The sequence below is a fragment of the Massilia psychrophila genome (assembly GCF_002760665.1).
In the GTDB taxonomy this organism is placed as follows: Bacteria; Pseudomonadota; Gammaproteobacteria; order Burkholderiales; family Burkholderiaceae_D; genus JAFCUW01.
This window is the reverse complement of sequence record NZ_PDOB01000030.1, coordinates 1-55987: the sequence shown is the minus strand read 5'-3', so window position 1 is coordinate 55987 and position 55987 is coordinate 1. Positions and strand designations below refer to the sequence as shown.

General features: G+C 62.0%; 51 protein-coding genes and 1 pseudogene. 19 read left to right on the top strand and 33 right to left on the bottom strand.

Going from position 1 to position 55987, the window contains the following annotated elements; genetic code table 11:
• Both CR103_RS16635 and CR103_RS16630 read right to left on the bottom strand, forming a co-directional pair.
• Positions 1 to 675 (bottom strand): annotated as a pseudogene (locus tag CR103_RS16635) (hypothetical protein); the annotation flags it as partial.
• Positions 676 to 1086: 411 nt separating this feature from the next.
• Complete coding sequence (locus tag CR103_RS16630) at positions 1087 to 2436, bottom strand: sigma-54 dependent transcriptional regulator (RefSeq protein ID WP_099917062.1); 1350 nt, start codon at positions 2434 to 2436, stop codon at positions 1087 to 1089.
• A 983-nt stretch (positions 2437 to 3419) separates the two neighbouring features.
• On the opposite strand from CR103_RS16630, the gene CR103_RS16620 reads away from it, so the two are divergent.
• Genes CR103_RS16620 through CR103_RS16610 form a run of 3 tightly spaced genes read left to right on the top strand, consistent with a single transcriptional unit; the run spans position 3420 to position 7404 of the window.
• A complete protein-coding gene (locus tag CR103_RS16620) occupies positions 3420 to 4526 on the top strand; it encodes a M24 family metallopeptidase (protein ID WP_099917061.1) in 1107 nt (368 codons plus the stop codon).
• Positions 4520 to 5608 (top strand): galactokinase, encoded by a 1089-nt coding sequence (gene galK / locus CR103_RS16615; RefSeq protein ID WP_099917060.1) that lies wholly within the window; start codon positions 4520 to 4522, stop codon positions 5606 to 5608. The genes CR103_RS16620 and galK overlap by 7 nt, the downstream gene beginning before the upstream one ends.
• Complete coding sequence (locus tag CR103_RS16610; protein ID WP_099917059.1) at positions 5605 to 7404, top strand: glycoside hydrolase family 2 TIM barrel-domain containing protein; 1800 nt, start codon at positions 5605 to 5607, stop codon at positions 7402 to 7404. The genes galK and CR103_RS16610 overlap by 4 nt, the downstream gene beginning before the upstream one ends.
• Positions 7405 to 7590: 186 nt before the next feature.
• Here CR103_RS16610 and CR103_RS22190 read toward each other — a convergent pair whose 3' ends face one another.
• The 10 genes from CR103_RS22190 to CR103_RS16560 form a co-directional block, all read right to left on the bottom strand.
• Positions 7591 to 8205, bottom strand: coding sequence for a hypothetical protein (locus CR103_RS22190; RefSeq protein WP_143752654.1), 615 nt, complete (start codon positions 8203 to 8205; stop codon positions 7591 to 7593).
• A gap of 234 nt (positions 8206 to 8439) precedes the next feature.
• Positions 8440 to 8736 carry a hypothetical protein gene (locus tag CR103_RS23035; RefSeq protein WP_188827401.1) on the bottom strand — a complete coding sequence of 99 codons (297 nt, stop codon included), beginning with the start codon at positions 8734 to 8736 and terminating at the stop codon, positions 8440 to 8442.
• 165 nt (positions 8737 to 8901) lie between these two features.
• Positions 8902 to 9300, bottom strand: coding sequence for a VanZ family protein (locus CR103_RS16595; RefSeq protein ID WP_099917056.1), 399 nt, complete (start codon positions 9298 to 9300; stop codon positions 8902 to 8904).
• 99 nt (positions 9301 to 9399) lie between these two features.
• Complete coding sequence (locus CR103_RS22185; protein WP_143752653.1) at positions 9400 to 9723, bottom strand: hypothetical protein; 324 nt, start codon at positions 9721 to 9723, stop codon at positions 9400 to 9402.
• A gap of 530 nt (positions 9724 to 10253) precedes the next feature.
• Positions 10254 to 10685, bottom strand: coding sequence for an organic hydroperoxide resistance protein (locus CR103_RS16585; RefSeq protein WP_099917054.1), 432 nt, complete (start codon positions 10683 to 10685; stop codon positions 10254 to 10256).
• 119 nt (positions 10686 to 10804) lie between these two features.
• Entirely contained in the window at positions 10805 to 11278 is a 474-nt protein-coding gene (locus tag CR103_RS16580; RefSeq protein WP_370659455.1) for a MarR family winged helix-turn-helix transcriptional regulator, read from the bottom strand.
• Entirely contained in the window at positions 11275 to 12039 is a 765-nt protein-coding gene (locus tag CR103_RS16575; RefSeq protein WP_099917053.1) for an SDR family NAD(P)-dependent oxidoreductase, read from the bottom strand. The genes CR103_RS16580 and CR103_RS16575 overlap by 4 nt, the downstream gene beginning before the upstream one ends.
• Positions 12040 to 12117: 78 nt before the next feature.
• On the bottom strand, positions 12118 to 12630 hold the full coding sequence (locus CR103_RS16570) for a TPM domain-containing protein (protein WP_099917052.1): 513 nt from the start codon (positions 12628 to 12630) through the stop codon (positions 12118 to 12120).
• Positions 12630 to 13436 carry a TPM domain-containing protein gene (locus CR103_RS16565; protein WP_370659454.1) on the bottom strand — a complete coding sequence of 269 codons (807 nt, stop codon included), beginning with the start codon at positions 13434 to 13436 and terminating at the stop codon, positions 12630 to 12632. Before CR103_RS16565 ends, CR103_RS16570 begins: the two co-directional genes overlap by 1 nt.
• Before the next feature lies 1 nt (position 13437).
• Complete coding sequence (locus tag CR103_RS16560; RefSeq protein WP_229443282.1) at positions 13438 to 13995, bottom strand: LemA family protein; 558 nt, start codon at positions 13993 to 13995, stop codon at positions 13438 to 13440.
• Between the two features lie 190 nt (positions 13996 to 14185).
• Between CR103_RS16560 and pyrF the strand changes: the two genes are divergently transcribed.
• Positions 14186 to 15004, top strand: coding sequence for an orotidine-5'-phosphate decarboxylase (gene pyrF / locus CR103_RS16555; RefSeq protein WP_099917049.1), 819 nt, complete (start codon positions 14186 to 14188; stop codon positions 15002 to 15004).
• Positions 15005 to 15028: 24 nt separating this feature from the next.
• Here pyrF and sbcB read toward each other — a convergent pair whose 3' ends face one another.
• Both sbcB and CR103_RS16545 read right to left on the bottom strand, forming a co-directional pair.
• The gene (sbcB, locus tag CR103_RS16550) at positions 15029 to 16477 is read right to left on the bottom strand and encodes an exodeoxyribonuclease I (protein ID WP_099917048.1); all 1449 of its coding nucleotides are present in this window, start codon (positions 16475 to 16477) and stop codon (positions 15029 to 15031) included.
• A gap of 132 nt (positions 16478 to 16609) precedes the next feature.
• Positions 16610 to 17557, bottom strand: a complete 948-nt coding sequence (locus CR103_RS16545; RefSeq protein ID WP_099917047.1) for a GGDEF domain-containing protein — start codon at positions 17555 to 17557, stop codon at positions 16610 to 16612.
• 146 nt (positions 17558 to 17703) lie between these two features.
• On the opposite strand from CR103_RS16545, the gene CR103_RS16540 reads away from it, so the two are divergent.
• Positions 17704 to 18504, top strand: a complete 801-nt coding sequence (locus tag CR103_RS16540) for a helical backbone metal receptor (protein WP_099917046.1) — start codon at positions 17704 to 17706, stop codon at positions 18502 to 18504.
• A 74-nt stretch (positions 18505 to 18578) separates the two neighbouring features.
• On the opposite strand, the gene CR103_RS16535 is transcribed toward CR103_RS16540, so the two are convergent.
• The 4 genes from CR103_RS16535 to CR103_RS16520 all read right to left on the bottom strand — a co-directional run bounded on the left by CR103_RS16535 (position 18579) and on the right by CR103_RS16520 (position 20600).
• Entirely contained in the window at positions 18579 to 18962 is a 384-nt protein-coding gene (locus CR103_RS16535) for an HPF/RaiA family ribosome-associated protein (protein ID WP_099917045.1), read from the bottom strand.
• A 113-nt stretch (positions 18963 to 19075) separates the two neighbouring features.
• Positions 19076 to 19735: a DUF1345 domain-containing protein gene (locus tag CR103_RS16530; RefSeq protein WP_229443272.1), complete on the bottom strand. Its 660-nt coding sequence runs from the start codon at positions 19733 to 19735 to the stop codon at positions 19076 to 19078.
• 41 nt (positions 19736 to 19776) lie between these two features.
• Positions 19777 to 20313: a GNAT family N-acetyltransferase gene (locus CR103_RS16525; protein ID WP_099917044.1), complete on the bottom strand. Its 537-nt coding sequence runs from the start codon at positions 20311 to 20313 to the stop codon at positions 19777 to 19779.
• Positions 20314 to 20381: 68 nt separating this feature from the next.
• Positions 20382 to 20600, bottom strand: a complete 219-nt coding sequence (locus CR103_RS16520) for a hypothetical protein (protein WP_099917043.1) — start codon at positions 20598 to 20600, stop codon at positions 20382 to 20384.
• Between the two features lie 78 nt (positions 20601 to 20678).
• On the opposite strand from CR103_RS16520, the gene CR103_RS24195 reads away from it, so the two are divergent.
• Together CR103_RS24195 and CR103_RS22180 are read left to right on the top strand one after the other, a co-directional pair.
• Positions 20679 to 20807, top strand: coding sequence for an Ig-like domain-containing protein (locus tag CR103_RS24195; protein ID WP_370659456.1), 129 nt, complete (start codon positions 20679 to 20681; stop codon positions 20805 to 20807).
• Positions 20794 to 21222, top strand: coding sequence for a hypothetical protein (locus CR103_RS22180; protein WP_143752652.1), 429 nt, complete (start codon positions 20794 to 20796; stop codon positions 21220 to 21222). The genes CR103_RS24195 and CR103_RS22180 overlap by 14 nt, the downstream gene beginning before the upstream one ends.
• On the opposite strand, the gene CR103_RS16515 is transcribed toward CR103_RS22180, so the two are convergent.
• Both CR103_RS16515 and CR103_RS16510 read right to left on the bottom strand, forming a co-directional pair.
• Positions 21126 to 21905: a class I SAM-dependent methyltransferase gene (locus tag CR103_RS16515; RefSeq protein WP_099917042.1), complete on the bottom strand. Its 780-nt coding sequence runs from the start codon at positions 21903 to 21905 to the stop codon at positions 21126 to 21128. The genes CR103_RS22180 and CR103_RS16515 overlap by 97 nt on opposite strands.
• Positions 21906 to 21999: 94 nt before the next feature.
• Positions 22000 to 23031 (bottom strand): CDP-6-deoxy-delta-3,4-glucoseen reductase, encoded by a 1032-nt coding sequence (locus CR103_RS16510; protein ID WP_099917041.1) that lies wholly within the window; start codon positions 23029 to 23031, stop codon positions 22000 to 22002.
• Positions 23032 to 23043: 12 nt separating this feature from the next.
• Between CR103_RS16510 and CR103_RS16505 the strand changes: the two genes are divergently transcribed.
• The 4 genes from CR103_RS16505 to CR103_RS16490 all read left to right on the top strand — a co-directional run bounded on the left by CR103_RS16505 (position 23044) and on the right by CR103_RS16490 (position 25076).
• The gene (locus CR103_RS16505; RefSeq protein ID WP_099917040.1) at positions 23044 to 23937 is read left to right on the top strand and encodes an SDR family oxidoreductase; all 894 of its coding nucleotides are present in this window, start codon (positions 23044 to 23046) and stop codon (positions 23935 to 23937) included.
• A gap of 35 nt (positions 23938 to 23972) precedes the next feature.
• Positions 23973 to 24221 carry a complex I 30 kDa subunit family protein gene (locus CR103_RS16500; protein ID WP_099917039.1) on the top strand — a complete coding sequence of 83 codons (249 nt, stop codon included), beginning with the start codon at positions 23973 to 23975 and terminating at the stop codon, positions 24219 to 24221.
• Positions 24222 to 24386: 165 nt separating this feature from the next.
• A complete protein-coding gene (locus CR103_RS16495) occupies positions 24387 to 24647 on the top strand; it encodes a hypothetical protein (RefSeq protein ID WP_099917038.1) in 261 nt (86 codons plus the stop codon).
• Between the two features lie 162 nt (positions 24648 to 24809).
• A complete protein-coding gene (locus CR103_RS16490) occupies positions 24810 to 25076 on the top strand; it encodes a hypothetical protein (protein ID WP_099917037.1) in 267 nt (88 codons plus the stop codon).
• Positions 25077 to 25102: 26 nt separating this feature from the next.
• Here CR103_RS16490 and CR103_RS16485 read toward each other — a convergent pair whose 3' ends face one another.
• The 4 genes from CR103_RS16485 to CR103_RS16470 form a co-directional block, all read right to left on the bottom strand.
• Positions 25103 to 27910, bottom strand: coding sequence for a TonB-dependent receptor domain-containing protein (locus CR103_RS16485; protein WP_180279434.1), 2808 nt, complete (start codon positions 27908 to 27910; stop codon positions 25103 to 25105).
• Positions 27911 to 28566: 656 nt separating this feature from the next.
• Positions 28567 to 29439: a glycine-rich domain-containing protein gene (locus CR103_RS22175; RefSeq protein ID WP_143752651.1), complete on the bottom strand. Its 873-nt coding sequence runs from the start codon at positions 29437 to 29439 to the stop codon at positions 28567 to 28569.
• Positions 29440 to 29735: 296 nt separating this feature from the next.
• Entirely contained in the window at positions 29736 to 31601 is a 1866-nt protein-coding gene (locus CR103_RS16475) for a CHASE domain-containing protein (RefSeq protein WP_229443264.1), read from the bottom strand.
• Between the two features lie 212 nt (positions 31602 to 31813).
• A complete protein-coding gene (locus CR103_RS16470) occupies positions 31814 to 33583 on the bottom strand; it encodes a glutamine--tRNA ligase/YqeY domain fusion protein (RefSeq protein WP_099917035.1) in 1770 nt (589 codons plus the stop codon).
• A 126-nt stretch (positions 33584 to 33709) separates the two neighbouring features.
• Between CR103_RS16470 and CR103_RS16465 the strand changes: the two genes are divergently transcribed.
• The 4 genes from CR103_RS16465 (at position 33710) to CR103_RS16450 (ending at position 36261) form a co-directional block, all read left to right on the top strand.
• Entirely contained in the window at positions 33710 to 34000 is a 291-nt protein-coding gene (locus tag CR103_RS16465) for a DnaJ domain-containing protein (RefSeq protein ID WP_099917034.1), read from the top strand.
• 73 nt (positions 34001 to 34073) lie between these two features.
• Positions 34074 to 34568, top strand: coding sequence for a hypothetical protein (locus tag CR103_RS16460; protein WP_099917033.1), 495 nt, complete (start codon positions 34074 to 34076; stop codon positions 34566 to 34568).
• A gap of 2 nt (positions 34569 to 34570) precedes the next feature.
• Complete coding sequence (locus CR103_RS16455) at positions 34571 to 35350, top strand: hypothetical protein (RefSeq protein WP_099917032.1); 780 nt, start codon at positions 34571 to 34573, stop codon at positions 35348 to 35350.
• 38 nt (positions 35351 to 35388) lie between these two features.
• Positions 35389 to 36261 (top strand): hypothetical protein, encoded by an 873-nt coding sequence (locus CR103_RS16450; protein ID WP_099917031.1) that lies wholly within the window; start codon positions 35389 to 35391, stop codon positions 36259 to 36261.
• A gap of 35 nt (positions 36262 to 36296) precedes the next feature.
• Here the strand turns inward: CR103_RS16450 and CR103_RS16445 are convergent, their stop codons facing one another.
• Positions 36297 to 37196, bottom strand: coding sequence for a LysR family transcriptional regulator (locus tag CR103_RS16445; protein ID WP_099917030.1), 900 nt, complete (start codon positions 37194 to 37196; stop codon positions 36297 to 36299).
• Positions 37197 to 37299: 103 nt separating this feature from the next.
• Here CR103_RS16445 and CR103_RS16440 point away from each other — a divergent pair, with 103 nt between their 5' ends.
• Both CR103_RS16440 and CR103_RS16435 read left to right on the top strand, forming a co-directional pair.
• Positions 37300 to 38541, top strand: coding sequence for an MFS transporter (locus CR103_RS16440; protein WP_099917029.1), 1242 nt, complete (start codon positions 37300 to 37302; stop codon positions 38539 to 38541).
• A gap of 80 nt (positions 38542 to 38621) precedes the next feature.
• A complete protein-coding gene (locus CR103_RS16435) occupies positions 38622 to 38948 on the top strand; it encodes a hypothetical protein (protein ID WP_099917028.1) in 327 nt (108 codons plus the stop codon).
• A gap of 27 nt (positions 38949 to 38975) precedes the next feature.
• On the opposite strand, the gene CR103_RS16430 is transcribed toward CR103_RS16435, so the two are convergent.
• From CR103_RS16430 to CR103_RS16415, 4 genes are all read right to left on the bottom strand, one after another.
• Positions 38976 to 40229: a CaiB/BaiF CoA transferase family protein gene (locus CR103_RS16430; RefSeq protein WP_099917027.1), complete on the bottom strand. Its 1254-nt coding sequence runs from the start codon at positions 40227 to 40229 to the stop codon at positions 38976 to 38978.
• A gap of 286 nt (positions 40230 to 40515) precedes the next feature.
• The gene (locus CR103_RS16425; RefSeq protein ID WP_307719715.1) at positions 40516 to 41649 is read right to left on the bottom strand and encodes a sensor histidine kinase; all 1134 of its coding nucleotides are present in this window, start codon (positions 41647 to 41649) and stop codon (positions 40516 to 40518) included.
• Positions 41650 to 41863: 214 nt separating this feature from the next.
• Complete coding sequence (locus CR103_RS16420; RefSeq protein ID WP_099917026.1) at positions 41864 to 43630, bottom strand: cation:proton antiporter domain-containing protein; 1767 nt, start codon at positions 43628 to 43630, stop codon at positions 41864 to 41866.
• A 145-nt stretch (positions 43631 to 43775) separates the two neighbouring features.
• On the bottom strand, positions 43776 to 46052 hold the full coding sequence (locus CR103_RS16415) for a family 1 glycosylhydrolase (RefSeq protein WP_099917025.1): 2277 nt from the start codon (positions 46050 to 46052) through the stop codon (positions 43776 to 43778).
• Positions 46053 to 46270: 218 nt separating this feature from the next.
• On the opposite strand from CR103_RS16415, the gene ycaO reads away from it, so the two are divergent.
• Together ycaO and CR103_RS22815 are read left to right on the top strand one after the other, a co-directional pair.
• Entirely contained in the window at positions 46271 to 47977 is a 1707-nt protein-coding gene (ycaO, locus tag CR103_RS16410) for a 30S ribosomal protein S12 methylthiotransferase accessory factor YcaO (protein WP_099917024.1), read from the top strand.
• Between the two features lie 286 nt (positions 47978 to 48263).
• On the top strand, positions 48264 to 48632 hold the full coding sequence (locus CR103_RS22815; protein WP_180279433.1) for a hypothetical protein: 369 nt from the start codon (positions 48264 to 48266) through the stop codon (positions 48630 to 48632).
• A gap of 13 nt (positions 48633 to 48645) precedes the next feature.
• On the opposite strand, the gene CR103_RS16400 is transcribed toward CR103_RS22815, so the two are convergent.
• From CR103_RS16400 to CR103_RS16385, 4 genes are all read right to left on the bottom strand, one after another.
• A complete protein-coding gene (locus CR103_RS16400) occupies positions 48646 to 49077 on the bottom strand; it encodes a DUF3597 domain-containing protein (protein WP_099917023.1) in 432 nt (143 codons plus the stop codon).
• Positions 49078 to 49137: 60 nt separating this feature from the next.
• On the bottom strand, positions 49138 to 49671 hold the full coding sequence (locus tag CR103_RS16395) for a hypothetical protein (protein WP_099917022.1): 534 nt from the start codon (positions 49669 to 49671) through the stop codon (positions 49138 to 49140).
• A 212-nt stretch (positions 49672 to 49883) separates the two neighbouring features.
• On the bottom strand, positions 49884 to 52184 hold the full coding sequence (locus tag CR103_RS16390; protein ID WP_180279432.1) for a cytochrome-c peroxidase: 2301 nt from the start codon (positions 52182 to 52184) through the stop codon (positions 49884 to 49886).
• Between the two features lie 780 nt (positions 52185 to 52964).
• The gene (locus tag CR103_RS16385) at positions 52965 to 55373 is read right to left on the bottom strand and encodes a cytochrome-c peroxidase (RefSeq protein WP_099917020.1); all 2409 of its coding nucleotides are present in this window, start codon (positions 55371 to 55373) and stop codon (positions 52965 to 52967) included.
• Positions 55374 to 55987 lie beyond the last annotated feature (614 nt).

The following is a 55987-nucleotide window of genomic DNA, read 5'->3' as shown; positions in this document are numbered from 1 at the left end:
GCCACCCGCGCCGCCTGCGCCGCCGGCGCCGGAAGTGGCGCCACTTGCCGCGCCGCCACTGCCGCCGCTGCCGGCCATGCTGTCGCCGACCGCTGCATTGCCGTTGCTGGCCGCGCCGTTATTGGTGGCCGCGCCGCCGGTCGAGCCGGACGCGGCGTTGGCGCCAGTGGCTGTGCCGCCGTCACCACCGAACCCTGAAGCGTGGCCGCCAAAGCCATTGCCGCCGTTGCCGCCGCCGCCGTTGCCGCCGGTGCTGTTGCCACTGTGGCTGGCCATGTTGCCGAGGCCGAAGATCGTGTTGCCCGACACGGTGCCGGTCAGTGCCGTGGTATTGGTTGCGCTACTGGTGTTGAACGAATTGCTGAAGGTCGCCGTCGCCGTCGCTCCGTTGTTGGCAGCCGCAGTGCCGTGGCCGGCCGCGCTGGCGGCGCCGCTGCTGTTGTTCTGGCCGGTGCTGTTGTCGTTGTGGTGGGTCGAACTGTCGGCTCGGCTGTCTTGTATGGCGGTCGAATATTCGTTCGCCTGTGGTCCGGCGCCGCTTTGCTCGTTGGTTGCCACAGCGAGCTGCGCGAAAGTGCCGTGGACGGTTGGAGTGCCGGAGGTATTGGTAGGATTGGCGCTGGCAGTTGCGCTGAAGGCGAAGGCGATTGCCACCGCCAGGATAGTACGTTTCATAGAAGCCCCTTTAATAAAAACATGAGTACAAAAAAATTCCAGTGGGTCATTGCGCCCGGCTCACCGGCCAGGTATCGCTTACTCATGCACAGACAATGCCAGCGCGGCGGGGTGGCAGCCATGTCGTTGAATACAAGGGTGAAAACGGCACGTGTGCAGTGCGCAAGGGTTTCAATCGCGGCGCGCTAACCGCAAAACGGCTGCGCTTGTATCGTTGTTGCGACGGCTAAGATGCAAAGCCATCGGTTCGACACCACGAAAAGCCAGCCGCCGCCGGTTGGCTCACAGCGCAGCCAAGGGCGACTTTGCTTGCGCCGCGTTCTGCCTGGTTATGTCGCATTCCTGTGACAGTTGTGTACGCGACGAAATCCTGCCCGGCTTGGCGCGGTCACGCTGGCGATACAGTTGGGTTCAAGTCTGGATGCCGTGCTTGGCCAGCAGGCGGTACAGCGTCATGCGCGAGACGCCGAGGTCGCGCGCAGCATGGGTGATGTTGCGCCCGGCCCGTTCGAGGCTGGCGCCGATCGCGGCGCGCTCGGCGTCGATGCGTGAGGCGTCGAGTCCGGCGCCGCGCTCTTGCGTGCTGCACGGCGCCAGGCCGAGATCGTGCGGCGCGATCAGGCGCCCCTCGCCGAGCACCATTGCGCGCCGGGTGCGGTTGATCAGTTCGCGCACATTGCCTGGCCAGTCGTGTTGGCGGATGGCGCGCAGGGCTTCGGTGCCGAAGCCTTTCAGGTGCGGCGCTTTTTCGGTTGCAAAGGTGTGGAAGAAATGCTGGGCCAGCATGTCGAGGTCGTCCTTGCGCTCGCGTAGCGGCGGCACGTCGATCGGCAACACGTTGAGGCGGTAATACAAGTCTTCGCGAAACATGCCGTCGGCCACCGCCTGCTGCAGGTTGACGTGGGAGGCGGCGATGACACGGACGTCGACGGCGATCGAGCGCGTCGAGCCGATCCGGTAAATGGTTTTTTCTTGCAGGAAGCGCAGCAAGTTCGACTGCAAGTCCTTCGGCAGGTCGGCAATTTCGTCGAGGAATACGGTGCCGCCGGCGGCCGATTCGATCAAGCCCACCTTGTCGCGCGCGGCGCCGGTGAAGGCGCCGCGCGCGTGGCCGAACAGTTCGGACTGGATCAGCGCCGGTGGAATGGCACCGCAGTTGATCGGCACGAACGGCCCTGCGGCGCGTGCCGAATGGGTGTGGATGGCCTGGGCGGTGAGCTCCTTGCCGCTGCCGCTTTCGCCCCAGATCAGCACCGGGGCATCGGATTGCGCTACCTTGCCGATCTGGGCGCGCAGGCGGGCGATGGCGGCGCTGTCGCCGGTCAGCGCCGCCAGGCCGGACGTGGCCGCGCTGGCCGCCGGCTGCGAGCGCAACAATGCCAGGCCGTGGGCGTGGCCCAGCGTATGAAGCAGGCGCTGCCGGTCCACCGGGCGCGTGTGGAAGTCGGCCAGCCAGGTCGCCACCAGGGCGCGGCATGGCTTCGACTCGAGCGCGTCAGGCGCCAGCACACCGATCCATTGCACGTTCCAGTGTTCGCGGAAAAAACGTTCGGTCGCTTCGCAGCCTTCGGTGCCAGGCAGGTCGAGCACCAGCCCGACGGGGTAGTTGCGCGCGCGCAAAGCCCGGCTCGCTTCACGCAGGCTGGCGACGCTGTGGATGTCCCATTCGGCGAGCATGCCGCCGCAATCGTCGGGCGCGCCAAGCGCGCCGGCGACAGCGGCGGCGCTTGGTGAGATGCACAATAATTTTTTCAGTGACATGAGCGGCCTTGGGCGCTGCGGATCATGTTTGATCAAGCGAGAGGAAAAATGGTTCCACCCGGACTATTGATTTACCTACATTGACAAGACTAAACAGGTATGCATGATGGCGTTTTCTGCATGCTGCATAGTGCAACCCCCCTGCGCCGTGCCGCAACAAGTTCAGGCTGGCATTGAAAGCGCTGGTGTTCGCCATCGTGGTAACAGGCGCGGGTGCGTCTACGGCGTCGCGCCGAATCGTCCGGCCTGGTCGTCGGTGATGGCATCGGCGGTCGGTTCGCGCGTGTGTATGACGAACGGGCCATGCGACTCCACCGGCTGGCCGATCGGATAGGCATGGGCGTGGCCCGAACGGCAGGCCGTGATTGTCGGGCCGACAGGTTTGCCGGCCGTGGTGGTTTAGAAATAGGCAAGGGTCGAGCCGATCGAGGTGCGGATCGGGCACCGGACGCTGGGTCAAGGTCGCCGATGTCGTCGCGTTGCGCCAGGTGCAGCCGCCTGATGGTCTTGTCGCTCATGCCGTGATGCTCCATGCAATGGGGATCAGGGTGACAGTATATTAAGAGCTTTAAGTGGCGGCGCGCAGACAGATCGGCCGCTTGCGCATCGTCCTTGAAGCACCCGTAAGAAAGCCGTTTTTTTTTGTAGGTGTGTACCTACGTTGTGTCGATAAAAATGGTGAATACCGGTTACCCGCGACGTTGCCTATGGGCGGCGACAGGCGGGGCGCGGTCCGAGCGTGGGGTAAGAGCTTACAGGCTTTTGTTTGTAGGAAAGGTGTTTTGTCAGCTCGCGAGCGAGACGCCAAAACGGCGTGCTACGATTATTGTCACGCCGCACGGGGACCCGACTTTCGGCTGTGCGCTGTGCCCGCTACGACATGACAACACCATGCAGATTCTTGAACTCACGAAGCCGGACGGCCGCCTTTGTTGCCGGCACAGCTTGCCTTTACACGGTCTGCGGCCGAGCCCGGAGCACGTATGAGCGACTCGACCCTTGATCGCGCGCCGCAGGCTGCGGCCAAGCTGGCGTTGATGCGCCGCTGGTTGCACGACACCGGCGCTGGCGCGTTGCGCCTGCGCGGGATCGACTGGTTTGCCTGGTGCACCGCGGGCGGCTCAAGCGCCGTGCTGCAGGCCTGCGAAACCGGCGTCGCGGAGGTGCTGGTAACGAAGGCCGAGGCATGCATTCTGACGGACGAGACAGTGGCCGACCGGCTGCGCGAAGAAGAGGTGCCTCCCGGTTTTTCGTTCCACGTGACGCCATGGGAAGACTTGGCGTGGCGCGAACGCTTTGTGCTCGAATCGGCCTTTGGTGCGCCAGTGCTGTCGGACCGCCCGCGCGGCGCCGAGCTGGCGCTGCCGGCCAGCGTCCACCATCAGCGGCTGGTGCTGTCAGAGCCCGAACAACAGCGCTACCGCCAATTGGGCGGACAGGCGGCTGAGGCAATCAGCGAGGCGCTGCGCGCCGCGCGGCCGGACTGGACCGAGTATGAACTGGCGGCGGCGGGCGCGCGCGCGCTGTGGCGGCGCGGCATTCATCCCGCGCTGGTACTGGCGGTGGGCAGTGCCAGGCTGGCGCTGTACCGCGAGCCGACGCCGTCGGCGGCAAGGCTTGGCGAGCGCGCCATGCTGGTGCTGCGCGGCCGCCGTCATGGCCTGCATGCCTGCCTGACCCGCTTCGTCAGCTTTGGCAGCGCTGGCCCGGCTTCGGCCTTGCAGGCCGACCTGTTGACAGTCGAGGCGACCGCGCTGGCCGCCTGTGTGCCGGGAAATTCGCTGGCCGCGGTGTACCACGCGCTGCTGCAGGCCTACCGCCACGTTGGGCGGCCCGAAGCAATGCGCGAGCACACTCAGGGCGGCGTGACCGCTTATCTGACGCACGAACTGATGGCCACCGCCAGCACCGCGCTTGCGCTCGAGCCCGGCATGGCGCTGGCGTTCAATCCGGGGTTTGCCGGCATCCAGATCGAAGACACTTTTTTGCTGGGCGAACGCGGGCTGGAAAACCTGACGTGCGATCCGTCCTGGCCGGCCACCACCGTGCAGGGACGAAACCGCCCGCTGTGGCTGGAGGCGGCATGCTGACCCTGGCGACGTTTTTCGGTGGACCGCCCGAGGCACATGCGTCGGCGCCGGGCCGCATCAACCTGCTCGGCGAGCACACCGATTACAACGATGGTTTCATGCTGCCGGTGGCGACGCCCCAGTTGACCGAAGTGGCGATCAGCCCGAGCATCGACGACTGCTTCCACGTGTATTCGGCCACGCTCGACGAGGGCGTCGACTATGCGTTCGATGCCCACCCGCCGCAGGGCTTCGCCAGTTACGTCGACGGCTGCGTCCGGCTGTTGGCGGCCGACGGCGTGGCGGTGCCGCCGCTGCGCGTGTACATCAGCACCGAATTGCCGGTCGGCGCCGGCATGTCGAGCAGCGCCGCGCTCGAGGTCGCCACGTTGCGGGCACTGCGCAGCCTGCTCTCTATCGAACTCGACGACGTTCGCCTTGCGCGCCTGGCGCAGCGTGCCGAGATCGATTACGCCAAGGTGAACTGCGGCATCATGGACCAGATGGCGTCCAGCCTGGCCGACCAGCGCCACATGTTGTTCATCGACGCCCGCAGCCTGGCGCACCGGCTGCTGCCGATGCCGCGTGGCAGCGAGCTGATCGTGATCGATTCGGGCGTGCCGCGCACCTTGGCGGCGAGCGCCTACAATGTGCGCCGCGCCGAATGCGAAGAGGCATCGCGCCTGCTCGGGGTGGCGGCGCTGCGTGACGTCACCGACCCGGCCTCGGTCGAAACGCTGCCGTCACCTTACCGCGAGCGGGCGCGCCACGTGGTGCGCGAGAACCTGCGCGTGCTCGAGGCATCGGCCGGGGTGTCGGCGGCGCGCTTCGGCGCGCTGATGAGCGCCTCGCATGCCAGCCTGCGCGACGACTTTGCGGTGTCGATCCCCGAGCTCGACACGCTGGCCGCCTTCCTCGCCGATACGCCCGGCGTCTACGGCGCGCGCCTGACCGGGGCCGGCTTCGGCGGCGCCTGCGTGGCGCTGTGCCGCGAAGGGTGCGCCGAGGCCGCCGCCGCCGCCGCGGCGGCGCGCTACAACGCCACCGGACGGCAGGGCCGGGTCCTGATCCCGCGCGCGCCGCAGCAAGGCGGCGCGCCATGAGCCAGTTCGGCTACCCGCGCCCGCAGCTGGTGCGCCAGCACTGGACAAGCCTTAACGGCGCGTGGCGATTCATGTACGACGACGAACGCCGCTGCGAATTGCCCGGCTGCGCGGACGGATGGACCCACGAAATCAACGTGCCGTTCGCGCCGGAAACAAAGAACAGCGGCGTCGGCGACACCGGTTTTCACACCTTCTGCTGGTACCAGCGCGACTTTACCGTGTTGTCCGGCGCCGGCCGCACCATATTGCATTTCGGCGCGGTCGACTACCGGGCGCGGGTGTGGGTCAACGCACACCTGGTGGCCGAGCATGAGGGCGGGCACACCCCATTCTCGGCCGACATCACGGACGTGCTGCGCGACGATGGTGCGCAGGTGGTGACGCTGTTCGTCGAAGACGACCCACACGACCTGGCCAAGCCGCGCGGCAAGCAGGACTGGCTGCTCGAGCCGCACTCGCTGTGGTATCCGCGCACCACCGGTATCTGGCAACCGGTCTGGTTCGAGCAGGTGGCGTCCACCTACATCCACACGCTGCGCTGGACACCGGTGTTTGAAACCTACGAGATCGGCTGCGAAATACTGGCCACCGGCGAAATCCACGAAAACCTGTTTGTCGAGGTCAAGATCTGGCACGGCAAGGAGTTACTGGCCGACGATCATTACAAGTTGCTCGGGCACGAGGCGACCCGCAAGATCGCCTTGTCCGACCCCGGCATCGACGACTCGCGCAACGAGCTGCTGTGGAGCCCCGAGCGGCCGACGCTGCTCGAAGCAGAGGTGACGCTGTACCACAACGGCGAAGTGCTCGACCGGGTGACGTCGTACACCGCGATGCGCTCGGTGTCGATCAACCGCGACCGTTTCATGCTCAACGGCCGCGCCTACCCGCTCAGGCTGGTGCTCGACCAGGGTTACTGGCCCGACACGCTGCTGACGGCGCCCTCGGACGTGGCGCTCAAACGCGACGTCGAACTGGCCAAGGCGATGGGCTTCAACGGCGTGCGCAAGCACCAGAAAATCGAAAATCCACGCTACCTGTACTGGGCCGACAAGCTCGGCTTGCTGGTGTGGGAAGAGATGCCGTCGGCTTACCGCTTCAGCCCCAAGGCCATCACCCGCATGGTACGCGAATGGACCGAAGCAATCGAGCGTGACTACAGCCACCCGTGCATCATCGTGTGGGTCCCGTTCAATGAGTCGTGGGGCGTGCCGAACCTGACGCTGACCCAGGCCCACCGCAGCGCGGTCGAGGCGCTGTACCACCTGACGCGCACGCTCGACGCCACCCGCCCGGTGATCGGCAACGACGGCTGGGAAGCGTCGGCCACCGACATCCTCGGCATCCACGATTACGACTGCGATCCGGAGCGGCTCGGCCCGCGCTACGCGGTGACCGACCCGGTGCGCACCTTGTTCGACCAGCGCCGGCCGGGCGGGCGCATCCTGACGCTGGACGGCTTCCCGCATCGCGGCCAGCCGATCGTGCTTACCGAATTCGGCGGCATCGCGTACGACCCGAAAGCGAGCGCCATGCGCACCTGGGGCTATGCGCGCGCCCACACGGCGGACAGCTTCATCGGCCTGTACCGCAGCCTGATGGCGGTGGTCAACAATACCTTGATGTTCAGCGGATTTTGTTACACCCAGTTCGCCGACACGTTCCAGGAATCGAATGGCTTGTTGTGCGCCGATCGCACGCCAAAAGTCCCGCTCGAGCAGATTTCAGCTGCAACCCGCGGCATCCTCTACGAACCGAAAGAGGAGGAGCAGGCAGGGCTGGGCAGCGGATAGCAGCCCTGCGGCGCCGTGGCGCAGGTCCGCGGAAACTGAAGTCGCAGCAGTTGGGGCGCGCATTAGCGAAAGATCGACGCAACCCAAGCTTTGGCGGGAACTTAACTTTGCTTGCGTCCCCGCGCAACGCTAGGGCAACGACCGGTGTGCGCTTGCCTCGCCTTGATCGATAACCTGATTTGGCCCTCAGCGCGACGTCGATCCATCCATCAGGTTGACCCGGTCGCCGCTACGAAAAGTTGGCGTGGAGTCCTGCGTGACGACGCGCGTAGTGCCATCATCCATGCGCAGCGTAACCCTGTACATCTGGTCGCCCCCTGCCGGCGACGAGCCGGTGGCTCCGGCCGTGCCGCTGCTACCCATCGCAGCCGAGCCAGCGCCGGCAGCGCTCGGACGCGGCATCGCTTCGATCGACATGACGACTGCATTCGGCGCCCCGGCCGGCATACCGGCCGCCCCAGGGGACATCCCCGCTGCGCCGGGCGACATCCCCGCTGCGCCGGGCGCCTGCGGTGAACTGCCCATGCTGCCGCTCGATTCGCTACCCATGCTGCCGCCTGACCCGCTGCCCATGCTGCCGCTTGAGTCGCCAGAGCCGCTTGAGCCGCCAGAGCCGCTAGAACCACTCGAACCACTGCCCATGCTACCACCCGAGCCGCTGGAGCCGGTCGAGCCGCTGCTGCCGGTGCCGCTGCCGGTGGCGCCGCCCGATTCATCATAGCCGCCGCGCATGGAACTGCATCCTGCCAGCGTCAATGCCAGCAAGCCCGCCAGTACCACGCTCTGTTTTCTTCGATTCATGATCAACTCCTTAAGTTGTCTGTCTTGCAGTGGGTGTACGTGACGATTCCCTTGCCACGTGGGTGAGAGTGGCAAAGCAAAGGTACGTTCCGGCCTGATCGGCGGCACATGACCCATGTCAAACGAACCCAATTCGCCTCGCTTGATGCGAAGCGAATTGCCTGCTGGTTGATCGCCTTGAAGGCGGCGCATCGACGCGGGCCGGTCGGCTGCGCCGTGCCTTCGCCGCGCTGGTCAGCGGCTGCCCGATCCGCTGCTGGTGGCGGGATTGCCGCTGCTGGTAGGCCCCGTGCTGCTCGACCCGGTTGGGCTCGACGTCGGGTCGCTCGAGGTCGAGCCGCCCGACCCTGAACTGCCCGACGACGAGCTGCCCGACGATGAACTATCCGACCCGGTGCTGCCCGACCCCGAGCTACCCGACGTCGAGGCCGGTGTGCCGCTGCCCATGTTCCGCCAGGGCATGTAGCTGCACGCCGCCAGCGAGAATGTCAGCAGGCCCACCAAAAGCACGCGCTGTTGTGTACGCTTCATAATTAACTCCTCGGTTATTGGATTTACTGTATGGGTGCGTGACGGTGCCGCGTGCCACTTGAGTAAGAGGGGAGATTGGGCGCGACGTTCCAGTGAAGCGGGGTCAGCGTGAGACAGATCAAATTGTCGAGCGATTATGCGGCGTGCGCCGCAGTACCAGGACGCTTATTGCGGCGCGAGCACAGCTTTCGGCCAGGCGGCCCACAGCACGGCAGAAACGACGATGCTGGCGGTAAGGTCGACCAGCCAGTCGGACACAGAGGCGCCGCGGTAGGTAAGGAGGGTTTGTAACAGTTCGTCGCAAGCGCCCATCAGCGACACCGTCAGTACCGATTTAAACGCGCGCTGGCTGGCGTTGCCGCTGCTGCCGGTGTACACCAGAACGGTCAGCATCGCGTAGGCCAGCGAGTGCAGCATCAGGCCGGTGGCGTAATGGCCGATCTCGGCGCGCGCGCCCGGGATCGAGCCAAGTACCAGGATCAGGGCATAGATGAGCAGGGCAGCGCCGTAGCGCAGCTTGCTGAATTTGGAGTCGAAAACGAGCACGTAAAATAGGGCGGGCATGAAACGCGCGGACAGTGAAAATAAAAGCATAGCACGCCGGCCGGCACGGCACCGCCCGCCTTACACGGTTCGGCGCCGAGCTTGGCTTGGATCAAGTTGTCAGATTGTCAGTGCGCAGGCACCGCTGGCGTAATGGGCGCTGAAACAGCTGTGGCAGTCGGCGCAGAACAGGTGGGCCAGTCGGACGTTGCGTTGCCGCAATACGAGGTGGAGTTGTGTGTGGGCGCAATTCGGGCAAGATTCACGGACTGTGCCGAAAGTGGTCAGCGTTACCGGTGCCTGGTCGTCATCGGGGTCGACGACTGTTCGCGCATTGAGTTCAGTCAGGAAAAGGCTGTCATCAGGGCGCCGTTGACGGCGATTCTGCGCAGGATGGGGTGCCCTGGTGTTGCTGGACGGCGTTTCAAAAGCTTGCAGGCTCATTCGATAGACTCCCTTTGCTTCCAGTGGTGGCTTTGATATACATAGATAAACCGGTTGGGCGAACTTCATCATAGTAGAAACTGTGGCAGCGTCAAGCCGTTAAAACTGCTAAATTCGCATGTTTTTGAATAATTTGCCGATGAGCAAAAAAATGCCCGCAGCTTTGTGCGGGCGAACCCAAGATCGGGCCAAGAGAGGTAAACCGGAGCGGCGTGCCGTCGTTGAAAGCGGCACGCCTGGTCTGCGATCACGCATATCGGTTGCATGTATGGCAGGTGGATTAAGTATAGGCAGCCAGTGTGACGCCAGTATGACAATACTCAAGCGTGGCGCAATCGCGCGGAACGTTTTTGCCCAAGAGCCTGTCGAGATTAGGACCGGTGACAAAGAGACGGAGCAAAAAAAAGCCCGCTGGTGAAAGCGGGCTAAAAACTATTTTCTTGGAGGAGAATAGTGGAGACAAGGCAAATGATGCTGCACCACGGCATTTACGTCCAATTGCCATATTAGATATCAGACATATATTTCTTTTATATCTGCTCCGGATTTACCAAGATCGCCACATCGACGTTGCCGCGCGTTGCGTTGGAATACGGGCATACCTCGTGCGCCTTGGCGACCACGGCCTTTGCCGCTGCGCCATCCATGCCCGGAGTAGTCACCGACAGCGTCACCGCCAAGGCAAAACCGCCGGCGCCATTCGGGCCAATGCCGACGGCGCCAGCGACACTGGTCGACTGCGGCACCGGCGTCTTCAGCATACCGCCCACCATTTTCATTGCAGACAGAAAGCAGGCCGCATAACCGGCCGCAAACAACTGTTCGGGGTTGCTGCCTTCGCCGCCGGCGCCGCCGAGTTGTTTTGGGGTCGACAGTGCGACGTCGAGCGCCTGGTCGCTGGAGGTGGCGCGGCCGTCGCGCCCGCCGGTGGCGGTAGCATGTGCGGTGTACAGAATTTGCATGTGGAGTTCCTGAAAGTAATTGACGCGGCAGGAGGACTGCCGATACAAAATATAATAGTCAACAATCTAATTGTGGGCAATTTAATTATTGCTATCGGCCCGATAGGCGTCGGTGCGGATTATTCGCCGCCCTCCATTGCCCGCAACATGTCGTCGCGCACGGCCGACAGTTCCGTCCGCAGGCGGCCGAGCGTGACTGCTTCCTTACCGCTGGCACACAGTAATTGCCGGGGAATTTCGATTGCCAGTTCGCGCAGCGCGCGTCCGGCCACCATCAAGGAGATGCGCACCTGGCGCTCGTCGCGCGGATCGCGCCGGCGTTCGAGCAGGCCATTCGCCTCCAGCCGCTTGAGCAGCGGGGTCAAGGTGCCGGAGTCGAGGAACAGGCGCGCGCCGATGTCCTTGACCAGGATGCCATCCTGTTCCCACAAGACCAGCATCACCAGGTATTGGGGGTAGGTCAGGCCAAGCCGGTTGAGCAGCGGCTTGTAGGTCCTGGTGACCGCGTGCGAAGCCGAATACAGCGCGAAGCAGAACTGGTTGTCGAGCGCCAGCATGTCGGCCGGCGGCGCCTGCTTGTGCGGCATGCTCATTGCTTCACCGGCACCGTGTAATTGAGCGCCAGGCGCCCGCCGTCGGCGTAGATGGTCTGGCCCGTCATATAGGAGGCGTCGTCGCTGGCTAGGAAAGCGGCGATCGCCGCCACTTCTTCCGGTTCGCCGCAGCGGCCCAGCGGGGTGCGCGACAGGATGGTATGGCGCGCTTCCGGGCTGCCGAGTACAGCCTTTTTGGCCAGTTCGGTGAGGATGGTGCCGGGGCCGATGCCGTTGACACGGATGCCATGCGGCGCCAGGTTTAATGCCATTACTTTTGTGAGCTGGTTAACGCCGCCCTTCGACACCACGTACGGCACTTGGTTCGGAATCGCCAGTTCGGAATTAACGCTCGACATGTTAATAATGCTGCCGCTTTGTCGTTTGACCATTTCGCGCGCCGCCGCCTGGCCGCACAGGAACATCGATTTCAGGTTGATGCGCAAGACCCGGTCGAAATCACTTTCGTCCAGGTCGAGGAAGTCGGCGGCATGGGTGACGCCGACGTTGTTGACCAGGATGTCGATGTGGCCGAACGCCTCCAGGGTAGCGGCGATCATGGCGTCGACGTCGGCCTTCTGACTGACGTCGGCGGCGAAAAACCGTGCCGCGCCACCGAGCTGCTGCGCCGCCTGCTCACCCTCGGGCTTGATGTCGACCAGCATCACGCGAGCGCCTTCGGCGACCAGGCGGGCGGCGCAGGCCAGGCCAATGCCCTGGGTCGCGCCAGTCACAATCGCAACTTTGTCCACTAATTTCATAAGCGCTTTCGATGGATTTAGGGAACAGCGAATTTTACCCATTGCGCACCGCGTTGTGGGAGGTTTCGCGCGGCCCGCCTACATCAGGATCGGATTGTCCGGCAATTCGTTGGCGCGCGCGCCGGTCGCCGGGAAGTGCGCCTGCAACAGTGTGTTGACGTGGGCCACCGCGGCGATGGTACTGTCCTGAAATTGCCCGCGCGCGAACCCGGCAGTCATGGTGGCACACACCGCTTGCCAAGTCGTACTGTCGATCTTGCGGTTGACGTTGCGGTCGGCCACGATATCGACCGTGCGTTCGGCCAGGTTGATATAGATGAGCACGCCGCAATTGTCTTCGGTATCCCATACGCCGTGCTCGGCGAACAGTGCCAGCGCGCGCTGGCGATTGCTGACGTCGGCCCAGATGGCGTCGAACGGCATCGATGCCTCGACAATTAATCGGAGCTCGCTGCGATGGGTTTGCTCGCCGGCGGTAATGGCAAGGCCGACCGCGGCCAGCGTTTCCTGGGGGAAGGCGCGGCGGCCGTCGGCCGCACTGGTCTTCCAGTGGCGTAGTGCGCGCGCCAGGCGTTGGGTCACTGTGCTCATCACCAGTTGCCCGAGGCGCCGCCGCCGTCGAAACCGCCACCGCCGCCCGAAAATCCGCCGCCGCCGCCGCCGCCGAAGCCGCCCCCACCACCACGGGCCAGGCTGCCGAGCGCGGTGCCGAGAATAAACCCGGTGGCGCCGCCGCCCCAGCCGCCGCGCGACAGGCGAGAGCGGCGCGGACGGAAGATCGACATCAGCACGAACGCGCCGAACAGCAACAGTGGCACCAGCAAGCCACCGCCGGATGACTGGGCCGCCTGACCTTGCGGCGCTTGCGGAAACTGTTCCTGGTTGAGCAGGGTGGCGATGGCGCCGACCCCGGCCACCAGGCCGTCGTAATACTGGTTCTGCTTGAAATGGGGCGCGATGACGTCTTGCAGGATGCGCTTGGACTGGGCGTCCGTCAGCACGCCCTGGACGCCGCGCCCGGCCTCGATGCGCAGGCGCCGCAGCGCCGCCGGATTATCCTTGGCAACCATCAGCAATACGCCGTCGTCGACGCCTTTGCGGCCCAGTTTCCAGGCGTCGCTGACGCGGATGCTGTACTGCTCGATCTGCTCCGGCTCGGTCGAGTTCACCAGCAGCACGGCGATCTGGCTGCCGGTCTTTGCTTCGTAATCGGTGAGCACGGCCTCGAGCTTGTCGCGCTGGCCCGGCGCGAGCATGCCGGCCTGGTCGATCACGTGGCCGGTCAGCTTCGGCACCGCCGCCAGCTGGGCTTGCGCGGCGCCGGAACAGGCCAGCGCCAGCGCCAGCGCCAGCATAGCCGCCCACAGGAAATGCAACCGGGTAGTCGACTTTAGCATCTTATTTGCCGAAATTGACGGTCGGTGCGGTCGAGATCGCCTTCTCGTTTTCGACCGTAAAGTTAGGCTTGACCTTGTAGCCGAACACCATCGCCGTCAGGTTGTTCGGAAAACTGCGCGCCATCACGTTGTAATCCTGGACCGAGGTGATGTAGCGGTTGCGTGCCACCGTGATGCGGTTCTCGGTGCCTTCCAGCTGGGACTGCAGGTCGCGAAAACCGGCGTCGGCCTTCAAATTCGGATAATTTTCCGTCACCACCAGCAGGCGCGACAGGGCGCTCGACACGTCGCCTTGCAGCTTCTGGAATTTCTCCAGCGCGGCCGGGTCGTTGAGCACCTCGGGCGTGACCTGCATGCTGGTGGCGGCCGCGCGCGCGCGCGTCACCGCTTCGAGGGTATCTTTTTCATGCGAGGCGTAACCCTTGACGGTATTGACCAGGTTCGGAATCAGGTCGGCACGGCGCTGGTACTGGTTGACCACTTCGCTCCAGGCCGCCTTGGTGGCCTCGTCCTTGGTCTGGAACTGGTTGTAACCGCAGCCCGACAGCAGGGCCGCCATGAATGTAGCGGCGAAAATCAGGCGGGTCCAACGTGCAAATGCGTGAATGGTCATGATGCTAATGTCCTGGCAAGTTGTTCAATGGATAAAAATATACCCTAAATGGATCGATCATGCCTGTTCTTGTGGGCGGAGCCGAAGGCGGACACGGTACAATGCCGGGTTCGCAAAAAATGACGAGGTCCATGCCATGAATTTTATCGATAAGCTGTCCGCCGCGTGGGCCACCAATGATTCGCTGTTATGCGTCGGACTCGATCCCGACCTGGCGCGCATGCCGCCGCACTTGCAGCACCAGCCGGACGGCATCGTCACCTTCTGCAAGGCGATCATCGATGCGACGGCGGCCCTGGCGTGCGCGTTCAAGCCGCAGATCGCCTATTTCGCCGCGCTCGGCGCCGAGCCGCAGCTTGAGAAAATCTGCGACTACCTGCGCCAGCACCATCCGCACGTCCCCCTGATCCTCGACGCCAAGCGCGGCGACATCGGCGCCACGGCGCATCAGTATGCGCGCGAAGCGTACGACCGCTACGGCGCCGACGCCGTCACGCTCAGCCCGTACATGGGCTTCGACTCGGTCGAGCCCTATTTCGAATGGAGCGACCGCGGGCAAATCATCCTGTGCCGCACCTCGAACGCCGGCGGCTCCGACCTGCAATTTTTGAACGTCGACGGCAAGCCGCTGTACCAGCACGTCGCCGCCATGGTGGCCGGCAAGTGGAACCGCAACGGCCAATGCGCGCTGGTGGTCGGCGCCACGTTTCCCGACGAACTGGCGCAGGTACGGGCGATCGTTGGCGACATGCCGCTGCTGGTGCCGGGCATCGGCGCGCAAGGCGGCGACATCGAGGCGACCGTCACCTCGGGCAAGAGCGGCGCCGGCGCCGGGATGATGATCAGTTCGTCGCGCGCGATCCTGTATGCGACGCCGGCGGCGGACGAAGATTTTGCCGCGGCGGCGGGGCGGGTCGCGCTGGAAACGCGCGACGCCATTAATTTACATCGTTAATTTTCACAGCTTAACGCTGGACCGCTACTGCCGGGTCGGGGCAATCGCTTCGGCATAGTCGTACAGCGCACCCAATATATCTTCGGCGCGTTCGTCGGCGTCTTCCGACAGCGCATCGATTTCGGCAAACAGCTGCTCGATGGTGCGCGCACCGCCTTTGCCGTCGAACAGTTTAGCCGCGCGGTGCTGCTCCCAATAAGTCGCCTCGGCCTCGCCCAGCGTCTGCGGGAAATTGCGCGCGCGGTAACGGAAGAACAATTCCTCGAGCCGTTCGTCGTCGAACGACGGGCGTACCAAAGCCAGTTTTTCGGGCGTTTCGGCGCGCAGCGAGGCAAGCTTGCGGCGGTCGTTGTTGCCGACGAAGCCGCCGTACAAGTCCTCGTCGACGTCAAACGCTTCGCCGCTGGCCGGGCGGGTATAGACCTCGGCCCAGACCGCCGCCATGTCGGGCCCGCTTGCCGCGGCCTGGGCGAAGGTGCGGCCCTGCTCGAGGTCGATGCCCCAGCGCTCGGCCATGGCCGGACTGAGCGTTTTGAGGTTGGCCACCAGCATCGGCGACTTGTTGACGTGGATGCTCTTGATCGGCAGCCGCGTGACCCCTTCCGGCAAGTCGGCGCTGCGCGTGAACATGCGTTGCCGGATGGTGTCGGCGTCCAGGCCGAACAACTCGGCCGGGTCATGGCTGCAGTCCCAGACCAGCACTTCGTTCTTGTTGGTCGGGTGAAAGGCCAGCGGCCACATCAGCGCCAGGCAGCCGCGCTCGGTCGGGAACATGCCCGACACGTGCAGGAACGGCGCGCGGCTGGCGGGCGCCAGGTGCAGCCCCATCTCGGTCGACACTTTGTCCTTCTTGTGCAGGCCGAGGCAGAAATCGAACAGCTTCGGCTGGCGATCGCGGATCAGCTTGGCCAGTGCGATAGTGGCGCGCACGTCCGACAGCGCGTCGTGCGCCGTTTCGTGCAGCAAGCCGTTGGCGCGCGCCAGATCTTCCAGCCGAAAGCTCGGCTTGCCGTCTTCGCGTATCGGCCATTCGATGCCTTCCGGGCGCAGCGCGTACGTCATGCGCACGACGTCCAATAAATCCCAACGGCCGCAATTGTTTTGCCACTCGCGCGCGTACGGATCGATCAGGTTGCGCCAGAACAGGTAGCGAGTGACCTCGTCGTCGAAGCGGATGGTGTTGTAGCCGACGCCGATCGTGCCGGGCTGGCTGAACGCCGCTTCAATGGTGGCGGCGAACTGGTGCTCGGCCACGCCCCATTCAAGGCATTGCTGCGGCGTGATGCCGGTGATCAGGCAGGACTGCGGATCAGGCAGGAAATCGGGCGCCGGTTGGCAGTACAGCATGATCGGGTCGCCGATCTCGTTGAGGCTGGCGTCGGTACGGATCGCGGCGAACTGGGCCGGGCGGTCGCGCCGCGGCACCGCGCCGAAAGTTTCGTAGTCGTGCCAGAGAAATGTGTGGGTCGTCATGGTTGCTCAGGTGAATGGAGGAGGGCGCGGCTTCGCGCCTTTCAATAAGATGGTGTCACAAAAGCCGCGCGGGCGGGAGCGCGGCCGCAGTGGTTCGGCTGTTTTGCTGCTCTTCGGTTGGTGCGGTTCTTGCTAAAGTGAAATCCGGTCGCGGCCGGCCTGCTTGGCGCGGTAGAGGGCAGCGTCGGCCGCTGCCAGCAGTTGCAGTTCGTCCATCGCAACCTCAAGGGTGGCAACGCCGAACGAACCGGTCAGGTGCGGCATCGGCAGGCGCATGTCGCCGAAGATGACGACTTGCCGCAGCCGCAGGCAGAGCCGCTCGGCCACCAGCGTCGCCAGCTTGTCGCTCGTTTCCGGTAGCAGCACCACCATTTCCTCGCCGCCGTAGCGCACCGCGAAGTCGGACGGGCGCAGGGCGGCGTTGATGATTGCCGCCGCCCTGCGCAAGGCGTCGTCGCCGGCCAGGTGGCCGTGGGTGTCGTTGAAACGCTTGAAATGGTCGAGGTCGATCATCACCACCGACAGTGGACCGCCGGTGCGCCGGGCGGTCGCCACCAGCTTGGGCAGCATGTCGTCAAGCCAGGCGCGGTTGTAGAGCCCGGTCAGGCCGTCGTTCATCGACAGCTGGCGGTAGAATTCGCCCAGCTTCTGGCGCCGCCGCAGCAGCGCGCTGGCGGCGCGGATGCGAAACGACAGCAGCCGCAGCAGGTTGCGCGCGACGCCGTTCGACTGGTCGATCAACTGCCATACCAGGTCGGCTTCGATCAGCAGCAATTCGGTGACGTCAAGCGCGCTGATGTCGGCCAGGTTGGTCGCTTCGTCGAGCACCGACTGTTCGCCGACGCTCTCGCCGGGCAGGATCTTGTTGACGGTGCCGTCGGTGCCAGCCTCGGCCAGCGCGCCGGAGAGCACGATGTACAGCCGCGCGCGGAAGCTGTCGGCCAGCCGCTTGCCTTTCGCCAGCCGGCAGACGACGCAGTCGGCCAGCGCGGCGGCCAGCTGCGCTTCATCCGCATCGCGAAACAATTGCATGTCGCGAAGGCTGTAGCTTGAGGCGCCGAAGCTGCCAATGTGTTCCAAATGAGGCTTTCAAATCAAGGATTAAATATAATTCTAATAAGCAATAACATAATAACGCATCGCCACCGCGATCAAGAGGCTGGCGCGCGATAAACAACAGTGTTCCAATAGCGGTTTCTTTGGCACTCACCCGTCTGGAACACACCATGGTCATGCACGATGCCGTTGGCGTCCATCACGCTCCCGAGCCGCACGCCCGCATCATCTCGCTGGTGCCGTCGATTACCGAACTGCTGTGCGAACTGGGGCTGGCCGAGCAACTGGTCGGGCGCACCGGTTTCTGCATCCATCCGGCGCCGCTGGTGGCGGCAATTGCCAAGGTGGGCGGCACCAAGGACGTCAACGTTGAGAAAATCCGGCAACTGGCGCCGACCCACCTGGTGGTCAACATCGACGAAAACGAAAAGCCGACCGTCGCGGCACTGGCCGAATTCATCCCGCACATTGTCGTTACCCATCCGCTGGCCCCGCGCGACAACCTCGCGCTGGCGCGCCTGATGGGCGCCGTGTTCTGCGCCGACGCCAGGGCGGCGGCGTGGTGCGAACAGTTCGAAGCGCACTACGCGGCGCTGCGCGCGGCGCCGAAAGGCCCGCCGCAAACGATGCTGTACTGCATTTGGCAGGACCCGTGGATGAGTGTGTCGCAAGACACCTATATTGCCCGCATGATGGCCGAGATCGGCTGGAACGTGCCGCGGCTTGACGATCCCGCCCGTTATCCGCGCTTCGACTGGAACCTCGAGCTCATCGAAGGCATCGACGGCGTGCTGCTGTCGACCGAACCGTACCGCTTCACGGACGCCCACGCCGCCGCGCTGGAAACACAGATTGGCAAGCCGGTCCGCCTGGTCGATGGCGAAATGATGTCATGGTATGGCAGCCGTTCGCTGGCGGGCCTCGCCTACCTGGGTCAGCTTGCCAAGGGAAACATGTCGCGTTCACCGTGACCACCCCGCGCGGCTCTTACCACGTGAAAACGGCGGCCTTGCGGGCCGCCGTTTTCAACGCATTCTGGCTGGTTTCAGCTTGATTTTTCGTTGATTTCGTCCGTGACGTCCGTCACGTCGGCGATGGTCGGCGACTTGTGCATGTGCTTGTCGTGCAGGCGGCCGAGGGCGCTGTCCACCGCGCGCTTGAGCTTGTCAGCTGCGCCGCTAATGGCCTGGTGCAGGTTGATCGAATGTTCGGTGACGGCGATCGGCTGGTAGCCGGTGACACGTGCTTCGAGCATGCAGCGGTTGCCGCCGTCGGCAGATTTCTGGCTGTTTTCGTCACTGAGGTGCACTTCAACGCGGGTAATGTGGTCGCGGAATCGGCTTACAGCGGCCTGGACTACGGTTTCGACGTGGTCGTCGAGGCCTTGATGGCGTTCAATGGTCTTGTCGGTATTAATGTTGATTTGCATAAGTCACTCCTTGGTTGTTCATCAAATGCGGGCCCCAACCATGGGCTTGCAAATCGATATTACACCTTTCGGCGCAGTGCCCACGCCCGGCTCGATTGCAGCACCTCAAGTACCTACTTGATCAGTCCGGCAGCGATGTTAATCGACAGGCCGAGGATGATCAGGTTGAAAAAAAAGTTTAGCACCGAGTGCCCGAGCACCAGCTTGCGCATCGCGCGCGTCATGACGCTGACATCCGATGTCTGCACCGCGACCGAGATGGTGAACGAAAAATACAGGAAGTCCCAGTAATTGGGTTCCTTCTCGTCGTTGGGAAACTTGAGCGGCAGTGTCTTCGAAGCATTGCGGTAGTACATGTGGGCATAATGGAAGCAGAACAGTACGCCGACCAGCAGCCATGAGCCGAACAAGGTCAACACGGTCAGCGCGTAGCGTCCGGCGCGCTCGGCGCCCTTGGCTTCGGCCAGTGCGGCGAGCTCGGAGAAAATCGCCGACAAGCTAAAGAGCGCCGCGACCAGCAGCACGGCCAGCACCAGCCCGGCGTTTTCATCCTGCTTGTCGGCGACGTCGCGCACCTTGCGGTGATCGGCGCGCTTGATGACCCACATCATCCCGATCAGGTAGGACCACACAGCGGCGTTCCACGCGATCAGTGCGCGCGTCATCATTTCCTGGTTGCCCGGGTTGAACGACGCCACCAGCGCGCCGAAGGCGATCGCCATCGACAAATGGGGACGGTTGGTAAAAAATGTGTGCAGGAAAAACTTTTTCAAGTGGTGCCTTTACATGGATGGGGCGGATGCCTGGCAGCCCATTATTCCACATCATCATTTGTTCGGATGTATGATTTGCTTGAGTACACCATTTGCTCGGATACCGCATCGCGGCTGCTCGTTTGAAACCCCAGCGCCAGGTAGAGGCGGCGCGCCTTCGGATTGCTATGGTGAACCGACAACGTCAACAGCAAGCCGAGTTGCGTTGCGCAGCCTTGCAAGGCGCGCAGGATGTGACTGCCCACGCCCTGTCCGCGTGCCTCGGACAGCAGTGCGATATCGACCAGCCGCAACGCTTGTTCTCTGGCGTCGACGACAATGCGCCCGCACGGCGCGCCGTTGCGTTCGAGTACCAGGTAGCCGGCGCCGGGAAAGTCAATGCGGTAGCCGGCCGCCTGGAAACGCTGCTGCATGGCGATCAGCGAGGCGACAAAGGCCGGATCGGCCGTCGTCGACTGCAGGTCGAGGCGGGTCGAGAAATACAGGCGGGCGAGGAAGTCGGTATCGCCGCCATCGACTGCGCGCGCCCGTAGCGGGAGCAGCAGATCAGGCAGGCAGGCGAGCGGGGTGGGCAGCATGGGAAGTCAGGTCAATAGTCGTAATAAAAGTGCGGATGGTCCGCACTTTTATTCAAGGCCGGAACACCTTATTGGCGCGAGGGGAAAATGCCATTCACGCAGATTATATAGTTCACGCCGGTGTATGGCTGCATCAGCGACGTCTGGCCGCTGACGCTGACCGGCATGCTGACCGGTTGGCCGCTGCCGTTGTTGTCGACCGCGACGGTGCCGCCGGTGATGCCGCCGGCGGTGCCGGTGGAGCTTGCAGTTGCTGAACCGAGAGCGACGCTGGCAGTAGGCGGCACGCTGACCTTCGGCGCCGGAAGTGGCGGCGGACACGCCGCCGCCGACCGCGACCCTGGGCTTGAGCGACAGCGCTTAAACTGGGCGATACGGCGCTGCTGACAATCACGTTCTACGAGGCGGTGACCGGCTTTACCAACGCCGACCTGACGCTGGCCAACGGCACGCTCGGCGCGCCCGCTCTCGGGCAACGACGTGATCGTCGGTAACGACGGCACCGACACCCTGGTCTACAGCGGCAAGCTGATCGGCTATCGCTTTTTGCTGGGCCGGGATGGGTGGATGCGGGTCGAGGACAAGGCCAATGGCGACATGGATATCATCAGCGAGGTCGAGAAAGGCGAGTTCAGCGACGGCACCATCGGCCAGTCCTTCACCCAGGCCGATCCGAAACTTCTACAGGGCGTCGCACTGATGTACCAGGTGGTGCTGGACCGGGTGGCGGATGCGGACGGACTGGCCTTCTGGCCCGGTTCGCGCGACAGCAGCATGCAAATTGCACGGCAAACATGCGCGCCCGGACACCTCTACTTCTTCACGAAGCGCAGCGCGAACTTGTCATCCGGCTTGCCTTCCATCTTGAAGAACGGCTGCTCGCGCGGGTCGGCGGCAACGTGCAGGTAGTCGCTCCTGGCATCTAACGTGAAGCCGGCTTTCGTCAATTCCGCGATCACCGCCGCTTCGTCGATGCGGTGCAGGGTATTGGTGGCGGACAGGCCGCTGCCTGCCTTGGCCGCATTGTCGATCAGCACCAGCACGCCGGCCGGCTTCAGGGCGTCGTACAGGCGCTTGTTCATCGCCGCCCGGTCGGTCGGCGTGTTGACGATGTCGTGGTAGTTCATGTTGATCGTCACCAGGTCGAGCGGCGGGGCGCCGGCCGGGACCGGATTGTCGAACGGTGCGGTCAAAGGGTGCAGGTTGGCCATTGGCGCCGCGGCCAGGCGGGCGTCGAGCTTGGGCGAAGCCTTGGCGTTGTGCGCCCACACTTCGCCGCCCGGCCCGACGGCGGCCGCCAGCAAGGTCGACGTCGCGCCGCCGCCGGCCGACACGTCGAGCACCTTCATGCCGGGGCGCACCTTGGCGAAAGCGAGGAACTCGGCTGGCTTGCGCTTGGCGTCGCCCTTGCGGTCGTCGGCGGTGCGGGCCGGGTTGGTGATGGCGGCTTTGTATTGCGCATTGCCAGCGGTGTCGGGCGCGCCAAAGGCAGGGCCGGCCAGGGCGATGGCGGCCAGCGCCAGCAGGGTGCGCGAGACGTGGCGAGTGACATGGCCGGCGAGGTGAGGTGAAAGGCGGTTCTGCGATTGCATGTCGAGTTCCTTGGATGAGGTTGGGAGCGCCAGGGGTGGCAGGTTCGCCCGCGCAGCGCATAAACTACCTCAAAACCGCCGCCCGCGGAGTATGTTACGGCTGGGCCAGGTCCGCCTCGGTCGTAAACGCGTCGGCGAAGAACTCGTCGGCCGGCAGCTTGCATTTCTGGACGTAGTCGCGGCGTGCCGAATCGACGACGACCGGCGCCCCGCAGGCATACACCTGGTAGCCGGACAGGTCCGGCAAGTCATGCATCACGGCGGCGTGGACGAAGCCGGTGCGCCCGCTCCAGTGGTCTTCCGGCAGCGCATGCGAGACCACCGGCACGTAGCGAAAGTTCGGCACGATGGCGGCCCATTGCTCGCACAGTTCGTTCATGTACAGGTCGAGCGGGCGGCGTCCGCCCCAGTACAGCGTGACGGGGCGCTTCGATTTCAGGTGCAGCAAGTGTTCGACCAGCGCCTTGACGGGCGCAAAGCCGGTGCCGGACGCCAGCAGCACGATCGGCTTAACCGAATCCTCGCGCAGGAAAAACGTGCCAAGCGGACCTTCGAAGCGCAAAATATCGCGCTCTTTCATGGTGTTGAACACGTGCTCGGTGAACGTGCCGCCGGCCATGTAGCGGATGTGTACCTGCAACGGCGCGTCGAGCGTGCTTGGCGCGTTGGCCATGCTGTAGCTGCGCCGCTTGCCGTCCTTGAGCATGAATTCGATGTACTGGCCGGCGCGGTAGGCCAGTGCTTCGTTGGCCGGCAGTTGCAGGCTCATGACGATGACGTCCGGCGCCACCTTGTCGAGCTTGGCCACGCGCGCCGGCATCTTGCGGATCGGATAGTCGCTGCTGCCGGCCACTTCGCGCGCCTCGATGACCAGGTCGGCGGTGGTGGTGGCACAGCAAAACAGCGAAAACCCGGCGCCCGCTTCGTCTTCGGACAGCGCGCGCTGCTGGTGCGCCTTGTGCTCGACGGAACCGGCGACGATCTTGCCCTTGCACGAACCGCAGGCGCCATTCTTGCAGCCGTACGGCAGGCCGATGCCGGCGCGCAGTGCCGCGCCCAGCACGGTTTCGCCCGCTTCGCAGTCGAATTGGTGGCCGCTTGGCTGTACAGTGATCTGGAAAGTCATACAATCCTCAACATGAAAAACAAACTAACTCAAAAAATCGGGCGGCCGCGCCTGCTGATTATCGGTTGCGGCGATATCGGCATGCGCTTGTTGCCGCTGGTGTGCGCGCGGTTCCGGGTGTTTGCCGTCACCAGCAGCCCCCAGCGCTGCGCCGAACTGCGGGCAGCGGGGGCAATTCCGATCGTCGCCGACCTCGACCATCCTTTGACCTTGCGCAAGCTGGCAAACCTGGCGCCGAACGTGATCCACCTGGCGCCGCCGCAGGGCGACGGCGTGGTTGACCGGCGCACGCGCCACCTGGTTGCCATTCTACCAGCCGGTGCAAACCTCGTTTATGTCAGTACCACGGGCGTGTACGGCGATTGCCAGGGCAGCCTGATCGATGAAACCCGTACCGTGGCGCCGCACAACGCGCGCGCCTGGCGGCGGGTCGACGCCGAGCGCGTGCTGCGCGGCTGGGCCAGGCGCGCGGGGGGGCAACTGGCGATCGTGCGCGCGCCGGGCATCTATGCGCGCGAACGGCTGCCGCTGGCGCGGCTAAGGCAGGGCACGCCCGCCTTGCTGGCGCAGGACGACGTCTACACCAACCACATCCATGCCGACGACCTGGCGCGCATTGTTGCGCTGGCGCTGTTTCGCGCGCTGCCGGGACGCATTTATAACGCCGTCGACGACACGCACATGAAAATGGGCGACTATTTCGACGCCGTCGCCGACGCCTTCGGCCTAGCCCGCCCGCCGCGGGTGGCGCGCGCGCAACTGGCGGCGGAAGTGTCGCCCATCAAGCTGTCGTTCATGGCCGAGTCGCGCCGCATGCGCAACGAGCGCATCAGGTGCGAACTGGGGGTGCGCCTGCGCTATCCTGACGTTTGCGCCGCCGTGGCGCGCATGGCACTGGTAAAATGACTGCCCCCAACAAGGAAGATGACCGGAAAACTACCATGACGTACGAAGAATACCTGGACGAAGTGACCACCATCCTCACTGAATTGTACGAACTCGACGATGCTGCGGCGATCAAGCTGGTGGTCGATGCGCAAGATGCCGAATTTTTTGTTCACCACGACGACCATCCCGAGATGTGCACGCTCGAGCAGGCGAAAAAAGACGCGGTCGCGCTGTTCGAGGCAAAGCAGAACAAGCAGCAGACCCAAAAGAAGCAGCAGCAGCGGGTACGCGAGAAGAAATAAAGCCCGTCGCCCGGGCGGCAGCTGGTGGAAGGCAATTGCGCAGAAAACCTGCCTAACGTGCAGGCTGGTTGGCGCACAGTTGATTTGCGTCAAGTCCGATTTGGTCGCTGGTCCTATCTTGAGGTATGCCCTCTAACGATGTTTGGACCATAGCCAGCCTTGATCATGGACCGTTACATAACCCATCCCACCAAAGAACAAGTGCGCGCCTACATGGCAAAGCGCGAGTCGGCGCATCGGCCGCCGCCGCCGCCGGCCGAAATTCGCCGCGAGCTGAACTGGCGCCTGCAGCCTTGCGACAATGACAGCGTGCTGTTCCAGTTTTGCCTGCTGCCGTCTGCCTACAGCCAGCTGACCGCACAAGTCTTGCTCAACTGGATATTCGCCCCTTCCCACGCGCTGCGCGCCCCCCGTTCTTCGAAATAAGCCTCACTTAAGCAAATCACAAGTCAGGCGTGTATGATTCGTCCATCAGAAACGACCATATAAACGGTTGCGTTTCGATTAGGATGCAAATTATTCAACATTAAATAACCATTCCGCATCGAATAAGAGGCGGAATGGTTACTATTCGAAAGAATTCAAATCATGACAACGACAGTCCCGGAGACGGCTATCTACACCCCCGACAATTTGCTCGACGCGATCATCGCCAAGCTCGGCTTGAAGAACGACGCAGCCCTGTCGCGCGCGCTCGAAGTAGCGCCGCCGGTGATCAGCAAGATCCGCCACCGCACCTTGCCGATCGGCGCCACCATCCTGCTGCGCATGCACGAAGTGAGCGATTTCAGCATCCGCGAACTGAAAGCGCTGATGGGCAACCCGCAGGGCATGTGCGCCCCAACATCGGCCTGACGCCAGCTTGACAAGGCGGGCGGCGCTCAGAACTTGAGCGTGGCGCCGAAGGTGACGTAGCGGCCGAGCGCATCGTAATACTGCGGGAACGTGTTGCCGCTATTGGTGACGGCGGTGCCGATCGAACCGCCGACAATCGGTGCCGGCTTGTTGGCGACGTTGTTGACGCTGACGTTCAAGCGCAGCATCTTGCTGGCGTTCCACGCCACGCTCACGTCGACGTAATGGTAAGCGGGGATGCGGGCGAACGCCGGCAGGAAGCTGGTGCCGCCGGGCTCTTCGTTCACGGCACTGACATAACGCCAGTTGTACCCGATCGACCAAGGGCCCACCGTCCAGGTGGTGCGCTGGCTGAACTTGCGCTTGTAGTTCGGCCCGCCGCAGGCCACGCTGTAAAAGCCGAGGCAATTGCGGTCGATCGACGCTGGCGTCGGCCGGAAATGAAAGCGTTGAACCTGGTTGAAGCCACCGCTCAATTCAATGCTGCCGAATTTGGCGTCGACGCCGAACGTTCCCGGGCTCAAGCGGTAGGCGGCATTGACATCGACGCCGCTGGTGTTCTGGGTGCCCAGGTTCGACAGCGCGGTTTGCACCCCTTTCGCCTCGATACCGTTAAGCGTGCCATTGATGGAATTGCGTCCGATCAGGCCGCACAAGGCGGTTTGCACCAGGCCGGGATTGAGGCTGGTGCTGTAGCAGCCGTCGAGGATGTCGGTAGTGGACGGGCTCGCAATGGCGTTGTCGATGTCGATCTTGTAGTAGTCGACCGTCAAGGCCAGTTTTGGTACAGGCTCCCAGACCAAACCGAGCGTCCTGGTCCTGGCTTGCTCGGGTCCGAGAGCGGGATTGCCGCCGGATTGCCGGCTGATCGTGCTTGAGGACGGCGCCGGCAGGCTGCCGATGTCGGCCTGCGGCACGCCGGTCAGCCGGCACAGGTTCGACAAGGTGCCAACGGTATTCGACGCCGCCTGGTTGATCCGGTTGCCCTGGCAAGGATCGAGCGCCAGGTTCGCTACGCCGGTGACGACCGGGGCGAACAATTCGTTCACGTTCGGCGCCCGGGTCGCCTTTTGAACCATGCCGCGAAAGCGCAGCGATTGGACCGGCGCCCATTCGCCGCCATACTTCCAGCTGCCATAGTCCCGCGACTTGCCGGTGTTTGATAAATTGGTTTGCCTAAAGCCGAGTTCCAGGTTGAGGGTGCGCATCAAGGGCTTGTCCTTTACCAGCGGCACCAGCAATTCGACCGCGTATTCCTTGAGCTTGAACATGCCCGAACGATCCGGGGTAGTCGCGCCATTTCCCAGCACTTCGCCCTGCACCTGCAAGGCGGCGTCCGATTGCGTGTAGGCCAGCAGTTTGCGCTGTTCGAGCGACAGCGCCACGCTGACTGGCTGCGTAGCAAACGGGCTGGCCAGTCCGTTCCCCAGGTCGCCCGAGAACAACAGCATGCCGACGTCCTGGCGTACCGCTTGCCGCAGCTGCGCGCTCAGGTTGATGAAGCCGAGCTGGGCCGGCGTGACCGACCCGACGGCGCCGAACACGTTCAGCGGCACGCAGCCGTTGGCCGGGTTGACGCAGGCAGTGGTGCTGAGCGCATTGAGCGCCTGGACCACCCGCGATTGCGAGCCCCAGTTGCGGCGTATCCCGGTCTGGTCGGCGTTACCTCGGCTCCAGTACGCATCGTAGGTCCAGTCAAGTGTGAGCGCACCGCGTATGCCCAGGGTGGCCTGCCGGGTTGTGGTATCGAAATCGAAGTAGCGCGGTCCCAGTTCGACAAAGCGGCGGTTGACCAGCAACGGTACCAGGGCCGGATTGCCTTCGACACAGCTGGCGGCCGGGATGCCGCGGCGGGCGCACAACTGCTGGCGCGCTGGCGCCGGAATAAACGGGTTGCCGATCGGCACATTGAAGGTGGAGCCGGCGGTGCCGGTCTCGGCGAGGGCAGCGCCGACCTTGCTGCTGGTGTAGAACAGTTCGGCGTACGCTTCGGCATGCGCGTTGAACTTGAAGTTGCCCAGCGCGGTGGCCTGGTTCCGTTCGAGGCCGGTCGCATAGTAATTGACCGGATTGGTGTTGTAGAGCTGGACCGGTTGCACCAGGGCGCCGGTGGCCGGATTGATCTGCCAGGCGCCGGCCAGGGCGTCGCTGCCGCCGGCGCCCTTGCTGGTCGAAAAAGCCGCCGGCACCGTGGTGGCCGAACCGATCGGCGCGCCGGTAACCGAGTTCAGGCTGGTGAAGGCGTAGGCGCGCGCGCCTTGCATTACCGGATCGGCGATTGTCTTGCCGGCGCTGAGCACGACGTTGCCGCGATTGTCAGGCAGGTTGGCGCCGACCGTCAGGTCGGTGCGGAGCCGCCTGGCGTCGCGCTGGTCGGCGGTGGCGCCGTACGACGTCGTCAGGTCGACACCGGTAAAATTGCGCTTGAGCTTGAAGTTGACCACGCCCGACACCGCATCGGCGCCGTACACCACCGACGCGCCGCCCGTCATCAGGTCGACCCGGCTGACCAAGGCAAGCGGGATCGCATTGGTGTCGACGGTGCCGTTCAGGTTGAACGGCACCAGCCGGCGGCCGTTGACCAGCACCAGCGTGCGGTTGGGACCTAAGCCGCGCAGGTCGATGGTGGCCGCGCCGCCGGTGCCGTTGTTGGTGCCGGGACCGATCGCCGGCACCGCCGCGGGTAAGGACTTGAAAAAATCCTCCACCGCGATCGGTTGCGCGGTCTGGATTTCTTCGGCGGTAACCGATGAAATGGGGCTGTTGGAGGTCGTGCCGGGCTCGGTGATTCGGGTGCCGGTTACCTGCACCACTTCGATTGTTTCTTGGGCCATCAGAGGCTGGGCCGCGACCAATACACCGGTGATGCAGCCTGAAACTATCTGACGCAGTGGATTTGACAACATTTTTTCGCGGGTCCTATGTTGTATCCCTGTTGAAGCGGGGCGAAGCCCGGGTGCCAGGACAGGCGAGGAGCCCGTAGCGCGATTGTGCTTGGCACTCGCGATCATCAAGACAATTTTTTGCCAACATAATAATGATGAGACCATGGCGCCCACGACGTGGTCAATCCACACATTTATTAGGTAAATTAAATTTTTCCGGCATATGGACATAGACCCGGAGACGGCAGTGTCCACGCCACGGAATAACAAGAATTATCACCGGAAATGCCGATTCGCCTTACCTTCCCCGTTGCGCTTCGGCATCCCGCGAACAGTGTGCGTTGATAGCGACGCCGCAAATAATCAAATCGAACAGCAAGCGGGACTAAAAACTAGCGGCGCTTCAGGCCCGCAAATATCGAGCTGAACACAGCGACTTTGAAGGGTCGACCAGCCGAAACAATGGCCAGTTGCAGAAAAAGGGGGGGCTGTCAGCAGATGAGGAGGGTTACGGCGCTACAGCAAGCCTCACTAATTTCCTGAATGCCAAAACGGCTGACGGTCGGCCAACCCCGACAAGGGGTTGGTGACGACGAGATGAGCCACTATGCTGCAATTGCAATTGCAATTGCTATGGCGGGGGCGTTCTGCGCTACCCCGTCGCCCGCCGCCATTTTGGACGACCCTGTACCTGAACGTGCCGAATAGGATCTGTCGTTTTGTGCTACTGCATCGCACCACGCCATCTTTGCCGACCCAGAAACCGGGCTAGCCGAATACGATTTGCCGCTAGCAACCGCGTCGCACCACGCCATCTTCGCTGAGCCTACGACCTGGCCTGCCGAATAGGATCTGTCGTTCCGCGCTACCGCGTCGCACCACGCCATCTTTGCCGACCTGGAAACCGGGCGCGCAGAATAAGATTTGTCATTTTGCGCTACTGCGTCGCACCACGCGATCTGCGCCAAGGCCAAGACAGGGTTCGCCGAATAGGACCGATCATTCTGCGCTACCGCATCGCACCACGCGATCTTCGCTGCCTTCGAAACCGAATGCATCGAATAGGACCTGTCGTTCTGCGCTATCGCCGCCTGCCGAAGGTAGGCTTCTCCAAATGTCATTTCATACAACTCTTGCGTGCGTGCACCAGTGCGATGGTGATCTGCTTCGTCGACTTTGCCCCCCAGTCCACTATACGGATTGTGGTGCAAGAAATAGCCGAAAATTTGTTCGCAATCGGCAGCGTACTTCATTGTGTCCAGAATGTGGTAGTGCCAAAAAATGTCGACGTCGAATCGCGGTGACACCGGCTCATTGGGAAAAAGTTTCAAGAGGTGCAGGAAGCGGCGGTATTCAAGTTCCACTTCGTTGACTTGTTCAAGCGACCAGCCTTCACCGGACTCCTTGTGCATCAGCTTTACTTTGATTGGGTTGAGGTCCAATGCGGCGATCACGTTGAGTTTTGCGTTCGAGTTCATGACAAATCCTTTGTGTTCAGAGATTTTGTAACTATTGGTTTTGATTAGGATCGAGTTTCGTCGTTTGTATGCATATTTCAGGCTCTTATAGAATGATTCCCTGGAGCGGGGAGTCAGGTGGATGTTTCGGTCTGCCGTATTGATTCGAAGCAGTAAGGTGATTCTTGCTCACAAAGGCAGACCAGAACTTGCGTTCGATCAATCAAATAAGTGCGTGGATTCCTAGCAACAGGCGGTATACCAACACTGCTGCGAGGCATTCCGGACGCAGATCTGTCAGGAATATCTGACACCAATCAGACCAGTGCTGTTCCTTGTTCACGCTCGTTGATTGGATTGCTGAGTGGAATGGGGTGTTGGAGAACGTCTGGAATTGGTACCGCTACGCGAATGATCGTGCCGCTGCCTGGCTCGCTATGCATGTCGAAGGTGCCGCCGAGAATGTTGACGCGTTCTTCGATGCCGATCAGGCCAAAGGACCCGAGCTTGTAGTGCCCCTTGGGATGAAAGCCGACGCCGTTGTCGCCCACCGACATCAAAATCCAGCCGCGCTCTACCCGTAGCACGACCTGGACCCGCGTCGCGTGCGCGTGGCGCAAGATATTGCTCAATGATTCCTGCAGGATGCGGAAAAGGGCGGTGGCACAGTGTTCGCTGACTTGAATATCCTGATGGGTTTCCACTACATCACAGTTGATGCCGGTGCGGCGCCCGAACTCGGCGATTTGCCAGTCCACTGCCGCGTTCAAGCCGAGGTCGAGGACGCTCGGCCGCAGGTCGTTAATGATTTGGCGCACGCTCTTTATCGTCGCATCGATTTGGCTGACGGTCGCGCGTGCACGCATATGCAAGCGCGGGTGTCGGTCCCCGGTACGCAAGAGCAGCATATCGGCCTCGATGCGCAACGCGAGCAGGTTTTGGCCGAGGTCGTCGTGGATCTCGCGCGCAATGCGTTTGCGCTCGGCCTCCTTGATCTTATCCGCATGGGCGCCGAGTCGGCGCAAACTGTCGTTGGACCTTTGTAGTTTGGCCTCGCTGTCCCGCAATTCCTTGGTCATGCTTTTGGCCAGAGCGACAGCGGTTCGGCTTGATGAACTGAGCGTTTGGAACAGGATGAACAGCAACATCATGCTGACAAAGCCGGCCAGCATCGCGAGCCATGGGACATAGGCATCGAACCCGGTGTAGAGGCTGGACTTGCGAATGCTCAGACGAAATTCCCACAAGCGCGTGGTGTAATATATCGGCAATGTAGTAACAAAGGTCATGCTGTCCGGCCGTGCCGGGGAAGGGGAAGGCATAGTGGCCGTGGCGCTGCTGTCGAACAGCACGCGCGGGGAGGAAGAAGCGCCCGGTTGCGAACTGTTGGGCCGGCGGCCAACGTCTGTCAGCGCAAGGCGCGCACCGCGCACCGGCATTTGGCCAAGCACACCCTGAAGCAGCTTCTGCACGGTAAAACCAACGCCCACACTACCGAGATAGGCAGTGCGCCGCTCCGCTACGGTGGAGGCCGGCATGTCATTGCGATAGATCGGCAAACGCATGGAAAGCGCGGTGCGAGTCGGTCCTGATAGGAAGGAAACCGGCAGACCCGAGGCCGAAAGTTCACGAGAGTCGCGCGCTTTGGCTCGTCCTTGATCACCGTTACCGCTGATGTCGACTCCGAACCTGCTCGACCAGCGCTCGATCGGTTCGATATAGGTGATCACGTCGTAGACGGCGCGTCGGCCCGGCGGGATGATTTGAAACGGCGGATACCCGCTGGGCTCGGCCGCGATTTCCTGGCGCACCTTCGCCTCGAACGCCGGGAGTTCGACTTCGGTGACAGTACGGACAAAATTAATCGCGTCGATCCCCGGAAATTCTTTTTCGAGCGACAGGCCTTGCACATAAAGGTGAAATTGTTTGCGTGTCAGGTTAGGGGTGGCTTGAAACAGGCTCGCGCTTCCGCGCAACACGTCGTTATAGCTCTTGACGCGTTCGTTAATCATATTTTGGACGCTGCGCGCCATGGTGTTGAAGCGTGCCTTCGCATCTTTCTCAATGGTGTTTGCGGTCGCAACGAAAAACAGCAGGCCGACCGCAGAAGACAACAGGAAACCAATCCCAAATGCCACTTTCCCCATGGTAAAAACTTTGATGTCGGCAGGCAGGAAGCGCATCGCTCGTTGCTTTCGAGAATTCAGTCGAGCAGTCGGACACTGTATCCGTGAAGTGAATTTGATATAGATACAAGTTACTTAAAGTGACAGGCAGATGTACCTAGTAGAAATAACAGGTTGATGATCAAAACAAAATCACCGCTCGAAATTTCAACAAAAAAAATCCCGCTGCGGCCATCACCGGAGCGGGATCGGATGTAGTGGCGTCAAGCCTACTTCACCCAGCTATCCTTCAACGTCGTCACCCGGTTAAACACCGGCTTGCCGGCCACGCTGTCGACCCGGTCGGCCACAAAGTAGCCGTGGCGCTCGAACTGGAAGCGCTGGTCGGGCAGCGCCGCGCTCATGCCCGGTTCCAGGTAGGCGGTGACGACCTCCAGCGCGTTCGGGTTGAGCGCGGCGATAAAATCCTTGCCGCCGGCGTCGGGCTGGGCTTCGGTGAACAGGCGGTCGTATAGCCGTACTTCGGCCTGCAGCGCGGTGGCGGCGCTGACCCAGTGGATGTTGCCCTTGACCTTGTAGGCGTTCGAGCCTTCGGTGCCGGATTTGCTGTCCTCGAAATAGTTGACGTGGACGGCGCTGACGATGCCGTCGGCATCCTTGTCGCAGCCGGTGCATTCGACAACGAAGCCATGGCGCAGGCGCACCCGGCTGCCGGGCGCGTCGCCGATCGGCGGAAAGAAGCGGAAATATCCCTTGCTGGGGACTTCCATAAAGTCGTCCTGCTCGATCCACAGGTCGCGCGTGAACGGGAAAGTGCGCTGCCCGCGCTCGGGGAAATGGGGGTGGACGGGCGAGGTGCAGTCGACCGATTCGCCTTGCGGGAAATTATCGACGATCAGTTTCAACGGCCGCAGTACGGCGGTGGCGCGCGGCGCTTTCGGGTCGAGGTCGTCGCGCAGCGCCGCTTCGAGCGTGCTCATGTCGATCCAGCCGTCCGCTTTCGAGACGCCGATGCGCTCGCAGAACAGCTGGATCGATTCGGGCGTATAGCCGCGCCGGCGCAGGCCGACCAGGGTCGGCATGCGCGGGTCGTCCCAGCCGGAGACGATGCCGTCGTCGACCAGTTGACGCAGCTTGCGCTTGCTCATCACCAGGTAGGTCAGGTTCAGGCGCGAGAATTCGTACTGGCGCGGCACCGGCTGCTTGAAGAAACCGCCTTCGGTCAGCGTCTCGAGCAGCCAGTCGTAGAACGGCCGGTGGTCCTGGAACTCGAGGGTGCACAGCGAATGGGTGACGTTTTCCAGCGCATCCGAAATCGGGTGCGTGTAGTCGTACATCGGATAGATGCACCAGGCGTCGCCGGTGCGGTGGTGGTGGGCGTGACGAATCCGGTAGATCGCCGGGTCGCGCAGGTTCATGTTGGGCGCCGCCATCGCATCTTCGCGCATTTTTGCACGCAGGATGTGTTCGCCGTCCTTGTATTTGCCTGCCTTCATGTCGCGGAAGATCGCCAGCGATTCGCCGGCAGGGCGGTTGCGGAACGGCGAGTTGGTGCCCGGCGTGCCGAAATTGCCGCGGTTTTTCGCCATGTCGTCGGCATTCTGGCTGTCGACGTAGGCGTGGCCGGCGCTAATGAGGTACTCGGCCATCAGGTACAACTGCTCGAAATAATCGCTGGCGAAATACAGGTGGTTCCTGCCGTCCTGCTCCCAGCTGAAACCGAGCCACTTGACGCTGTCGATGATCGTGTCGACGTATTCCTGCTCTTCCTTGGCCGGGTTGGTGTCGTCGAAGCGCAAATGGCAGACGCCGCCGTAGTCGCGCGCCATGCCGAAGTTCAGGCAGATCGATTTGGCGTGGCCGATGTGCAGGTAGCCATTCGGCTCGGGCGGAAAGCGGGTGATTACCGGTGGCAAGCCGTCGCGCACATAGGTACCGGCCGCGAGGTTCGATTCGACAATCGCGCGCAAGAAATTGGAGATGAGAGCTGTGGGAGCCGAGGCGGACGCCGGCGCCGGATTGTTTTTATCGTTGCTCATAAAAAAAATGCTTTGTAATGATGGAGTTGCAGCATTTTACCGTATGCGGCAGGGAACTTGCGCGGTCGGGCGCCGTTTAGAGGATAATCCCCCTTTATTGGTTTTGGCTGCGGCCAAGGGTCCCCCGTGGAAAATTTATACGCCGTCCTGGGCGTCGCGCCGAACGCAAGCGAAGACGAGATCAAGAAGGTCTACCGCTCGCTGGCGATGCGCTACCATCCCGACCGCAACGACGCGCCGGCCGCCGAAGTGCGCTTCAAGAGCGTCACCAAGGCTTACGAAATCTTGTCCGACCGGGCCAAGCGAGGCGAGTACGACCAGAGCGTCAATCACCGCATCATCGTCGACGCCGAAGCCGAGGCCTTCGAGCTGTGGCGTTCGCTGTTCGCCCTGAACGGCGTCGCCTTGCCTGCGTGAACCTTGGGCGTAAATTTTTTCGCCCGCGTCCGCCGCCCGCATCAACCCATACGCTTTACAACAGGATCAGAACATGAGAAAAGTACATCCCGAATTCGCTTACCAGTCGCGCGAACTGGGGGGCCAGATCGACGGCATCCTGGGCGACCCGCCCAACCGCAAGAACTACGACATGATGCAAAGTGCTCTGGCGTCCGAATACGCAGCCGGTGGCGGCATCGAAGACGTCAACATGATGAGCTTTGCGCTGGTCGATCATATCAAGTTCAGTAATCCGAAAGGTCTGCTGGCCGAGGCCGACGAATACGAAGGCGGCGATCCGGCCGCCGTGTTCGCGATGGCCAACTGCGACGGCGAGGCCGACAAGATGTACCAGGCGATGACGGCAAACCATCCCGACCTGGCGCGCCAGGCGATCATCACCGCGTTCCTGTTCAAGCACCCGCGCAAGTGGGACGACGACGACCAGTCGCTGGAGCAGTTGAGCCGCAACGACGACGGCGACGACGAGCACGACGACGACGGCGTCACCGACGACTTCGCCCAGATGTTCGACAAGGAGGAGTAAGCATGAGTGGAAACAGCTATCTGCCGGCGCTGTCGAAGCAGGTCAGCGAGCTGGTGCTGGCCGGCTCGCTGAGCCATGCCGAACAGGCGTTTTCGGACGCGGTCGAAGAGCATGGCGACCTGGCCGTGGTCGAAGTGCTGGCCAACTTGGCGCCGCAAGTGACGGCCTTGCATTTGTCCGGCTTTGACGGCGGCAAGACGTCGCTGGCCACCTTGCTGGTGCCGCCCAAGGCGTGGGCCGACAGCCTGGCCTTCATCGCCGCCACCTGGTCGGACGACATGATCGAGGACGACCCCGAGCGCGTCGCCGAGAGCCTGTTTTCTCACGTCCACGGCATCGTGTTTTCGACCGACGACCAGGAGCGCCGCGCCGATCTGCTGTTCGAGGCGTCGGCCAGCGACCATGGCGCGACGATTTTCGCCATCCTGTTCTCGATGGCGCCGAAGGAAATCCTCGAAGTAGCCGAGGAGATCATTTCGAAAGGACCGTACATGACCGGCCAGACCTCGTCCGACAGCGATTTGGTGCCATTGGCGATCGAACTGGCGAAGGCCAGCGAGGACGGCTGGGACCGTTCGCTGTTCGAACTGTTCCCCGATTTCCGCCACAGCGCCGACCTGGCCGACGCCGAGTTTTCGGACGATCCCGACGAAGAGCCGAAGTTCATGCAGCGCTCGACCAGGGAACTGCTGTACCGCTTGCGCAAGCAGGTGCCGTCGTCGCGCAGCAGCGTGCCCAAGCGCGGCGCGCGCAAGAGCATCGGCACGGACATTTTCTCGTGAGCGCCGATGGGGCTTTGTCGCCAACCTCGCCGCCAACGATGCAGGTCGCGATCGTCGAAGAAAAGCTGCCGCGGCTGGTGCGGGCGATCCGTTGCCTGGCGGCGCGCGAAGGTGGCGATGAAGCGACCATGCTGGCCGACGAACTGGCCGGCATCACCGCGATGGTCGCCGAAAAATTCACCAACGACCGCACCGCCGAAGGCATTGGCCGCGCCTACTTTCTGACCGTCGGTGGCGTCTCGCTCGGTCTCGAGCACGAACTCGAGCACGAAGGCGACGAAGCGGCGCTCGATTTCCTCATCGACCATGGCGCCGAACACGCGTTCCAGGCCGGCTTTCGCATGATCCGCGACCTGTCTGCGCTGCCGGAAGACTCGCTCGTCGGCGAATACGACCTCGACCCGATCTATACCCAGCGGCGCCTGAAGGAACTGTTCGTCGACATCTGCAACGCCGACCCGGGCCAGAACTGGTCCGGTCCCGAGCGCTACGAGCTGCAATACAAGCAGCGCAAAGGCGTGCAGGCGATCGTGCACGCGGCCGGCTGGCTGCGGCGCCATCACTATGCCGGGCCGGTCCTTGACCCGGATTTGAATGCCGAAGGCGTGATCGCGCTGGCGATCATCTTTGCCATCGAAGGCGGCGGGCGGATCGTCGCGCGCACCGGCCAGAAAGACTTCGAGCGCCTGGTCAAATCGGTGCGCAAGAACAAGCCCGACTATGAGGCCGGCTGGGCCGCCCTGATGGCGCAAGTGCCGGCCCAGCACCAGGCAGTGATGGCCGAGCGCATCGCCTCCTACCGCGAGCACTGCACCGTGATCCAGAAAATCCGCACGCGTACGGCGATGAAAACGCTGTTTGGGGAGCTGGAAAATTATGCCGGCTCGGAGCTGGACGCGGATTATTCGTAGACGCTCGCCCGTTCGCTACCCGGTCAGCGTCGACGTCACGTTTTCGGTCTCGCAGCATCCGTCACCAGCGCCACAAACGCATCGACCAGCGGCGACTGCTCGCCCGCGCGCTGTGCCAGCAGCAGCATCGTCGTCGCCTCCGGGTCGAGCAGCGGCCGGTAGCACACGCCGTCCATGCGGATCCGGTCGAATGACGACGGCAGCAAGCTGATGCCGCTGCCGGCCGCCACCAGGCCGATGATGGTCGATGCTTCGCCGGCGGTCTGGCCGACCCGCGGTACGAACCCCGCGGCGCGGCACAGCCGCAATATCTGCGGATAAATGCCGGTACCCCCGCTTGGCGGATACATCACGAACGGCAGCGCTTCGAGCTCCCGGATTGCCAGCGCCGGTTTGGCCGCCAACGGATGCCAGGCCGGCAGCACCACCATCAACGGGTCTTCGCGCAAGGCCGTCAGCTTGACGCCGTTCGGCACCGCGACTTCAGGCGGGCGCACGAACCCGAGGTCGAGCGTGCGCTGGCCGATCGCTTCCAGTTGGCGCAATGTCGCCATCTCGTGCAAGGTGAGGGTGACCAGCGGGTAGTTCTGGCGGTAGCGGTTGATCACTTCGGCAAACAGCGGCGTGAGCGGGGTAGAGTAGGTAAAACCGATCCGCAGCTCGCCCGCTTCGCCGCGCGCGGCCCGGCGCGCCGTCTCTCCCGCCTGCTCGGCCAGGATCAGGATGCGCCGCGCGTCATCCAGAAAGAGCTTGCCGGCCTCGGTCAGCCGCACCCAGCGCTTGCTGCGCTCAAACAATTGCGCGCCAATATCCGCTTCCAGCATCTGGATCGCATGGCTGAGCGGCGGCTGGCCGATGTGCAGGCGCTCGGCCGCGCGGGTAAAGTGCAGCTCTTCGGCAACGGCAACGAAGTAACGCAGGTGGCGAAGTTCCATTCTCTTATCTATTCTGGGTATGACAGACGCTTCAAATATATATTGGACAGGTTTAAAGCGCAATCCTAAGATGAGCATTACCGTTTAATCATTCCAGGCCACCATGTCCGTCCCGACCTTTCCCAGCGCCATTGCCGCCAACAGCCCGGCATTCAAGCGCATCAACCGCGCGATGGTGTTCGGCGGCATTTCGACCTTTGCCTTGTTGTATTGCGTGCAGCCGCTGATGCCGCTGCTGGCGGGCCAGTTCGCCCTCACCCCGGCCCAAAGCAGCCTGGTGCTGTCGGTATCGACCGCCGCGCTGGCGCTGTCGCTGCTGCTGAGCAGCGTGGTGTCGGACCGCATCGGCCGCAAACCGATGATGGTGGCGGCGATGATGGGCGGCGCGGTGCTGACCTTGGCCTCGGCGTTCGCGCAAGATTTTACGCAGTTGCTGGTGCTGCGCGGTTTGCTGGGCGTGGTACTCGGCGGCATGCCGGCGGTCGCCATGGCCTACCTGGGCGAAGAGATCGAAGGGCCCTCGCTCGGCTTGTCGATGGGACTGTACATTGGCGGCAGCGCCTTCGGCGGCATGCTCGGGCGGGTACTGACCTCGGTGCTCAGCGATTTCTATTCGTGGCGGGTGGCGCTGGCGGTGATAGGCGCGGCTGGCCTGTACGCGGCGTGGGAATTTCGCCGCAGCCTGCCGGCCTCGAACAATTTTAGACGAGGCGATGTTACCCACCAGCGTGGCATCGATGCGCTCGTCCAAGGCGTTCGCGCCCACCTGGCCGACCGCGGCCTGCCGTGGCTGTTCGCCTTGTCGTTCCTGCTGATGGGCTGCTTCGTCAGCCTGTACAACTACATAGGCTACCGCCTGCTGGGCGCGCCGTTCGCGCTCAGCCAGAGCGGCGTCGGCCTGCTGTCGGCGCTCTATCTGCTCGGCATTTTCAGCTCGGTCTGGGCCGGCCGCCTGGCCGACCGGTTGGGCCGGCGCAACGTGCTGTGGCTGTTCATGTCGGTGATGCTGTCCGGCCTGCTGCTGACGCTGGCCAACTCGCTGCCGGTGATCGTGTTCGGCATGGGCTTGTTCACCTTCGGCTTTTTCGCATCGCACTCGATCGCCAGTTCCTGGGTCGGCCGGCGTGCGCAAGCGCCGCAAGCGCTCGCCTCCGCGCTCTACCTGTTTTTCTACTACTTGGGATCGAGTGTGATCGGCTCGTTTTGCGGCGTGCTGTGGAGCGGTGCCGGCTGGCCGGGCGTGGTTGCCCTGCTTGGCGGCCTGCTCGGCATCGCTTTTGTCATCGCGCTGCGCCTGCGCGGCCTGGCGCCGCTGCCGCCGGCAATCCTGGCGCCTGTTGCATAAACTCTCACGCTTCTAAATAAACACGCAACTTGTGTGTGAACCCCCGGTCCAACTAGCTTAACCTTTTCCGGGAGTTCACCATGTTACAAGCGAACGAAATTCAGCAGCGCATTACCCATATCCAGCAAACCATCGACCAGGCCGAACAGGCTTGCATGTCGGCTACCGATACCTCGCCCGAACTGAAGGCCTGCATCCGCAAAATGGCCGAGCAAGCCAGACAGGCCGAGACGGCCATCGCATCGAACGACCAAGTCCGCATCGTCGAGTGTGTCGACGGCTTGGAGGACACGGGCGATGAAGCCAAACGCATGTCGCGCAGCGACGCGCATATTTCGCCGCAGGTAGAAACCGCCATCACCAGGGTGCATGCCGAACTCTCCGACCTGAAACACAAGCTGCACTAAGCTGCACCAAGCTGCCTTCAGCTCACGTCACAACACGCCCTTGGCGCGTAGCGCAGCGATGTCGCCATCGCTGCGCCCCAACACTTCGCGCAGCACCTCGTCGGTGTGCTGGCCGAGCAGCGGGGGTGCCTTTTCATTTGACACCGGCGTGCCTGAAAGCTTCATCGGGCTGCGCACCAAGGTCACTTTACCGGCGCTCGGATGCGGCATGTCGATGGCAATGCCGCGCGCGCTCACTTGCGGGTTGGCGAACACCTCACCGATATCGTTGATCGGCCCGCACGGCACGCCGAGCGCCTCCAGGCTGGCGATCCACTCGCCCTTGGTACGGCGCTTCACCATCTGTTCGAGCAGCGGCACCAGTACAAAGCGGTTCCGCACGCGTAGCGGATTGGTGGCGAAGCGGGGGTCGGTCGCGAGGTCGGCGCAGCCGCCGGCTTCGACGAATTTCTGGTACTGGCCATCGTTGCCGGTGGCGACGATGATGTGGCCGTCAAGGCAGGCAAAGGTCTGGTAAGGCACGATGTTGGCGTGGGCATTGCCCCAGCGCGCCGGCGGCTTGCCGCTGGTGTGGTAGTTGCTGGCCATGTTCGCCAGCATCGCCACCTGCACGTCGAGCAGGGCCATGTCGATGTACTGGCCAACGCCGGTGCGGTCGCGGTGGGTCAGCGCCGCCAGCACCGCCACCGTCGCGTACATGCCGGTCATCAGGTCGGTGATCGCCACGCCGGCCTTTTGCGGGCCGCCGCCGGGCAGGTCGTCGCGCTCGCCGGTGATCGACATGAAGCCGCCCATGCCCTGGATCAGGAAGTCGTAGCCGGCGCGGTGGGCATACGGGCCGTCCTGGCCGAAGCCGGTCACCGAGCAGTAGACCAGGTCTGGCTTGATCGCCTTGAGGGTATCGTAATCGAGGCCGTAGCGCTTCAGATGGCCGACCTTGAAATTCTCCAGCACGACGTCGGCGTGCGCCGCCAGTTCGCGCACCAGCGCCTGGCCCTCGACGCTGGCGATATCGACCGTCACCGAGCGCTTGCCGCGGTTGGCCGCCAGATAATAGGCTGCTTCCGTGGTGTCGTTGCCGTCGGCGTCTTTGGCGTAGGGCGGGCCCCAGGCGCGGGTGTCGTCGCCGCCGCCGGGACGCTCGATCTTGATGACGTCGGCGCCAAGGTCGGCCAGGTTCTGCGAGCACCACGGGCCGGCCAGTACCCGCGACAAGTCGAGCACGCGGATATGGCCGAGCGCCTTGGGCAAAGACGATGCGGTGTCGGTGGTTTGCGCCATTGTGCTTCCTTGTTCAGTGCCGAGTCGACAATTATAGCGAACCGGCGAAGGGCGGCGTGGCGCGCAGCTACCTTGTAAAAGCGCGCAAGGCGATCTGCACGGGCTCCGGCCGGGCCCCGCGGCCCGCGACACCCGGTCCGGCTGCCGGATGCCGTTAAAAACGGCGCGCTTCGATCCACGGCGCGAAACTCGTGCCGCAGCCGGGCTTGCAGGTGAATGAGCCTGATATCGATGGACTCGTAGAAACGCTGGCGGGGCGGATACCGGCGGCGTTCGCGCACAGCGATTAACCAAGCAATCGGAGGGGCAAATCGATGGTAAAGACGCAGCCTTTCCCCGGGACGTTGCAAACACCGAGCGTCCCCTCGTCGTCTTGCACGCTCTGCCGCGCAATTGATAGTCCAAGTCCGATGCCCGTCCTATTGCCTCCGCGTTGACTGAACGGTATAAACAGGCGCTCGGCATCGCCTGGGCGCAGCCCGCCGCAGTGATCGGCCACTTCGATCTGGACACGGTCTTCGTGAGCACAAGCGGTCAGGGTAACGGTGGTCTGTGCTTGGGTAAATTTAAACGCGTTATCGAGCAGGTTTGCCACCGCGGCGAGGATCAGCTCCCGGTTGGCCTCCAGCGCGAGGGCGGGATCAACGCTTGCCACCTCGAAGGCGCAGCCGTGCGCATCGGCCACAAGTTGCCCGGCGTCTTGGGCTTCGCGGACAAACTCCGCCAGCGAAAAGATTTGTCGTGCATTTAGCTCGTCGCTTCCCGCCTTGACTTCGAGAAGCGATCGATCGATCAGCCTGGACATCGCGTCGTGGCTGCGCTTTAAAACCGCGCCAGTGGCGCCGCTCGAGGTCAAATTTCCCACCCGCAATGCTTCTCCAGCGAGAGAAGCGGCGCTGAGCGAATTTCGAAGTTCGTGCATAAGGAAGCCAAGGCGTTGATTCACCTCGGTCGTTTGGCGCAGCGTGATCGCGGTATCGCGCTGCGCGCTGAATTCGGTGACGGCGTCCGCTATGGCATTGTCGAGGCAGCGGTTGAGGGTCCGGAACTCACCGACTGAGAACGGCGCGTCGCGCGCGAACGCCAAGTCGGTAATGGCCTGGCACAGGTCGCCGTAGTCGTGGACCACTTGATCTATCGTATAGTCGAGGTCCAGCAGCGCTTTTCCGTGTGCGGCGGCGCTAACGCCCATCTCCGATAAAATAGAGCAGGCTCCGCCAGAAGGCCCGGAAATTTTGACGCCATCCTCCGGCGTCCCCTGCTGCTCGGCTTCCAACGTTCTTGTCAACTGGTTCAGAAATAGCGGAATCCCGGTTGCAAGCTGCGTGGCTGAGGCATTCCTGGTCGGCCGCTGCGCCACTTTCGCGGCGCAGCGCTCGATTAACTCTGCGCGATTATTGGCGAGAAAATTGTGCATCATGGCGCAGCCTCGTGATGTTAGCGCGTTATGTCGCGGGTGACGGAAGCCGGATCGAGCCTTTGCCGAACAATCTTTATTTGTGCATCCATTTCAATGATAGGCTTTTTACCGAGCAGATGCTTTTTTCGAAACGAATCAGTTGGGGATGCGATTCGACAAAATCTGTCCTCGGCCGGCCTAATTCCCGCTTCGGTTGCTTGAGTCCGGCAGCCTCCTAACCGCGCACTCCCGGCCCCACCCGCCCCAGCGCCTCGAGAAACAGCGCCCGTTCCTCGTCGACGATCCCATCCACTTCGTGTTCTTCAAGCCCCAGCGACTCGAGTACGAAGGCCGACAGCTGCAGGCTGGCCTCGAACGTTTCAGGCACCACCACGGTGGCGCCGGCCAGTTTGAGCAGGCGCGCCTGCTGCTCGTCGCGGGCGCGGGCGAACAGGGCGATGTCGGGAAATTCACGGCGGATGCCGCGCACCGCCTGCAGCGCCGATTGCGGATGGTCCATCGTCAGCACGATCGCCGGCGCCTCGTGGGCGTGGACGCGGCGCAGCAGTTCGGCGCGCGCGGCGTTGCCGAAGTAGACCGGCAGGCCTTGCTGGTGCAGTTCGGACGCCAGGCGGGCGTCGTTTTCGAAGGCGATGTACCCGATGCCCTGCTGGGTGAGCAGTTTGCCGAGCATCTGGCCGACGCGGCCGAACCCGGCGATGATGATGCGCCCGCGCGCCGCTGCCAGGTCGCCGTTTTCCAGCAGCGTGGCGCCGGCGTGCACCCGCAGTTCCCAACGGTCGCCAAGGGCGCGCCCGAGTTTGGCCAGCATGGGCGTGACGAACAGGCTGATGCCGACCGCCAGCATCACGCGCTGGCCGAGAGCCGGGTCGACCAGGCCGCCGGCACTGGCGTAGCCGATCACGATGAAGGCGAACTCGCCGCCCTGGCCGAGCAGCAAACCGCCTTCGATGGCGCGGCCCCAGCTCAAGCCGCCGACGCGCATCAGCACGGCAATGACCGTCGCCTTGATGGCGACCAGGCCGAGTACCGCGCAAGCGAGCCACAACGGCGAATTGAGGATCTCGCGGGCGTCCATCCCCATGCCGACGGTCATGAAGAACAGTCCCATCAGCAAGCCGCGAAACGGCTCGATCATCAGTTCGACTTCGTGCTTGAATTCGGTTTCTGCCAGCAGCAGCCCGGCGATCAGCGCGCCGAGCGCCATCGACAGCCCGGCGGCGGCACTCAGGCCGGCGATGCCGAGCGTGCTGAGCAGGATCAGCGCCATGAACACGTCGGGCTGGTGGTGGCGCGCAAAAGAGCGAAACAGCGGCCGGATCACGCGCCCGCCCACCAGGTAGATCAGCGCGATGGCGGCGGCGGCCTTGGCCAGCGCCATCAACACGAGGGTGGTCATGTCGGCGCCGGCGGCACCGCCCTTGGTCATCACGCCGATCAGGATCAGCAGCGGCACCACCGCCAGGTCCTGCAGCATCAAAATCGAAAACGTCGCCTGGCCAAGGCGGCTGGCGCTGCTGCGCTGCTCCGTCATCAGCTGCATCACCACCGCGGTGGAGGACAGCGACAGCACCAGGCCAAGGATGATCGCGGTGTCGGCGCGCTGCCCGAGCATCAGCACGGCGGCGCCGATCAATGCAGCGCTGATGATGACCTGCGCGCTGCCGGCGCCGAACACCCAGCGCCGCAGCGACCATAGGCGGGCGGCGGACAGTTCGAGGCCGATCATGAACATCAGGAACATCACGCCGAGTTCGGCCAGCACGGTGACGCCTTCGACGCGCGGAAACGTCAGGTAGGCCAACCACGGCACCTGGTCGGCCATCAAGCCGAGGCCGAACGGGCCGAGCAGGGCGCCGACGGCGAGAAAACCGAGCACCTGGTTGATGCGCAGCCGCTGCAGCGTGGGAATCAAGATGCCCGCCAGGGTCAGGAACAGGAGGATCTCCTTCAGGAAAGGGAAGGCGTGATGTTCTTGCACGGAGGGCCTGTAGGTGACTGTTATGCTTACATTTTATAACGGTCCCAAGGTTGCGGCCGGTTTGGCGGCGTCCGATAGCGTGTCCAGGCAAGTTTCGCCCTTGCCGCGCGCGTCGGTGAGTTGATGTGAGCTTGGGCCGGTAACCTCAAGCGCCATCATTGCCGCGCAGCCGGGAAGCGGCATCGACGGGGCGCTCGGCGCGCGCCGCCAAAAAGCGCCCGAGCGCGTCGTCCAGCGTCGGCAGCAGCAGCGCCCGCTTGCTGTGCAGGGCGCTGTATTGCGGTCGTGCCGCGACGTAATTGCATGCGGCCGCGCTCTGGGACTCGAGGCGGCTGCAATCGATGCCGGCCTGGTCCGCCGCCTTGTTGGCGAACTCCAGCCACGTCACCGGGTGGCCGTTGGTCAGGTGCCAGACGCCGCTTTCGCGGTCGATGATCAGGTCGAGGCAGGTGTGCACCAGGTCCGGCACGTAGGTGGGCGACACCGTGATGTCGTTGGCGGCCGCGAACGGCGCCCCGGTTTCGAGCGCGCCGAGCGCTTGAAAGACGAAATTGAAATGATCCCACGGGCCGAAGAAAGAACTGGTGCGTACCACCAGCGCGCCCGGATTGCAGTCGAGCACGGTGCGCTCGCCCTCGGCCTTGCTCTTGCCGTAGATATTGATCGGCGCGACGGCGTCGGTTTCGACGTAGGGATTGTTCTGGCGGCCGTCGAACACCAGGTCGCTCGAAAACGTGGTCAGGTGCACGCCGTGGCGCGCGCAGGCGGCGGCCAACACCGCCGGGCCGTGCGCGTTTTCGCGGAAGCAACGGTCGACGTCGTTCTCGGCGGCGTCGACCCGCACGTAGCCGCTGGCGTTGACGATGGCCCACGGGCCGAAGCGCTGCAGCGCCTGTTCTACCGAGACGGGGTCGGCAATGTCCATGTCGGCGCGGCTGAGCCGATGGTGGGCCAGGTTGCGCTGCTCGCACACGCGGGCAAATGCGCGGCCAAGCGTGCCGTTGGCGCCGACGATCAGGATTGGTTTCGGCACAGGGCGCCCCTGTCCTTGTTTTTGTTTTTGTCCTTGTCCTTGTCCGCTGACCGCAATCGACGTCAGCGCGGCGGGGCTGGCGACCGGCGGGCACAGGAAGCGCCCCGGGCGGCGCCACCAACCCTGGCCGTGCAGTACCGGATGCGACAAAGTTTTACCAGCCGCAAGTTCTTGCATCATGCCGGCCAGCGCGGTGGGGCGCGGCAGCGGTGAGCGCACGTCGAACGGGCCGGGCTCGTAATGGCTGCTGCAGCGCGTCACCAGGCTGTTCCAGTCGAACGAGCCGAGCAGCGCCCAGACCGTTACTGCGCGCACGTCGACGCCGTTGGCGCGCACTTGTCGGGAGGCCTGCCAGATTTCGAGCAGCCAACGCAACTGGTCTTCGCGCAGGGCGTCGATGTGCGCTTCGGTGACCACCAAAGGCAGGCGATAGCGGTCCCAGATTTCTTCGAGCAGCGGCGCAATGCCCGGTGTAGGCGTGGCCAGCGAGCGCGCCGTTTCGATGTCGGCAAACGGGACGCCGTCGGCCACGCCAGTGAACTGCGGCGGGTAGCGGCCGATCCGGTGATCGAGCCAGCGCTCGCTGGTGACGTAATAGTTGACGCCGATGATGTCCGGCGGGCAGGGGTTGTCGCGGAACCACAGCAGCTCGGCCGGGTCGATGCCGGTACCAAGCAGGTAAGTCCACAAGGCATGGTCGGGGCCGACCATGCCGCACAGCAGGTCCCAGCCGAGCCAGCGGCGTTCGTTGTAGAACGTGGCGACCTTGGCCATCGCGCCAGTGCTGTAGGTTTTGCCGAGGTCGTCGGTCTGCACCAGTTTGGCGTCGGGATTGACAACGCGGATCGCGCGCATTGCCAGCACCACCGCGCGGCTCTGGTTCAGCAGGGCTTCGATGAAGGTGCGGTCGTCGCGGCCGTGCGGATACCACAGGCCGTACAGGCCGCTGAAACGGGCGGTGGTGAGCGGCTCGTTGACCGGCGTATAGTGGGTAATCCACGGATAGCGCCCGGCTACGGCGCCGGCGTACTCGGCCAGGCCGGTGGCGAAGCCCGGATCGGTCAGGCTGGTGTGGCGCGGGCCGCTGCCGTGGTGTACCAGGCCGGCGATCGGCGCGATGCCGGCGCCCTTCAGGGCATGCAGGCGAGCGTCGGCCCAGCTCCAGTCGGCGTTGGCCAGGCCATCGGGGGCGGTGCGTTCCCACAAGATCGGATAGCGGATGGCGCTGATGCCGAGCGAAGCGAAGCGCTCGATGTCATCGTCGCGCCCGGCGTGACCGTTGCGGTCGAGCTGGTGGAAATACTGGTCGCGCACCCGGTTGACGGTGCACTCGAGGCCACCCCAAAGTGCCAGTGGAGCAATCGAATCGACGTTTTTATGCGTATGCATAGCTGCACCTACGCGTTATTGAAAGAAATTAGAGACCGGCCACAGCGCCGAAGTTCGAATTTCTTTCAGGGCAGCTTTGAAAAACGGTGCCCGGCCGCGGGACGGACGTCGGCGTTGATGCGGTATTGGTACTGTATCATGCGGTATTTTGCAGCTTCGCACTGTGAACTTTTTTAATCCGGCCGCGCATCGCGCGCCCTTGCTACCGAGACCTCCGCATGCAAACATTCATTCCCGGCAAGGACGCCGCCCTCGAGTCCACTATCGACACCATGCAGGCCAAGCTGGCCGAGCGCGGCTTCAAGCTCAACGAGTCGTCCTTGCTGCACGAGGTCGATGCGATCTGGTCGACCCACATGAAGGACAACGATTGCCCGATGCTGTTTTCGAACGGTAAGGGTGCCACTGAACTGGCCGCCCGCGCCAGCGCCTACGGCGAATTTTTCGAGCGCCTCGGTACCCATTATTTCTGGACCCACTTTCATCTGGGCGCGACGCGCGCCAACAAGGCGTTCGTGCACTACCCGCAAGAGCGCTGGTTTGCGCGCGGCGACGACGGCAAGTGGCCGGCCGACATCCTCAACGACGAGCTGCACGCCTTTTATAATCCCGATTCCGAAATCGACGCCGAAGTGCTGGTCGACCTTAATTCGGGCAACGTCGCGCGCGGCATCTGCGCGCTGCCGTACCAGCGCGTGCGCGATGGCGCCGAGACCTATTTTCCGGTCAACATCATCGGTAACCTGTACGTCAGCAATGGCATGGCGGCCGGCAACACGCTGATGGAAGCGCGCACCCAGGCGCTGTCGGAAATCTTCGAGCGCCAGATCAAGTACCGCATCATCAGCGAAGGCCTGTGCCTGCCGGAAGTGCCGGACGAGGTGATAGCGCGCTTTCCCAATATTGCCGCCGGCATCGCGGGCTTGCGCAAGGCCGGCTTCGGCATCCTGGTCAAGGACGCCTCGCTGGGCGGCAAGTATCCGGTGATGAACGTAACCTTGGTCCATCCGAAGGATCAGGGCGTGTTCTCCAGCTACGGCGCCCACCCGCGCTTCGAAATCGCGCTCGAGCGGGCGATGACCGAATTGCTGCAGGGCCGGGCGCTCGACTCGCTCGAAGGCTTCCCCGAGCCGGGCTTCGACATGAGCGAGATAAACGCCGTCGCCAACCTGGAAATTCACTTCGTCGATTCGAGCGGCGTGATCAGCTGGAACTTCATGGGCGACACGCCGGACTTCCCGTTCGCCGACTGGAACTTCAGCAACACCACCGAAGAAGATTACCAGTGGCTGGTCGATTGCATCCACCGCGAAGGCAACGACATCTACGTCGCCGATTTCAGCGAGCAGGGCGCTTACAGCTGCCGCATCCTGGTCCCCGGGTTTTCTGAAATTTATCCGGTCGAAGACCTCGAGTGGGAAAACAACAGCATCGGCAACGCGATCCGGCCCAAGCTGGTGCGTTTGAACACGCTGTCCGAACAGGAATGCGCCGACCTGCTGGAACAGCTGCAGACCATGAACGTCAACGACGAGCGCCCGCTGTGGGAGATCCTCGGTCTGGCCATTCCGCTCGGCACGCCATGGAAACAGCTGCGCGTGGGCGAACTGAAAACCCTGCTGGCGCTGGCCGTCGGCGACGAAGACGCCATTCTCGAAGGCTGCGACTGGATCCACCACTTCAAGGACTTGGCACCAAAGCGCCGCCTGGTGTACCGCTGCATCGAGAGCATGATCAATGTCGAGGACGTCGACAACTACCGCCGCTCGATGGTGCTGCTGTACGGCGTTGATACGGTGCGCCAGGCGGAAGCTTTGTTAGCCCGCAGCGAGCGTTTTTTTGGCCTGGAAACGCTGGGCGCCGACATGGAAGGCAGCCCGATGCACCAGACCTTGCTGGCGGCGTACGACAAGCTGTTTGTGTGATTTTCTGTGAGAATATGAGGTCCCCGCGTTCGCGAGGATGACGACTTATAGCTCGTCGTCCTCGCGAATGCGGGGCCCCAATTTCTTTGCGCAGCCGGAAAAACAATCGCCAGCCAATACCACGCGTACCGCTCGCTGCTTTGTGCGCAATATTGCTCGCTTAAACCCCAAACCCATGCCGTCCTGCGCACTTCATTGCTAAATTTGCAAAGGAGTCGAGCATGGGCAAAGGCCTGCGGTTGACCGGATCGTCGGCAACAGGTGGCGGGTCGAGCCACCGGCGCCGTTGGACAGCTTCATCGATCCGGCCAGGGGACCGGCCGTGCGTGCCGCGGCAAACCAGGCCGACGCCAACTGCCTCGAAGCGACCGAACGGCTGGAGCAGGCTGCGCAGCAGCATCGGGTGGCCCAATCGAACACCCGCAGCGCCCAGCAGACGTTTGAAAACTGGCTGCCGATGCGGCGCGCGACCGCGCGGCGGCCGAATGAGACAAGCCCGATGCACCGTCGCTGGCTGCCGCATGGCTGTTTGCCAAAAAGCGCCACGGACAATATTGGCCGTTCGCCTCGGGTTTCATTTTCTTTGCGCTGTTCGCATTTTTCGTCGAGCTGGTGCCGTACCTGCCCAGCTGCCAATGTCAGCCTGACCGACTGACCGACAGGCACTGTCAGTCTTTCAGGTCGGCCGGCACCGTGCCGCCGTTCGCCGCCAGCTTGTTCATCACCTGGCGGTGCAGCCAGATGTTCATCGAGGCCGAATCGCCGGTGTCGCCGGTGAAGTGAAGCTCTTTGGCCAGTTCCTTGCGCGAATCGAGGCTGCTGTCGAGGCTGAGCAGTTTCAGCAGGTCGACGATCGACGTGCGCCAGTTCAGGCTCGATGCGCCCGACATGTGGTTGAGGATCGATTCGACATCGACTTCCGCCATTGGCGCAGCCGGGGTGGCAACGGCCGCCGCAGACGCAGTTGCAGGCGTGGACATAGTTGCAGGCGCGGCGGCGGTGGTGGTGGCGGTAGGGGGCGATGCCTGCGTCGGCGCTTGAGCTACAGCCGGGTGCGACGATGGAAAAATCTTTTGGAAGATATTGCTCAGAATGCCCATGGTGTGATCCTTGTGCTCGTTGTAGTCGCGAGTGGGGTGTGTTGGTGCTATGCAAACGGTTTAACGCTGCCTGCCCTGCGCCATGCGGCCCAGCACCAGTGCCAATGCGACGCCGCCAAGGCCTTTGACCAGTTGCGGGTGCTCGGCATAGAACGCGCCCATGCGGTCGACGATGCCAGGATTGTCTTGCTCGGCCTTTGCCGCGATTTCCTGCACCTGTTCCGGCGTCATGGCCGACGCTTGCTGGGGCGTCAGCTGCGGCACGTCGGCGTTGGCGTTGGCGTTGCCATGGCCGCCGAACAGGCTGCCGAAGGCACCGCCGGCAATCGACGACAGCACGCCGGGTCCGATGCCGCCGAGCAGCTGGTTAAGCATGCCGGCGCGCTGGCTGGAGTCGCCTTGATTAAACAACTGGCCGACCATCTGCGGGAACGGCGGGGTCTGGTCCGAACGCAGCGCTTCGGACACACCTTCGGCTAGGTGCGATTGGGGCGCATTTTGCGCAACCTGGTCGAAATCGTTCTGCGCCTGGGCGTGGTTGGTGGGGTTGCTGCCCGCGTATTGCTGTAAAAGACTACCTAAATCGAAACCCATAGCACACTCCGTGAGGTGAGAGAGAGAACCCAGCCGTCGTTTACTCGGGGGCTGGCGGGATGGCAAGATCACAAGCCTATTCTTCATGACAGCGTTAATCTGTACGCCATTGCACCGAGAAGCATCAAAAACAAAGTCAGCATTGCTCATTGGCACCTGTTTCGGGGATCGATTCTCACAATGTGTTCCGTGTCGGTATTTCGGGTGAGTGCTTAGCGTGACAGCGAGGGCGGCGTCAACGGATCGGGGAAATTGGCATACGGCGTATTTGGCGTGCCAAGCCGGACGGCGCCCAAGGCGCCAGCCGCCGGTAACGTGACCCTGTCATCCATGATCGCTATCGGATAGCCGGCGCCGAAAGAGTACGCAGGATTGTAGCTGGCGGCGCTGCCCCCATTGGGGAAGTTAAGGCTTGGATGATCGAACGGTGCCTTGTTATATCTCACTCGCTCATCAGTAAGCGCGAGCAGAAATGCAACGAGGTCTGCCTTGTCATTGCCAGACAGGCCCAGCGGTTGGATGTCCGGGTCCAGGTTGTCCTGGTTTTGCAACGAAAAATCCCCGCCGCGGTTGTAAAAATCCACTATCTGAGCCAAAGTGGCCGTTCCTCCATTGTGGAAATACGGCGCCGTCAGTTCCACATTGCGCGTGGTAGGGGTTTTGAACGCCCCATCCACCGCTACCCGCTCGTTGCGGCCAAGCGGCGGCGCCAGCAAATTCGGGGCGATGCCAGGGCGTACGGGGTCAGGCAAAAGACTGGCAGCCGATGCCAATACGCCTGGGTCGGCAGAAAGTTTCACTAGTACATCGAGTGCGCCGTCCAGCTGCATGCCGCCATAAGGCGATAAGGGGCACGGTAATGCGGGATTTTTGGCAAGCCTGCATGATCCCTGCACGAGGTCGGGCGGTACCGAATTGATAAATCCGTTGGCTTGATTAAGTAATTTAAGGACCGATGGTGAATTGCCTGCCTGTATGCCTGCTTTAGCAAGTAATTTGGCAGCCTCTGCGGGTCGGGCCAAAATACGGGGGACGCCGCAGTTATCGTTCGCCTGCGCCAGTAAAAGCGAGGGACTGGCCGTCATCGCATCGTTCACGCATTTTTGAAAACCACGGGAATTCGATAACGGAAGGTTTTTGGAACCGATGGTTGCGCCGATACCCATGTCTTCCCTGGTCGGCCGTACGCCGATATTATAAAACCCATTGTCGTAGACGGCGACCCGATCGTTGCCCATGATCATACGCTCGAGTACTTCGAAGCCTTGCACCCGGCGCACGCTCGCATTGGTCATTTCGGCGCCTCCATGGCAGTTGATGCACTTGCCCGAGCCTAAGAAGACGCGCAGTCCTTGTTGTTCTTGTGCATTTAAAATCGCATTATCGCCGTCCATGAACTGGTCGAAACGCGAGTCGTTGGCAATTAATAACTTTTCGTATTCATTAATTGCTAATCCCATGAAAAGGCCAAAATTATATTCCATCACGGTGAACTGGGTAGCAGTGGGTGTCACGCCATAAGACGTTTGTACCAGCTTCGGGTTGGCCCGGTCGGCGACATCGACCACCCAACCCGCCGGTGCGTTCCACCACGAAGGGTCAAAAGCACTCCTGACAAAATCCACATATTTTTTTGTCAGTCCTTTGCCGGTGGTCAGGCTGCCGCCCAGAACGCTGTCGTTGAATGCGACATTCTGCGCCACAAGCGGCGTCCGATTGAGAAGTTTTCTTCCGAGTATGGGGAAAGTGCGGCCCCTAAATGACATTTCCAGGCTATTTAGCGGTGGTCCTACTGCCTGTGACGCGCCGGAAGAATTTAAAATGAGGGTCTGAACAAAAACAATACTATTCAAACCTGCAACCTTGACGATCTTTTCGGGATCAAGCGAGCCCAGTGGGGTGACGCCGTTAAATTCATGACGCCCCCGTCCGTCCCAGAAGTTCCGATGGTTGAGCACCGCGTTGATGACGGTAGGCGTATTACGCGGCTCCACATTTCGCACCATGGCGTTTGCAACTGAATCCCAAAATACGTTCGCAACGGGAATGCCGATGTCGTTTGCCGATACGCCAAGTCCCTGGAAGTTTGCGTTAAAAGTTCCTTGAGAGGAAACCACGTCATTGGTATCGCTTAACACCAATGAATTCCGATTGTTTGCATCTTGAAGCTTGTAAAAAGGAAAATCGTCAAGGGTAAGCTGATAATTTGGAGTGAGTTGTTTGCGCAGAGTTTTACCAAAGACAGTATCCCCGCTGGCGAACAGCGAATTTCTAAAGCCAGGGTTGATCTGGTTTTTCGACCGGTTGTCAGCGCCGGCGTGGAAATGGCAACTTGCACAAGACTGGCCATCGCTGCCCACCTGTTGGTCCCAGAACAAGGCTTTACCCAGTTGCTGCAGCTTGACACGGTCAACAACAAATTCGTTGAATGTAGGAGCATCCTTGACTTTGACCGTTTTCAAGGAATTGGTGCCCATCTTCAATGCCATGGCCCGCAAGAGTTCTGGTGACATGGTGTTTTGTGTTTGGCCAGTAACTATGCCGAAGGCAAGAGATAAATATATCGCCAGAGCAGCTAAAACTATATAGCTGGTTCGAAAAGTTTTTAACCTGAACATAATTGAGCCCTTCAAACCAACGAATTATTCGGAATGTCGTGTAGCGTCATTCCCAACATACGCTTGCAGCTCATCTATATATTGTTCAAGTACCTCTTCAATTAGCACATGTGATTTACATCAGATGCCATGTATTCCGCCGGAACATAAGCATTATTTAGGCATTGCCGGAATAGGCGCCGATTAAAGTAATCGGGAAACAAATCACGATATTTTTTTAATAGTCGAAACTGGGCGGCCCTTGTTTGGTGAACCTGAAATGTGTTGTCACGACAATCTGAATCAGTGTGTAGCCAGTCGTTGCTTGCATTGACAACCGACACAACCGACACAACCGACACAAGCGGCATTAGCGCAGCACGATACCATGATGCCCGGTGAGCGTAACAAGCCAATAATTGAGAGAGACAAAGGCTGTCAGCGACAGCGTGGCGTGTGCTTGCGCGAAAGCCTGTCTGGGCACGGCGCGCAATGATTGGGACCGACCTTGAAAATTGCCGAACAATACATCGGGCTCAGTCTGAACCCGCTTGTGCATTGCCACAGGTGATCCGGGCGAGCCAGATCACCTCGTCGCCCCGCGCGATCAAGCCGCGCTTGGTCAAACAGGCGCTGTCGTGCGGCGTGCAGATTACTGGCCCTGGCCAAGCGCAGCTACTGGCTGCCGGCCCGCTCTTAGCGGGACGGCGAGGGCGGTGTCAACGGATCGGGGAAATTGGCATACGGCGTATTCGGTGTGCCAAGCCGGACGGTGCCTAAGGCGCCAGCCGCCGGTAACGTGACTCTGTCATCCATGATCGGTACCGGTGAACCTGCGCCGAAAGAGTAAGCGGGGTTATAGCTGGCGGCGCTACCTCCATTCGGCAAGTTGAGACTTGGATGATCGAACGGCGCCTTGTCAAATCTCACTCGCTCATCGGTAAGAGCGCGCAAAAACGCAACGAGATCTGCCTTGTCCTGGATAGACAGGCCCAAAGGCTGAATGTCAGGATCCAGGTTGTCCTGGTTTTGCACCGCAAAATCCCCGCCGCGGTTGTAGAAATCCACCAACTGATCCAAGGTCGCCGTTCCTCCGTTATGGAAATACGGCGCTGTCAGTTCCACATTACGTGCGGTAGGCGTTTTGAACGCGCCATCCACCGCCACCCGCTCGTTGCGGCCAAGCGGCGGTGCGAGCAAACTCGAGGCGGCGCCAGGGCTTACGGGGTCGGGCAACAGGCTGGCAGCCGCTGTCAATACGGCCGGGTCGATGGAAAACTTCGCCAGCACATCGAGCGCCCCGTCCATCTGAACACCGGAGCCATCTGGCAATACAGGGCATGGCAATGCTGGATTTTTGGCAAGCTTGCATGATCCTTGTACGAGATCGGGCGGCGCCGAACTTATCAATGCATTGGCTTGATTAAGCAATATGATCGCCTGCTGCGGATTACCCACCTGTGCAGCGGCCTTGGCGAGCAATTTTGCCGCCTCTGCCGGGCGGGCGAGCATGCGGGGCACGCCACAGCTGTCGTTCGCCTGTGCAAGCGACAACGACGGATTGGCTGTCAGCGCGTCGTTTACGCATTTCTGAAAAGCACGGGAATTGGAGAGCGGGCGGTTTTTGGAACCGATTGTTGCGCCGACGCCCATGTCTTCCTTGGTCGGTCGTACGCCGATATTATAAAAACCATTGTCGTAGACGGCTACCCGATCATTGCCCATGATCATCCGCTCTAGAACTTCGAACCCCTGCACCCGGCGCAGGCTCGCATTTGTCATCTCGGCTCCGCCATGACAGTTGATGCACTTGCCCGATCCCAGGTATATGCGCAGTCCCTGTTGCTCCTGTGGGCTTAAACGGGAGTTATCACCTTCCATGAACTGGTCGAAACGCGAGTCATTGGCAATGAGTAACTTTTCATACTCATTGACCGCCATTCCCATGAACAGGCCAAAGTTATATTCCATCACCGTGAACTGGGTGGAACTGGGTTTTGCTCCATCGGGCAGCTTCACCAGCTCCGGGTTGGCCTGGTCGGCGAGATCGACCACCCACCCCAATGGCGCGTTCCACCATGTAGGATCAAAAGCGCCCCTGACGAGATCCACATACTTCACTTTAAGGCCTTCCCCGGTGGTCAGGCCGCTGCCCAGTACGCTGTCGTTCAGAGCGACATTCTGTCCCGCGAGCGGCGTCCGGTTAAGAAGTTTCCTTCCGATTAAGGGGAAAGTGCGGCCAGAAAATGACATCTCCAGAGCGCTGAGCGGTGGTCCTACTGCCTGTGATGCGCCGGAAGAATTTGAAATGCGGGTCTGAACAAAAACAACACTATTTACACTTGTAATTTTAACAATTTTTTCGGCATCAAGCGAGCCTAGCGGGTTAACGCCGTTGAATTCGTTGCGCCCCCGCCCGTCCCAGAAGTTCCGATGGTTGAGCGCCGCATTGATGACGGTGGGCGTATTGCGCGGTTCCACGTTACGCACCATGGCGCCTGTGGCCGGATCCTTGAACACGCCGGCTACCGGAATACCGATGTCATTCGCCGACAACCCAAATCCGCGGAAATCTACGTTAAAAGATCCTTGAGAAGAAACCACGTCATTGGTATCACTCAGTACCAATGAATTGCGATTGTTTGGATCTTGAAGCTTGTGGAAAGGAAAGTCGTCAAGGGTGAGTTGATAATTTGGGGTAAGTTTTCCGCGAGAAGTTTGGCCAAAAACGGTATCTCCGCCGGCGATGAGTGAACTCCTGAAACCAGGATTCACCTGGTTTTTCGACCGATTGTCGGCGCCGGCATGAAAGTGACAACTTGCACAAGACTGACCATCGCTGCCTACCTGCTGATCCCAGAACAGGGCTTTACCCAACTGCTGCAGTTTAGTACGGTCAACAACGAACTGTTTAAATGTGGGAGCATCCGCGACTTTCACCGTTTTCAATGAATTAATGCCCATATTCAATGCCTTAGCCCTCAACAGGTCTGGTGACGAAGTGTCCTGTGCTTGGCCCGCAACGATGCCAAAAGATAGAGAGAAATAAATTGTCATAATAGCTATCATTATGTAGCTAGTTCGGAAGGATTTTGACGTGAGCATGATGGAATACTCTTTAAATTAATTTATTGTTGGAAATATCGCTGGGTAACATACTCAACATACTCTTCTGAATCACCCATACATTGTCCAACTGCCTCCCTTCACAAGCATATGTGATGTACATCAGGCGCCGGCTAATATGCGGGAACGTAATCGTAAATTCGGCGTCGAGGAGTCGCCGTTAACCCGTAGCGTTATACACATCCGCAGCGTCCGCTTACGCAGCCCAAAAAAACCGTTTACATTCGATGAGTTGCAGAAGGGGCTTGTAAACTTTGTCGAATTCGCGTTTACTCTCGGAATTTCGGCGGGCACGTGTAAGCGGTAAGTGAACGGCGTTATTGATGTGACTGGCGGTCGTCGCGTTGGTAAAGATCTGAGCGCAGTGGATTTTTGGCGAACAGCGTCTTCCACAGGTGTGGCGTCAGTTGTTCGACCAGCGATGCAGGATGCTGGCCTATGCGCTGCAAGACGTCTTGGACCACGTCGACCCCCCTGTGTCAAACTACTGTGAGACAACTTCATCATGCTAATTAAGGAAGTTGCTATCACATGGAAAACCAGATGTCGCCAGCGGTAAAACAAAATGATGAACGCGAGAGTGCCGAGGTTGT

What these genes read in the sequence shown, in the direction of transcription:
- CR103_RS16630 (WP_099917062.1), bottom strand. Translation starts at nt 2,436, where the DNA reads ATGTCACTGAAAAAATTATTGTGCATCTCACCAAGCGCCGCCGCTGTC.
- CR103_RS16620 (WP_099917061.1), top strand. Translation starts at nt 3,420, where the DNA reads ATGAGCGACTCGACCCTTGATCGCGCGCCGCAGGCTGCGGCCAAGCTG.
- galK (WP_099917060.1), top strand. Translation starts at nt 4,520, where the DNA reads ATGCTGACCCTGGCGACGTTTTTCGGTGGACCGCCCGAGGCACATGCG.
- CR103_RS16610 (WP_099917059.1), top strand. Translation starts at nt 5,605, where the DNA reads ATGAGCCAGTTCGGCTACCCGCGCCCGCAGCTGGTGCGCCAGCACTGG.
- CR103_RS22190 (WP_143752654.1), bottom strand. Translation starts at nt 8,205, where the DNA reads ATGAATCGAAGAAAACAGAGCGTGGTACTGGCGGGCTTGCTGGCATTG.
- CR103_RS23035 (WP_188827401.1), bottom strand. Translation starts at nt 8,736, where the DNA reads ATGAAGCGTACACAACAGCGCGTGCTTTTGGTGGGCCTGCTGACATTC.
- CR103_RS16595 (WP_099917056.1), bottom strand. Translation starts at nt 9,300, where the DNA reads ATGCCCGCCCTATTTTACGTGCTCGTTTTCGACTCCAAATTCAGCAAG.
- CR103_RS22185 (WP_143752653.1), bottom strand. Translation starts at nt 9,723, where the DNA reads ATGAGCCTGCAAGCTTTTGAAACGCCGTCCAGCAACACCAGGGCACCC.
- CR103_RS16585 (WP_099917054.1), bottom strand. Translation starts at nt 10,685, where the DNA reads ATGCAAATTCTGTACACCGCACATGCTACCGCCACCGGCGGGCGCGAC.
- CR103_RS16580 (WP_370659455.1), bottom strand. Translation starts at nt 11,278, where the DNA reads ATGAGCATGCCGCACAAGCAGGCGCCGCCGGCCGACATGCTGGCGCTC.
- CR103_RS16575 (WP_099917053.1), bottom strand. Translation starts at nt 12,039, where the DNA reads ATGAAATTAGTGGACAAAGTTGCGATTGTGACTGGCGCGACCCAGGGC.
- CR103_RS16570 (WP_099917052.1), bottom strand. Translation starts at nt 12,630, where the DNA reads ATGAGCACAGTGACCCAACGCCTGGCGCGCGCACTACGCCACTGGAAG.
- CR103_RS16565 (WP_370659454.1), bottom strand. Translation starts at nt 13,436, where the DNA reads ATGCTAAAGTCGACTACCCGGTTGCATTTCCTGTGGGCGGCTATGCTG.
- CR103_RS16560 (WP_229443282.1), bottom strand. Translation starts at nt 13,995, where the DNA reads ATGGCGGCCCTGCTGTCGGGCTGCGGTTACAACCAGTTCCAGACCAAG.
- pyrF (WP_099917049.1), top strand. Translation starts at nt 14,186, where the DNA reads ATGAATTTTATCGATAAGCTGTCCGCCGCGTGGGCCACCAATGATTCG.
- sbcB (WP_099917048.1), bottom strand. Translation starts at nt 16,477, where the DNA reads ATGACGACCCACACATTTCTCTGGCACGACTACGAAACTTTCGGCGCG.
- CR103_RS16540 (WP_099917046.1), top strand. Translation starts at nt 17,704, where the DNA reads ATGGTCATGCACGATGCCGTTGGCGTCCATCACGCTCCCGAGCCGCAC.
- CR103_RS16535 (WP_099917045.1), bottom strand. Translation starts at nt 18,962, where the DNA reads ATGCAAATCAACATTAATACCGACAAGACCATTGAACGCCATCAAGGC.
- CR103_RS16525 (WP_099917044.1), bottom strand. Translation starts at nt 20,313, where the DNA reads ATGCTGCCCACCCCGCTCGCCTGCCTGCCTGATCTGCTGCTCCCGCTA.
- CR103_RS16515 (WP_099917042.1), bottom strand. Translation starts at nt 21,905, where the DNA reads ATGCAATCGCAGAACCGCCTTTCACCTCACCTCGCCGGCCATGTCACT.
- CR103_RS16510 (WP_099917041.1), bottom strand. Translation starts at nt 23,031, where the DNA reads ATGACTTTCCAGATCACTGTACAGCCAAGCGGCCACCAATTCGACTGC.
- CR103_RS16505 (WP_099917040.1), top strand. Translation starts at nt 23,044, where the DNA reads ATGAAAAACAAACTAACTCAAAAAATCGGGCGGCCGCGCCTGCTGATT.
- CR103_RS16500 (WP_099917039.1), top strand. Translation starts at nt 23,973, where the DNA reads ATGACGTACGAAGAATACCTGGACGAAGTGACCACCATCCTCACTGAA.
- CR103_RS16495 (WP_099917038.1), top strand. Translation starts at nt 24,387, where the DNA reads ATGGACCGTTACATAACCCATCCCACCAAAGAACAAGTGCGCGCCTAC.
- CR103_RS16490 (WP_099917037.1), top strand. Translation starts at nt 24,810, where the DNA reads ATGACAACGACAGTCCCGGAGACGGCTATCTACACCCCCGACAATTTG.
- CR103_RS16485 (WP_180279434.1), bottom strand. Translation starts at nt 27,910, where the DNA reads ATGGCCCAAGAAACAATCGAAGTGGTGCAGGTAACCGGCACCCGAATC.
- CR103_RS22175 (WP_143752651.1), bottom strand. Translation starts at nt 29,439, where the DNA reads ATGAACTCGAACGCAAAACTCAACGTGATCGCCGCATTGGACCTCAAC.
- CR103_RS16475 (WP_229443264.1), bottom strand. Translation starts at nt 31,601, where the DNA reads ATGCGCTTCCTGCCTGCCGACATCAAAGTTTTTACCATGGGGAAAGTG.
- CR103_RS16470 (WP_099917035.1), bottom strand. Translation starts at nt 33,583, where the DNA reads ATGAGCAACGATAAAAACAATCCGGCGCCGGCGTCCGCCTCGGCTCCC.
- CR103_RS16460 (WP_099917033.1), top strand. Translation starts at nt 34,074, where the DNA reads ATGAGAAAAGTACATCCCGAATTCGCTTACCAGTCGCGCGAACTGGGG.
- CR103_RS16455 (WP_099917032.1), top strand. Translation starts at nt 34,571, where the DNA reads ATGAGTGGAAACAGCTATCTGCCGGCGCTGTCGAAGCAGGTCAGCGAG.
- CR103_RS16450 (WP_099917031.1), top strand. Translation starts at nt 35,389, where the DNA reads ATGCAGGTCGCGATCGTCGAAGAAAAGCTGCCGCGGCTGGTGCGGGCG.
- CR103_RS16445 (WP_099917030.1), bottom strand. Translation starts at nt 37,196, where the DNA reads ATGGAACTTCGCCACCTGCGTTACTTCGTTGCCGTTGCCGAAGAGCTG.
- CR103_RS16440 (WP_099917029.1), top strand. Translation starts at nt 37,300, where the DNA reads ATGTCCGTCCCGACCTTTCCCAGCGCCATTGCCGCCAACAGCCCGGCA.
- CR103_RS16435 (WP_099917028.1), top strand. Translation starts at nt 38,622, where the DNA reads ATGTTACAAGCGAACGAAATTCAGCAGCGCATTACCCATATCCAGCAA.
- CR103_RS16430 (WP_099917027.1), bottom strand. Translation starts at nt 40,229, where the DNA reads ATGGCGCAAACCACCGACACCGCATCGTCTTTGCCCAAGGCGCTCGGC.
- CR103_RS16425 (WP_307719715.1), bottom strand. Translation starts at nt 41,649, where the DNA reads ATGATGCACAATTTTCTCGCCAATAATCGCGCAGAGTTAATCGAGCGC.
- CR103_RS16415 (WP_099917025.1), bottom strand. Translation starts at nt 46,052, where the DNA reads ATGCATACGCATAAAAACGTCGATTCGATTGCTCCACTGGCACTTTGG.
- ycaO (WP_099917024.1), top strand. Translation starts at nt 46,271, where the DNA reads ATGCAAACATTCATTCCCGGCAAGGACGCCGCCCTCGAGTCCACTATC.
- CR103_RS16400 (WP_099917023.1), bottom strand. Translation starts at nt 49,077, where the DNA reads ATGGGCATTCTGAGCAATATCTTCCAAAAGATTTTTCCATCGTCGCAC.
- CR103_RS16395 (WP_099917022.1), bottom strand. Translation starts at nt 49,671, where the DNA reads ATGGGTTTCGATTTAGGTAGTCTTTTACAGCAATACGCGGGCAGCAAC.
- CR103_RS16390 (WP_180279432.1), bottom strand. Translation starts at nt 52,184, where the DNA reads ATGTCACCAGAACTCTTGCGGGCCATGGCATTGAAGATGGGCACCAAT.
- CR103_RS16385 (WP_099917020.1), bottom strand. Translation starts at nt 55,373, where the DNA reads ATGCTCACGTCAAAATCCTTCCGAACTAGCTACATAATGATAGCTATT.